The 55,796-nt window shown below is 60.8% G+C and carries 53 protein-coding genes and 2 pseudogenes (1 of these 55 running past the window's edge); 34 read left to right on the forward strand and 21 right to left on the reverse strand.

Annotated elements, in window-relative coordinates; all coding sequences use genetic code 11:
- Nucleotides 1-390: 390 nt before the first annotated feature.
- Together AC07N8_RS19330 and aptA are read right to left on the reverse strand one after the other, a co-directional pair.
- Nucleotides 391-1,884, reverse strand: a complete 1,494-nt coding sequence (locus tag AC07N8_RS19330) for a CoA-acylating methylmalonate-semialdehyde dehydrogenase (protein ID WP_123436029.1) — start codon at nucleotides 1,882-1,884, stop codon at nucleotides 391-393.
- A gap of 65 nt (nucleotides 1,885-1,949) precedes the next feature.
- Entirely contained in the window at nucleotides 1,950-3,299 is a 1,350-nt protein-coding gene (gene aptA, locus AC07N8_RS19335; protein ID WP_483843946.1) for an omega-aminotransferase AptA, read from the reverse strand.
- Nucleotides 3,300-3,422: 123 nt separating this feature from the next.
- Here aptA and AC07N8_RS19340 point away from each other — a divergent pair, with 123 nt between their 5' ends.
- The 6 genes from AC07N8_RS19340 to AC07N8_RS19365 all read left to right on the forward strand — a co-directional run bounded on the left by AC07N8_RS19340 (nucleotide 3,423) and on the right by AC07N8_RS19365 (nucleotide 9,817).
- A complete protein-coding gene (locus AC07N8_RS19340; protein ID WP_123436027.1) occupies nucleotides 3,423-4,343 on the forward strand; it encodes a LysR family transcriptional regulator in 921 nt (306 codons plus the stop codon).
- A 95-nt stretch (nucleotides 4,344-4,438) separates the two neighbouring features.
- A complete protein-coding gene (locus AC07N8_RS19345) occupies nucleotides 4,439-5,089 on the forward strand; it encodes a TetR/AcrR family transcriptional regulator (protein WP_140669575.1) in 651 nt (216 codons plus the stop codon).
- A gap of 7 nt (nucleotides 5,090-5,096) precedes the next feature.
- On the forward strand, nucleotides 5,097-5,678 hold the full coding sequence (locus tag AC07N8_RS19350; RefSeq protein WP_493145651.1) for an IMPACT family protein: 582 nt from the start codon (nucleotides 5,097-5,099) through the stop codon (nucleotides 5,676-5,678).
- Nucleotides 5,679-6,210: 532 nt separating this feature from the next.
- Nucleotides 6,211-7,776, forward strand: coding sequence for an ABC transporter ATP-binding protein (locus AC07N8_RS19355; RefSeq protein WP_493145652.1), 1,566 nt, complete (start codon nucleotides 6,211-6,213; stop codon nucleotides 7,774-7,776).
- A gap of 11 nt (nucleotides 7,777-7,787) precedes the next feature.
- Nucleotides 7,788-8,891 (forward strand): ABC transporter permease, encoded by a 1,104-nt coding sequence (locus tag AC07N8_RS19360; RefSeq protein WP_483843949.1) that lies wholly within the window; start codon nucleotides 7,788-7,790, stop codon nucleotides 8,889-8,891.
- Nucleotides 8,891-9,817 carry an ABC transporter permease gene (locus AC07N8_RS19365; protein WP_493145653.1) on the forward strand — a complete coding sequence of 309 codons (927 nt, stop codon included), beginning with the start codon at nucleotides 8,891-8,893 and terminating at the stop codon, nucleotides 9,815-9,817. Before AC07N8_RS19360 ends, AC07N8_RS19365 begins: the two co-directional genes overlap by 1 nt.
- A gap of 83 nt (nucleotides 9,818-9,900) precedes the next feature.
- Here AC07N8_RS19365 and AC07N8_RS19370 read toward each other — a convergent pair whose 3' ends face one another.
- Nucleotides 9,901-10,323: a hypothetical protein gene (locus tag AC07N8_RS19370; RefSeq protein ID WP_483843950.1), complete on the reverse strand. Its 423-nt coding sequence runs from the start codon at nucleotides 10,321-10,323 to the stop codon at nucleotides 9,901-9,903.
- 82 nt (nucleotides 10,324-10,405) lie between these two features.
- Here AC07N8_RS19370 and AC07N8_RS19375 point away from each other — a divergent pair, with 82 nt between their 5' ends.
- The 3 genes from AC07N8_RS19375 to AC07N8_RS19385 all read left to right on the forward strand — a co-directional run bounded on the left by AC07N8_RS19375 (nucleotide 10,406) and on the right by AC07N8_RS19385 (nucleotide 13,006).
- Nucleotides 10,406-10,756: a MerR family transcriptional regulator gene (locus AC07N8_RS19375; RefSeq protein ID WP_046032956.1), complete on the forward strand. Its 351-nt coding sequence runs from the start codon at nucleotides 10,406-10,408 to the stop codon at nucleotides 10,754-10,756.
- A gap of 25 nt (nucleotides 10,757-10,781) precedes the next feature.
- Nucleotides 10,782-11,468, forward strand: a complete 687-nt coding sequence (locus AC07N8_RS19380; protein ID WP_483843951.1) for an SDR family oxidoreductase — start codon at nucleotides 10,782-10,784, stop codon at nucleotides 11,466-11,468.
- A 179-nt stretch (nucleotides 11,469-11,647) separates the two neighbouring features.
- Nucleotides 11,648-13,006 carry an 8-oxoguanine deaminase gene (locus tag AC07N8_RS19385; RefSeq protein WP_493145654.1) on the forward strand — a complete coding sequence of 453 codons (1,359 nt, stop codon included), beginning with the start codon at nucleotides 11,648-11,650 and terminating at the stop codon, nucleotides 13,004-13,006.
- A gap of 37 nt (nucleotides 13,007-13,043) precedes the next feature.
- Here the strand turns inward: AC07N8_RS19385 and AC07N8_RS19390 are convergent, their stop codons facing one another.
- Entirely contained in the window at nucleotides 13,044-14,132 is a 1,089-nt protein-coding gene (locus AC07N8_RS19390) for a calcium:cation antiporter (RefSeq protein WP_493145655.1), read from the reverse strand.
- A 298-nt stretch (nucleotides 14,133-14,430) separates the two neighbouring features.
- On the opposite strand from AC07N8_RS19390, the gene AC07N8_RS19395 reads away from it, so the two are divergent.
- The 3 genes from AC07N8_RS19395 (at nucleotide 14,431) to AC07N8_RS19405 (ending at nucleotide 17,662) form a co-directional block, all read left to right on the forward strand.
- Complete coding sequence (locus AC07N8_RS19395; RefSeq protein WP_493145656.1) at nucleotides 14,431-15,516, forward strand: BMP family ABC transporter substrate-binding protein; 1,086 nt, start codon at nucleotides 14,431-14,433, stop codon at nucleotides 15,514-15,516.
- Between the two features lie 144 nt (nucleotides 15,517-15,660).
- Complete coding sequence (locus AC07N8_RS19400) at nucleotides 15,661-16,626, forward strand: 2-oxoglutarate and iron-dependent oxygenase domain-containing protein (protein WP_493145657.1); 966 nt, start codon at nucleotides 15,661-15,663, stop codon at nucleotides 16,624-16,626.
- 82 nt (nucleotides 16,627-16,708) lie between these two features.
- Complete coding sequence (locus AC07N8_RS19405) at nucleotides 16,709-17,662, forward strand: adenosine deaminase (protein WP_493145658.1); 954 nt, start codon at nucleotides 16,709-16,711, stop codon at nucleotides 17,660-17,662.
- Between the two features lie 118 nt (nucleotides 17,663-17,780).
- On the opposite strand, the gene AC07N8_RS19410 is transcribed toward AC07N8_RS19405, so the two are convergent.
- From AC07N8_RS19410 to vimR, 3 genes are all read right to left on the reverse strand, one after another.
- Nucleotides 17,781-19,163 carry an MFS transporter gene (locus AC07N8_RS19410; protein ID WP_483843956.1) on the reverse strand — a complete coding sequence of 461 codons (1,383 nt, stop codon included), beginning with the start codon at nucleotides 19,161-19,163 and terminating at the stop codon, nucleotides 17,781-17,783.
- A gap of 134 nt (nucleotides 19,164-19,297) precedes the next feature.
- Entirely contained in the window at nucleotides 19,298-20,032 is a 735-nt protein-coding gene (locus tag AC07N8_RS19415) for an ArsR/SmtB family transcription factor (RefSeq protein WP_483843957.1), read from the reverse strand.
- A gap of 316 nt (nucleotides 20,033-20,348) precedes the next feature.
- A complete protein-coding gene (gene vimR / locus AC07N8_RS19420; RefSeq protein WP_493145659.1) occupies nucleotides 20,349-21,278 on the reverse strand; it encodes a transcription regulator VimR in 930 nt (309 codons plus the stop codon).
- Nucleotides 21,279-21,396: 118 nt separating this feature from the next.
- Between vimR and AC07N8_RS19425 the strand changes: the two genes are divergently transcribed.
- The 3 genes from AC07N8_RS19425 (at nucleotide 21,397) to AC07N8_RS19435 (ending at nucleotide 23,061) form a co-directional block, all read left to right on the forward strand.
- A complete protein-coding gene (locus tag AC07N8_RS19425; protein ID WP_493145660.1) occupies nucleotides 21,397-21,690 on the forward strand; it encodes a putative quinol monooxygenase in 294 nt (97 codons plus the stop codon).
- A 33-nt stretch (nucleotides 21,691-21,723) separates the two neighbouring features.
- The gene (locus tag AC07N8_RS19430) at nucleotides 21,724-22,737 is read left to right on the forward strand and encodes a zinc-binding alcohol dehydrogenase family protein (protein ID WP_493145661.1); all 1,014 of its coding nucleotides are present in this window, start codon (nucleotides 21,724-21,726) and stop codon (nucleotides 22,735-22,737) included.
- A 150-nt stretch (nucleotides 22,738-22,887) separates the two neighbouring features.
- Nucleotides 22,888-23,061, forward strand: coding sequence for a hypothetical protein (locus AC07N8_RS19435; protein ID WP_172825920.1), 174 nt, complete (start codon nucleotides 22,888-22,890; stop codon nucleotides 23,059-23,061).
- A gap of 8 nt (nucleotides 23,062-23,069) precedes the next feature.
- Here AC07N8_RS19435 and AC07N8_RS19440 read toward each other — a convergent pair whose 3' ends face one another.
- Entirely contained in the window at nucleotides 23,070-24,266 is a 1,197-nt protein-coding gene (locus tag AC07N8_RS19440; RefSeq protein ID WP_483843961.1) for a multidrug effflux MFS transporter, read from the reverse strand.
- A 132-nt stretch (nucleotides 24,267-24,398) separates the two neighbouring features.
- The gene (locus AC07N8_RS19445) at nucleotides 24,399-24,596 is read right to left on the reverse strand and encodes a cation transporter (protein WP_483843962.1); all 198 of its coding nucleotides are present in this window, start codon (nucleotides 24,594-24,596) and stop codon (nucleotides 24,399-24,401) included.
- A 147-nt stretch (nucleotides 24,597-24,743) separates the two neighbouring features.
- Here AC07N8_RS19445 and AC07N8_RS19450 point away from each other — a divergent pair, with 147 nt between their 5' ends.
- The 3 genes from AC07N8_RS19450 (at nucleotide 24,744) to cueR (ending at nucleotide 28,130) form a co-directional block, all read left to right on the forward strand.
- A complete protein-coding gene (locus AC07N8_RS19450; protein WP_483843963.1) occupies nucleotides 24,744-25,127 on the forward strand; it encodes a hypothetical protein in 384 nt (127 codons plus the stop codon).
- 199 nt (nucleotides 25,128-25,326) lie between these two features.
- Complete coding sequence (locus AC07N8_RS19455; protein WP_493145662.1) at nucleotides 25,327-27,717, forward strand: heavy metal translocating P-type ATPase; 2,391 nt, start codon at nucleotides 25,327-25,329, stop codon at nucleotides 27,715-27,717.
- Nucleotides 27,717-28,130 (forward strand): Cu(I)-responsive transcriptional regulator, encoded by a 414-nt coding sequence (gene cueR, locus AC07N8_RS19460; RefSeq protein ID WP_027921859.1) that lies wholly within the window; start codon nucleotides 27,717-27,719, stop codon nucleotides 28,128-28,130. Before AC07N8_RS19455 ends, cueR begins: the two co-directional genes overlap by 1 nt.
- On the opposite strand, the gene AC07N8_RS19465 is transcribed toward cueR, so the two are convergent.
- On the reverse strand, nucleotides 28,084-29,301 hold the full coding sequence (locus AC07N8_RS19465; RefSeq protein ID WP_483843966.1) for an MFS transporter: 1,218 nt from the start codon (nucleotides 29,299-29,301) through the stop codon (nucleotides 28,084-28,086). The genes cueR and AC07N8_RS19465 overlap by 47 nt on opposite strands.
- Before the next feature lie 73 nt (nucleotides 29,302-29,374).
- Here AC07N8_RS19465 and AC07N8_RS19470 point away from each other — a divergent pair.
- Nucleotides 29,375-29,470 (forward strand): annotated as a pseudogene (locus AC07N8_RS19470) (metal ABC transporter ATP-binding protein); the annotation flags it as partial.
- Nucleotides 29,471-29,542: 72 nt separating this feature from the next.
- Here the strand turns inward: AC07N8_RS19470 and AC07N8_RS19475 are convergent.
- Complete coding sequence (locus AC07N8_RS19475; RefSeq protein ID WP_123436005.1) at nucleotides 29,543-30,436, reverse strand: PA4780 family RIO1-like protein kinase; 894 nt, start codon at nucleotides 30,434-30,436, stop codon at nucleotides 29,543-29,545.
- Nucleotides 30,437-30,961: 525 nt separating this feature from the next.
- Here AC07N8_RS19475 and AC07N8_RS19480 point away from each other — a divergent pair.
- Both AC07N8_RS19480 and AC07N8_RS19485 read left to right on the forward strand, forming a co-directional pair.
- Nucleotides 30,962-31,969, forward strand: a pseudogene (locus tag AC07N8_RS19480) (cache domain-containing protein); the annotation flags it as partial.
- Nucleotides 31,970-32,098: 129 nt separating this feature from the next.
- The gene (locus tag AC07N8_RS19485; RefSeq protein WP_371258932.1) at nucleotides 32,099-32,827 is read left to right on the forward strand and encodes a methyl-accepting chemotaxis protein; all 729 of its coding nucleotides are present in this window, start codon (nucleotides 32,099-32,101) and stop codon (nucleotides 32,825-32,827) included.
- Between the two features lie 93 nt (nucleotides 32,828-32,920).
- Here the strand turns inward: AC07N8_RS19485 and AC07N8_RS19490 are convergent, their stop codons facing one another.
- Both AC07N8_RS19490 and AC07N8_RS19495 read right to left on the reverse strand, forming a co-directional pair.
- Nucleotides 32,921-33,712, reverse strand: a complete 792-nt coding sequence (locus AC07N8_RS19490; RefSeq protein WP_493145663.1) for an AraC family transcriptional regulator — start codon at nucleotides 33,710-33,712, stop codon at nucleotides 32,921-32,923.
- Between the two features lie 175 nt (nucleotides 33,713-33,887).
- Nucleotides 33,888-35,165, reverse strand: coding sequence for an acetyl-CoA C-acetyltransferase (locus tag AC07N8_RS19495; protein WP_483843968.1), 1,278 nt, complete (start codon nucleotides 35,163-35,165; stop codon nucleotides 33,888-33,890).
- A 222-nt stretch (nucleotides 35,166-35,387) separates the two neighbouring features.
- On the opposite strand from AC07N8_RS19495, the gene AC07N8_RS19500 reads away from it, so the two are divergent.
- Together AC07N8_RS19500 and AC07N8_RS19505 are read left to right on the forward strand one after the other, a co-directional pair.
- On the forward strand, nucleotides 35,388-36,740 hold the full coding sequence (locus AC07N8_RS19500) for a 3-oxoacyl-ACP reductase (RefSeq protein WP_493145664.1): 1,353 nt from the start codon (nucleotides 35,388-35,390) through the stop codon (nucleotides 36,738-36,740).
- 2 nt (nucleotides 36,741-36,742) lie between these two features.
- Entirely contained in the window at nucleotides 36,743-37,597 is an 855-nt protein-coding gene (locus AC07N8_RS19505; RefSeq protein ID WP_493145665.1) for a MaoC family dehydratase, read from the forward strand.
- Between the two features lie 127 nt (nucleotides 37,598-37,724).
- Here AC07N8_RS19505 and AC07N8_RS19510 read toward each other — a convergent pair whose 3' ends face one another.
- Both AC07N8_RS19510 and AC07N8_RS19515 read right to left on the reverse strand, forming a co-directional pair.
- Nucleotides 37,725-38,129 carry a response regulator gene (locus AC07N8_RS19510; RefSeq protein ID WP_483843971.1) on the reverse strand — a complete coding sequence of 135 codons (405 nt, stop codon included), beginning with the start codon at nucleotides 38,127-38,129 and terminating at the stop codon, nucleotides 37,725-37,727.
- A 68-nt stretch (nucleotides 38,130-38,197) separates the two neighbouring features.
- A complete protein-coding gene (locus AC07N8_RS19515; RefSeq protein ID WP_123435998.1) occupies nucleotides 38,198-38,410 on the reverse strand; it encodes a Flp family type IVb pilin in 213 nt (70 codons plus the stop codon).
- Nucleotides 38,411-38,733: 323 nt separating this feature from the next.
- Between AC07N8_RS19515 and cpaB the strand changes: the two genes are divergently transcribed.
- The 9 genes from cpaB (at nucleotide 38,734) to AC07N8_RS19560 (ending at nucleotide 47,005) form a co-directional block, all read left to right on the forward strand.
- Entirely contained in the window at nucleotides 38,734-39,678 is a 945-nt protein-coding gene (gene cpaB / locus AC07N8_RS19520) for a Flp pilus assembly protein CpaB (protein WP_493145666.1), read from the forward strand.
- Nucleotides 39,679-39,699: 21 nt separating this feature from the next.
- Nucleotides 39,700-40,962 carry a type II and III secretion system protein family protein gene (locus tag AC07N8_RS19525; protein WP_493145667.1) on the forward strand — a complete coding sequence of 421 codons (1,263 nt, stop codon included), beginning with the start codon at nucleotides 39,700-39,702 and terminating at the stop codon, nucleotides 40,960-40,962.
- Nucleotides 40,959-42,149, forward strand: coding sequence for a CpaE/TadZ family protein (locus AC07N8_RS19530; RefSeq protein ID WP_483843974.1), 1,191 nt, complete (start codon nucleotides 40,959-40,961; stop codon nucleotides 42,147-42,149). The genes AC07N8_RS19525 and AC07N8_RS19530 overlap by 4 nt, the downstream gene beginning before the upstream one ends.
- The gene (locus AC07N8_RS19535; RefSeq protein ID WP_493145668.1) at nucleotides 42,146-43,426 is read left to right on the forward strand and encodes a TadA family conjugal transfer-associated ATPase; all 1,281 of its coding nucleotides are present in this window, start codon (nucleotides 42,146-42,148) and stop codon (nucleotides 43,424-43,426) included. The genes AC07N8_RS19530 and AC07N8_RS19535 overlap by 4 nt, the downstream gene beginning before the upstream one ends.
- Before the next feature lie 9 nt (nucleotides 43,427-43,435).
- Nucleotides 43,436-44,320 carry a type II secretion system F family protein gene (locus AC07N8_RS19540; RefSeq protein ID WP_493145669.1) on the forward strand — a complete coding sequence of 295 codons (885 nt, stop codon included), beginning with the start codon at nucleotides 43,436-43,438 and terminating at the stop codon, nucleotides 44,318-44,320.
- A complete protein-coding gene (locus AC07N8_RS19545; RefSeq protein WP_493145670.1) occupies nucleotides 44,317-45,207 on the forward strand; it encodes a type II secretion system F family protein in 891 nt (296 codons plus the stop codon). Before AC07N8_RS19540 ends, AC07N8_RS19545 begins: the two co-directional genes overlap by 4 nt.
- A 10-nt stretch (nucleotides 45,208-45,217) precedes the next feature.
- A complete protein-coding gene (locus AC07N8_RS19550) occupies nucleotides 45,218-45,931 on the forward strand; it encodes a tetratricopeptide repeat protein (protein ID WP_483843978.1) in 714 nt (237 codons plus the stop codon).
- 13 nt (nucleotides 45,932-45,944) lie between these two features.
- A complete protein-coding gene (locus tag AC07N8_RS19555) occupies nucleotides 45,945-46,211 on the forward strand; it encodes a DUF3613 domain-containing protein (RefSeq protein WP_483843979.1) in 267 nt (88 codons plus the stop codon).
- Nucleotides 46,212-46,627: 416 nt separating this feature from the next.
- Nucleotides 46,628-47,005, forward strand: coding sequence for a DUF6124 family protein (locus tag AC07N8_RS19560; protein WP_493145671.1), 378 nt, complete (start codon nucleotides 46,628-46,630; stop codon nucleotides 47,003-47,005).
- 678 nt (nucleotides 47,006-47,683) lie between these two features.
- Here AC07N8_RS19560 and AC07N8_RS19565 read toward each other — a convergent pair.
- Both AC07N8_RS19565 and AC07N8_RS19570 read right to left on the reverse strand, forming a co-directional pair.
- Nucleotides 47,684-48,463 carry a response regulator gene (locus tag AC07N8_RS19565; RefSeq protein ID WP_483841190.1) on the reverse strand — a complete coding sequence of 260 codons (780 nt, stop codon included), beginning with the start codon at nucleotides 48,461-48,463 and terminating at the stop codon, nucleotides 47,684-47,686.
- A gap of 114 nt (nucleotides 48,464-48,577) precedes the next feature.
- Nucleotides 48,578-49,048, reverse strand: a complete 471-nt coding sequence (locus AC07N8_RS19570) for a prepilin peptidase (protein ID WP_483841183.1) — start codon at nucleotides 49,046-49,048, stop codon at nucleotides 48,578-48,580.
- 75 nt (nucleotides 49,049-49,123) lie between these two features.
- Between AC07N8_RS19570 and AC07N8_RS19575 the strand changes: the two genes are divergently transcribed.
- Nucleotides 49,124-49,564: a TadE/TadG family type IV pilus assembly protein gene (locus AC07N8_RS19575; RefSeq protein ID WP_493145672.1), complete on the forward strand. Its 441-nt coding sequence runs from the start codon at nucleotides 49,124-49,126 to the stop codon at nucleotides 49,562-49,564.
- Nucleotides 49,561-52,329, forward strand: a complete 2,769-nt coding sequence (locus AC07N8_RS19580; RefSeq protein ID WP_493145673.1) for a PAS domain-containing sensor histidine kinase — start codon at nucleotides 49,561-49,563, stop codon at nucleotides 52,327-52,329. Before AC07N8_RS19575 ends, AC07N8_RS19580 begins: the two co-directional genes overlap by 4 nt.
- On the opposite strand, the gene AC07N8_RS19585 is transcribed toward AC07N8_RS19580, so the two are convergent.
- The 4 genes from AC07N8_RS19585 to AC07N8_RS19600 all read right to left on the reverse strand — a co-directional run.
- The gene (locus tag AC07N8_RS19585; RefSeq protein ID WP_493145674.1) at nucleotides 52,299-54,140 is read right to left on the reverse strand and encodes a pilus assembly protein TadG-related protein; all 1,842 of its coding nucleotides are present in this window, start codon (nucleotides 54,138-54,140) and stop codon (nucleotides 52,299-52,301) included. The two genes, AC07N8_RS19580 and AC07N8_RS19585, sit on opposite strands and share 31 nt — an antisense overlap.
- Nucleotides 54,141-54,355: 215 nt before the next feature.
- Nucleotides 54,356-54,922, reverse strand: a complete 567-nt coding sequence (locus AC07N8_RS19590; RefSeq protein ID WP_493145675.1) for a DUF4136 domain-containing protein — start codon at nucleotides 54,920-54,922, stop codon at nucleotides 54,356-54,358.
- Between the two features lie 52 nt (nucleotides 54,923-54,974).
- Entirely contained in the window at nucleotides 54,975-55,589 is a 615-nt protein-coding gene (locus tag AC07N8_RS19595; RefSeq protein ID WP_493145676.1) for a DUF4136 domain-containing protein, read from the reverse strand.
- A 12-nt stretch (nucleotides 55,590-55,601) separates the two neighbouring features.
- A protein-coding gene (locus AC07N8_RS19600) for a methyltransferase domain-containing protein (RefSeq protein ID WP_493145677.1) crosses the window boundary here: on the reverse strand, nucleotides 55,602-55,796 show its 3' end. 555 nt of this gene lie beyond the right edge of the window; the window shows 195 of its 750 coding nt (coding positions 556-750); its start codon lies beyond the right edge, outside the window; its stop codon occupies nucleotides 55,602-55,604.

The raw sequence follows: 55,796 nt of genomic DNA on the forward strand, positions 1-55,796 counted from the left end.
CGTCTCAACCGAGGCGCGCATTCTACAGCAGCCTCTGTTGCTGTCAAGCGGTTATTTTCAGAAGTTTTCAAAGTTTCCTCTGCAACTTCAACCACTTGCGCTTCCGATCACTCGGTAGCGGGAGGCGAATTCTACAGCGTTACACGCTGCTGTCAACACCTCTTTTTCAACTCCCTTTCGGGCTTCGATGACCTGAAGCCGCTCACTGTCGAAACCTGCGTAACTCTTTGTTTACCAAGGAGTTTTCCGTTTCGACTGCGCCGGAAGTGGGGCGAATTATAGACATCCAGAATCTGCCGTCAACCTTTAATTTCACAAATCTGTCATATGAGTCAAAAAAGCCCGCAAACACAAAGGCCGGCCCCAAGGGGCCGGCCTTCTTCCTTCTACTTACAAGCTAGGGAATGCGAATTGCGACGCTTCATGGCTCGCACGCTGCGGCCAGCGCTGGGTGATGGCTTTGCGGCGGGTGTAGAAACGCACACCGTCCGGACCATACGCATGCAGGTCGCCGAACAGCGAACGCTTCCAGCCACCGAAGCTGTGGTAAGCCACCGGCACGGGCAACGGTACGTTAACGCCGACCATGCCCACTTCGATCTCATCGCAGAACAACCGCGCCGCTTCACCATCACGGGTGAAGATACAGGTGCCGTTGCCATACTCGTGATCGTTGATCAGCTGCATCGCCTCTTCCAGGCTGTTCACCCGAACGACGCACAACACCGGCCCAAAGATCTCTTCTTTATAGATACGCATCTCTGGCGTGACGTTATCGAACAGGCAGCCACCCAGGAAGAAGCCTTCCTCATGACCGGCCACGCTCAGACCACGACCGTCGACCACCAGCGTCGCGCCGGAAGAAACGCCGTCTTCGACATAACCGCTGACCTTGTCCCGTGCCTGACCGGTAACCAACGGCCCCATGTCCAGACCACACGTAGTACCCGCGCCGATTTTCAGCGCCTTGATCTGCGGCACCAGTTTTTCCACCAGCGCATCCGCCACCTGGTCACCGACGCACACCGCCACCGAGATCGCCATGCAACGCTCGCCGCAAGAACCGTAGGCCGCGCCCATCAGTGCGCTGACCGCGTTATCCAGATCCGCATCCGGCATCAGCACCGCATGGTTCTTCGCGCCGCCCAGTGCCTGGACGCGTTTGCCGCGCTTGGTGCCTTCGGCGTAGATGTATTCGGCAATCGGCGTCGAACCGACGAAACTCAGCGCTTTGACCTCCGGCGCTTCGATCAGCGCATCCACCGCAGCCTTGTCACCGTGCACGACGTTCAGCACGCCTTTAGGCAGACCGGCTTCCAGCAACAGTTGAGCGATCAGCAACGTGGAGCTCGGATCACGCTCGGACGGCTTGAGGATAAAGCAGTTGCCGCAGACGATTGCCAGCGGATACATCCACAGCGGCACCATCGCCGGGAAGTTGAACGGGGTAATACCGGCAACAACGCCCAACGGCTGGAAGTCCGACCACGCATCAATGTTCGGGCCGACGTTACGGCTGTATTCACCCTTGAGGATTTCCGGCGCTGCGCACGCGAACTCGACGTTCTCGATACCGCGCTTCAATTCGCCAGCCGCGTCTTCCAGGGTCTTGCCGTGCTCTTCGCTAATCAACTGGGCAATGCGTGCTTCGTTCTGTTCCAGCAATTGCTTGAAGCGAAACATCACCTGGGCACGTTTGGCCGGTGGCGTGTTGCGCCAAGCCGGGAATGCAGCCTTGGCCGAGTCGATGGCTTTTTGAATGGTTTCGCGGCTGGCCAACGGCAGCTTGTGGATCGCCTGGCCGGTAGACGGGTTGAACACGTCAGCCGTGCGACCGTCTTCGGTCACCAGTTCGCCATTGATCAAATGCGGGATAAGGCTCATGTAACGCTCCTGAAAAGTTGTCCACAGGCGCCCCGTATAAGGACGCCTCTATATAGAAGAGAAAATCAGTCGATCTTGTTCAGCACTTCGCCGACCGCGTCGAACAGACGATCAAGGTCTTGCGGCTTGCTGTTGAAGGTTGGGCCGAACTGCAGGGTGTCTCCGCCGAAGCGCACATAGAACCCGGCTTTCCACAGCGCCATACCCGCTTCGAATGGACGCACGATCGCGTCGCCATCACGCGGCGCGATCTGAATCGCCCCGGCCAGGCCGTAGTTACGAATGTCGATGATGTTCTTCGAACCTTTCAGACCATGCAGCGCATTTTCGAAATGCGGGGCCACCTCGGCCACGCTCTGCACCAGGTTTTCCTTTTGCAGCAGGTCGAGTGCCGCCAGGCCAGCGGCGCACGCCACCGGGTGCGCGGAGTAGGTGTAGCCGTGCGGGAATTCCACCGCGTACTCAGGTGTCGCTTGGTTCATGAAGGTTTGGTAGATCTCGGAGCTGGCAATCACCGCGCCCATCGGGATCGCGCCGTTGGTGACTTGCTTGGCGATGCACATCAGGTCCGGAGTCACGCCGAAGGTATCGGCACCGAACATTTTGCCGGTACGGCCGAAACCGGTGATCACTTCGTCGAACACCAGCAGGATGTTGTGCTGATCGCAAATCTCGCGCAGACGCTTGAGGTAACCCTGTGGCGGAACCAGTACACCAGCAGAACCGGCCAGCGGCTCAACGAATACCGCGGCGATGTTCGACGCATCGTGCAGTTCGATCAACTTCAGCAGCTCATCTGCCAAAGCAATACCACCGAGCTCCGGCATGCCGCGAGAGTAGGCATTGCTCGCCAACAGCGTGTGCGGCAGGTGATCAACGTCCATCATCGCCTGACCGAACATTTTGCGGTTGCCATTCACACCGCCAAGGCTGGTGCCGGCGATGTTCACGCCGTGGTAACCGCGAGCACGGCCGATCATTTTGGTCTTGGTGGCCTGGCCTTTCAGGCGCCAGTAAGCGCGGACCATTTTCACCGCGGTGTCCGCGCACTCGGAACCCGAGTCAGTGAAGAACACGTGATTCAGGTTGCCTGGGGTCAGGTCGGTGATTTTCTCTGCCAGTTGGAACGACAGCGGATGGCCATACTGGAAGCCTGGCGAGTAGTCGAGCGTGCCCAATTGCTTGGCGACCGCTTCCTGGATTTCCTTGCGGGTGTGCCCGGCGCCGCAAGTCCACAGACCGGACAGCGAGTCATAAACCTTGCGGCCCTTGTCGTCGATCAGCCAGCTGCCTTGCGCCGCCACGATCAGACGCGGGTCGCGCTGGAAGTTACGGTTGGCGGTATAGGGCATCCAGTGAGCATCAAGCTTGAGCTGGCTGGCCAGGGAAGACGGGGCGTTTTCAGGCAAGTTCATGGGCAAAACCTCGCAGGCAATAAGCGGCATAGAGATCAAAAGCGTTCTTGCAGCTAAATTGCCACGGGGATAAAGTCTGTGAAATCCAACTTTTCTAACGTTCAGTCAGGCTGCTACTAAACTATGAGCACGCGTCGTCCCGATCCACTGGCGCAAGTCAGCGACTTTGATATCCGCTTGTTGCGGATCTTTCGCAGCGTGGTCGAGTGCGGTGGCTTCTCGGCGGCGGAAAGCGTGCTGGGGATCGGTCGTTCCGCTATCAGCCAGCAAATGAGCGATCTGGAACAACGCCTGGGCTTGCGCTTATGCCAACGTGGGCGCGCCGGATTCTCCCTGACCGAGGAAGGTCGCGAGGTGTACCAATCGGCCTTGCAGCTATTAAGTGCGCTGGAAAGTTTCCGCACCGAGGTCAATGGCCTGCACCAACACTTGCGCGGCGAATTGACCATTGGCCTGACCGACAACCTGGTCACCCTCCCCCACATGCGCATCACCCACGCCTTGGCGCAATTGAAGGAACGTGGCCCGGACGTGCAAATCCAGATCCGCATGATCGCGCCCAACGAAGTTGAGCAAGGCGTGCTCGATGGGCGTTTGCATGTCGGTGTAGTGCCGCAGGCCAGCGCGCTGTCGGGGCTGGAATATCAACCGCTTTATAGCGAACGCTCGCTGTTGTATTGCGCGGTTGGGCATCCGCTGTTTTATGTCGACGACAAACAACTCGACGATGATCGCCTCAACAGCCAGGACGCGATCGCACCGACCTTCCGGCTGCCAGCGGACATCCAGGCCCACTACCAGGCACTCAACTGCACCGCCAGTGCTTCGGACCGTGAGGGCATGGCGTTCCTGATCCTGACCGGGCGCTACATCGGTTACCTGCCGGATCATTACGCCAGCCTCTGGGTGCAACAAGGTCGCCTGCGTGCGCTGAAACCGAAGGCGCGTTTCTATGACCTGAGCCTTGCATCGGTCACGCGCAAGGGCCGTCGCCCGCATCTGGTGCTGGAAAGCTTTCTTGAAAGCCTCGCCGCGACACGCTGAACAACCGAAGAAACCTGCGCCCCAGGACTTGTCTGAAGCCCGTGGGTGCGCTATCAACGCACTGGTTGCACCCACCTACTTGTCTGGAAGTGCCTATGACCTTTGAAGTCCCAGCTCACGGCGGTAAACCTGCCAGCCGCATTCGTCAGAAGAACGAAGAGACCATCATCAAAGCCGCCGAAGACGAGTTCGCCCGTCACGGGTTCAAAGGCACCAGCATGAACACCATTGCCCAGAATGCCGGGTTGCCCAAGGCGAACCTGCATTACTACTTCACCAACAAACTCGGTTTGTACGTGGCGGTGCTGAGCAACATCATCGAGTTGTGGGACAGCACCTTCAACACCCTGACGGCCGAGGACGATCCGGCCGAGGCATTGACCCGCTACATCCGCGCCAAAATGGAATTCTCCCGGCGCCAGCCACAAGCTTCGCGAGTCTTCGCCATGGAAGTGATCAGCGGCGGCGAATGCCTGACCGAGTATTTCAACCAGGATTACCGCGCCTGGTTCCAGGGCCGGGCCGCGGTGTTCCAGGCGTGGATCGACGCCGGCAAAATGGACCCGGTCGACCCGGTCAACCTGATCTTCCTGTTGTGGGGCAGCACTCAGCATTACGCCGACTTCGCGACCCAGATCTGCCGAGTCAGCGGACGCACCAAGCTGACCAAGCAAGACATGGAAGAAGCCGGCAACAACCTGATCCGTATCATTCTCAAAGGCTGCGGCCTGACTCCTGTTATTTAAGACACCTATGCCTTTTACCCTCAGCGACTTTTGCGAATACCGCGAAGAGATTCGCAAAAGCCGCTTCATCACCTTCGCCGCGCCGATCTCAAGCCCGGCTGACGCCCAGGCATTCCTCGAACAGCACAGTGACCTCAACGCCTCGCACAATTGCTGGGCGTGGAAACTCGGCGACCAGTACCGCAGCAACGACGATGGCGAACCCGGCGGCACCGCAGGCCGACCCATTTTGGCGGCGATCGAAGCGCAGGACTGCGATCAGGTCGCGGTGCTAGTGATTCGTTGGTACGGCGGAATCCAATTGGGCACCGGAGGCCTCGCCCGGGCGTATGGCGGCGGTGCCAACAAATGCCTGCAAGCGGCACCCAAGGTCGAGCTGATCAGTCGAGTGCCCGTCAGTTGCGCCTGTGCCTTCAGTGAACTGGCGTTGGTGAAACTTCGCGTGGCGGAACTGGGCGGACTGGTCGTAGAAGAATCGTTCACCGCCAACGGCGTCGAAGTGCAATTGGCGATGGGAAAAGCGCAGATCCCGGCCCTGCAAAAGCAACTGGCGGACTTGAGTCGCGGACGCATTGTGTTGCAGCACTGAACGCACCAACACCGTTCACCCTTATTCCGTCGACGTCAGGATTTTGCCCACATCTACTGTGCACCCGCCTGTGGATAACCTGAGCACATGTGCCTGTAACCCTTCTGTCATGCGGGTTTGCGGGCTTTGTTCATTTTTCGTCCAATTTTCCTTCAGCAACATTAAATTCACGTAAAAACAAACAGTTAGATCGGGTTATCACCTTTAGAAGATAGCCGCACAGTGCTTATGCCCGACGTTTGAGCTTGCGCACAAATACTGTGGAGCAATCTGTGGATAACCCGTTCATGGTCGTCGCGGCCCCATATACAGCATGGCTTGCAGGCTGCTGTTCATTTTTTAACCAACTTCCTGCGAGCGAAACTGGAGCCTGATCAAAGGCTTCGCACTCAACTGGTGCCTGATTCGGAATCGATAGATCGCAACGCATTGTCCTTGGGGCCTGTGCTTGCGCGGATTTTCAGCTTTCCTGACCCAATGGCCAGGAAATTGCTTTATCCACAGGCATCACGCCCATCGACCCGAGTCAGTCATGCCCAACCCCGTGCCGATCCCCGATCAAACACCCCGTCTGCAATTGCGCCACATCAGCAAACGCTACCCCGGATGCCTGGCCAACGACGCCATCGACCTGACCATCGCGCCGGGGGAAATCCATGCCCTGCTCGGGGAAAACGGTGCCGGCAAAAGCACGTTGATGAAGATCATCTACGGCGTCACCCAGGCAGATTCCGGGGAGATGACCTGGCAAGGGCAACGCGTGAACATACGCAATCCTTCCCAGGCCCGTGGTCTTGGGATCGGCATGGTGTTCCAGCATTTCTCGCTGTTCGAAACATTGAGCGTGGCACAGAACATCGCCTTGGCGATGGGCGCAGCGGCCGGCACGCCGAAACAGCTTGAACCGAAAATTCGTGAAGTGTCCCGCCGTTATGGCATGGCGCTGGAGCCGGAGCGACTTGTCCACAGCCTGTCGATTGGCGAGCGGCAACGGGTGGAAATCATTCGCTGCCTGATGCAAGACATCCGCCTGTTGATCCTCGATGAACCGACCTCGGTCCTGACCCCACAAGAAGCCGAAGAACTGTTCGTCACCTTGCGTCGCCTCGCGGCCGAGGGCTGCAGCATTCTGTTTATCAGCCACAAGCTCGGTGAAGTCCGGGCGCTGTGTCACAGCGCCACCGTGTTGCGCGGTGGTCGAGTGGCCGGGCATTGCCAGCCGGCCGAATGCTCGGACCGGCAACTGGCGCGGCTGATGGTCGGCGAAGCGGCCGAGACAATTACGGACTATCCGAAGGTGGTGGGCAGCGCGGCGTTTCTCAGTGTCAGCCGGTTGTCCTGGCTCAATCCCGATCCGTTCGGCTGCTCACTGAAGGAGGTTCACCTCGAGGTGCGCAGTGGTGAAATCGTCGGCATCGCCGGTGTCGCGGGTAATGGTCAGGATGAATTGCTGGCGTTGCTCAGCGGCGAAGAGCGGCTGGCCCGCAACGACGGCGCAACGATCCGTTTTGCCGGGCAAGCGGTCGCCCACCTGCGACCCGATGCCCGACGCGAACTCGGCCTGGCCTTCGTCCCCGCTGAACGATTGGGTCACGGCGCGGTGCCGGAATTGAGCCTCGCCGACAACGCGCTGCTCACGGCTTTTCAACAAGGATTGGTCAGCAACGGGCTGATCCAGCGCCGCAAGGTCGAAGCGTTGGCCGAAGAGATCATCCATCGTTTCGGGGTCAAGACGCCCGATGCCCAGACACCGGCCCGCAGCCTCTCCGGAGGCAACTTGCAGAAATTCATCCTCGGCCGGGAAATCCTCCAGCAACCCAGACTGCTGATCGCCGCACACCCGACCTGGGGCGTGGACGTCGGCGCCGCCGCGACCATTCACCGCGCGCTGATTGCCTTGCGCGATGCCGGCGCGGCGATCCTGGTGATCTCCGAAGACCTCGACGAATTGTTCCAGATCAGCGACCGCCTCGGCGCGTTGTGCGGCGGTCGTCTGTCGCCACTGAAAGCAACCGTCGACACACGCATGATCGACGTCGGCGGCTGGATGGCCGGCCAGTTCGACGCCCCTCCCTCACCTGCACCCGTATCGGTTTAACGGAGTTTTTCATGCTGCTTTCTCTCGAACCCCGTGGCCAGCAATCGCGACTGATGCTCTGGTGCTCGCCGTTGCTCGCGGCGGCCCTGACGCTGGGCTGTGGCTCATTACTGTTTATCGCGCTGGGCCACGATCCGTTGCTGACCTTGCACACCTTGTTGATCGCGCCGATCAGCGACTGGTATGGCGTCTCGGAACTGTTGGTCAAAGCGTTGCCGATTTTGCTCTGTGCATTGGGGCTTGCCGTGGCCTATCAGGCGCGGATCTGGAACATCGGCGCCGAAGGTCAATTGCTGCTCGGCGCATTGGCCGGCAGTGCCTTGGCAGTGAACGTCATCGACCTGCAAAGTCGCTGGGCGCTGGTGTTGATTCTGCTGGTCGGCACCTTGGCCGGTGCGGCGTGGGCCGGACTGACCGCGTGGTTGCGCACGCGCTTCAACGCCAATGAAATCCTCACCAGCATCATGCTCAATTACATCGCCCTGAACCTGCTGCTGTTTTGCGTGCATGGGCCGTTGAAGGATCCGGCCGGGTTCAATTTTCCGGAGTCGGCGATGTTCAGTGACTTCAGCCGATTGCCGTTGTTGATGGAGGATGGCCGGGTTCACGCCGGGGTGTATTTCGCCTTGCTGGCGTTGGTCGCGGTATGGGTGTTGTTGCAGAAAAGCTTTATCGGTTTCCAGATCAAAGTGCTGGGGCTGGACAAGCGCGCAGCAGGTTTCGTCGGGTTTCGCGAGAAGCGCCTGATCTGGCTGGCGCTGTTGATCAGCGGCGGTTTGGCGGGCCTGGCCGGCGTGTGCGAGGTGACCGGGCCGATCGGCCAATTGGTGCCGCAGGTTTCGCCGGGCTATGGCTACGCGGCGATCACCGTGGCGTTTCTCGGGCGACTCAATCCCATCGGCATTCTGTTTTCCAGCCTGTTGATGGCGTTGCTGTACATCGGCGGCGAGAGCGCGCAGATGAGCATGAACCTGCCGCAAGCCATCACCCAATTGTTCCAGGGAATGATGCTGTTTTTCCTGCTGGCCAGCGACGTGCTGATTCTCTACCGACCACGCTTGAACGTGCGCTGGGCTCGGCGCGCGCCAGCCACCGTACCTGCAGGAGCGCTGTGATGGATATCGATCTGCTGAGCAATATTTTCTACGCGATGGTCCGTTGCGGTACGCCGTTGCTGTTGGTGGCGTTGGGTGAATTGATCTGCGAGAAGAGCGGCGTCCTCAATCTCGGTCAGGAAGGGATGATGCTGTTTGGCGCGGTGATCGGCTTTATCGTCGCGCTGAACAGCGGCAATCTGTGGCTCGGCGTGCTGCTGGCGATGCTCGCCGGGATGCTGTTGTCGTCGCTGTTTGCCGTGGTGGCGCTGGTGTTCAACGCCAATCAAGTGGCCACCGGGTTGGCGCTGACGATCTTCGGCGTGGGCCTGTCGACGTTTGTCGGGGCCGCGTGGGTTGGCAAACCGCTGGCCGGTTTTGAGCCGGTGGCGATTCCTTACTTGAGTGAGATCCCGCTGATCGGGCGGATGCTGTTTGCGCAGGATCTGTTGGTGTACTTGTCATTCGCGCTGTTTGCGTTGGTGGCGTGGGTGATTCTGAAAAGCCGCGTTGGGCTGATCATTCAGGCCGTTGGGGAAAACCCGGACGCGGCCAGCGCGATGGGCTTGCCGGTGTTGGGTGTGCGCACGCTGGCGGTGTTGTTCGGCGGTGCGATGGCCGGGTTGGCCGGGGCGTATCTGTCCCTGGCGTACACACCGATGTGGGCGGAGAACATGAGCGCCGGGCGCGGCTGGATTGCACTGGCGCTGGTGGTGTTTGCCAGTTGGCGGGTGTGGAGGTTGCTGCTGGGGGCATACCTGTTCGGGCTCGCCAGCATCCTGCATTTGGTGGCGCAGGGGTTGGGGCTGGCGATTCCGTCGAGCCTGCTGGCGATGTTGCCGTATGTCGCGACGATTGTGGTGTTGGTGTTGTTGTCGCGGGACGCCGTGCGGACACGGTTGTATGCGCCGGTGTCGTTGGGGCAGCCGTGGCAGGGTGGGCATTAGGGTTGGATGGGCCGGCCCCTTCGCGAGCAGGCTCGCTCCCACATTTGACCGAGTCAAACCGGTTTCCGGTGACCGACATAAATCTACTGTGGGAGCGAGCCTGCTCGCGAAGGCTGCCTGACAGGCAACACCTGAGCCACGCCCCACGCCAATTCAAAGACCAGGAAAACCACTAACAGCGAACTGGCCCCATGCAGCAAGGCATACAGCTGCCAAGCCGAAAACAGAAACCTGCCAACCGCGTCATACCGCCCAAACACCTGCTGCGGATCCCGAATCCGCAGCACCGCCCAAACGCACACAATCGACCCCAACAGATTCGCCATCAACATGTGCATCGGCTCAAACGCCGGCAGCGCCCCAGGCAAATCCAACGCCTGACTCAACCCCGTCAACCCTCCATGCAAAACCGCGAAACTCCACGGCGTGACAAACGCCGCCGTCACGATCAAGTCATACCAGGCACTGCCCCGCACCACCCGGCGATATTGCGCTGAAGTCCACATCGGCCCTGCTCCATACATTCGAGGAGCACCAAGGCTAAAGCCTGGAGTATGCTCCAAGGTCAAGCCCTCTTGAGACGTCAACATGCGCATCGGTGAATTAGCCCAGGCCAGCGCCGTCAGCCGTGACACGCTACGGTTTTACGAGCAACGCGGATTGATCGCCGCGCAACGCAGCGCCAATGGTTATCGCGACTACCCGGCAGACATGGTGCAACTGGTGCAGTACATCAAGACCGCTCAGCGACTGGGCTTCACCCTTGGTGAAATCGGCAACAGCGTCGCGGCAATCTGGCAGTCACCCGATCCGGATAGCGCCGTCACGCAACTGCTGCAAGACAAACTCAAACTGATCGAAACCCGGATGGATGAACTGGGCGCGTTGCGTCACGAGTTGCAACAACGGCTCGGGCAACGCTGTCCACTGAATCCGTGATCCTCTTTTTTCAAGGAAGCCACTCATGTCCAAGGCAAAAACCGCACTCATCATCGGAGCCTCCCGAGGCTTGGGCCTCGGCCTGGTGAAAACCCTGCTGGCCGACGGCTGGCAAGTCACCGCCACCGTGCGTAACCCGCAAAACGCCGACGCCCTGCGGGCCGTGGGCAACGTGCGGATCGAGAAACTCGACATGGACGATCAGCCGGCGGTGATCGCCCTTAGCCAACAGCTCAAAGGTGAAGTGTTTGACCTGCTGTTCGTGAATGCCGGGGTCAAGGGCCCGGACGTTCAGACACCGGGCGGTGCGACGCTGGCCGAGGTGGGCCAGTTGTTTTTCACCAACGCCGTGGCCCCGATCAACCTGGCCCAGCATTTCGTCGGGCAGATTCGCCCGGACAGCGGCGTGCTGGCGTTCATGAGTTCGGTGCTGGGCAGCGTGACCATGCCGGACGCGCCGGAACTGGCGCTGTACAAGGCGAGCAAGGCTGCACTGAACTCGATGACCAACAGCTTTGTGACGCAACTGGGCGAGCAGACACTCACCGTGCTGTCGCTGCATCCGGGCTGGGTGAAAACCGACATGGGCGGCGAAGGTGCGGACATTGATGTGGACACCAGCACCCGCGGGCTGGTCGATCAGGTGAACGCCTACACCGGCAAGGGCGGGCATCACTTCGTGAATTACCGGGGTGAAACCATTCCCTGGTAATCACCCCACAGGGGGATCATTCCATGCAGGGATTTGTGTTGTCTGGTCGGGTCGGGCTTGCCCGGCGCTGCGTTTTGTCCGAAACTCCGCACCTCGCCCCCGCGGCGATCCTGGATCAGCAGACAGGGTAATCACTGAGCTGGCAACCCTGAACCCAACTTTCAGAGGAGCCGGCCAACATGCCCGCATCCCGTACCTGGTTAAAAAATCCCCTCGCGATCTTCACTGCCAATGGCCTCGATGCCCGTGGCGGCCTGGTGGTGCAAGACGGCGTGATCGTCGAAGTGCTCGCCGCCGGCCAGCAACCGTCCGCGCCCTGTGGACAGGTTTTCGATGCCCGCGAGCACGTGATCCTGCCGGGACTGATCAACACCCATCACCATTTCTATCAAACCCTGACTCGTGCCTGGGCGCCGGTGGTCAATCAGCCGTTGTTCCCGTGGCTGAAAACCCTGTACCCGGTCTGGGCCCGCCTCACCCCGGAAAAACTCGCCCTCGCCACTAAAGTCGCGCTGGCCGAGTTGCTGCTGTCCGGCTGCACCACCGCGGCCGATCACCATTACCTGTTTCCCGAAGGCCTGGAAAACGCGATCGACGTGCAAGTCGAAAGCGTTCGCGAACTGGGCATGCGCGCCATGCTCACGCGCGGTTCCATGAGCCTCGGCGAGAAGGACGGCGGCCTGCCACCGCAGCAGACCGTGCAGGAAGGCGAAGTCATCCTCGCCGACAGCCAGCGCTTGATCGCCGAGTACCACGAACGCGGTGACGGTGCGCAAATCCAGATCGCCCTCGCGCCCTGCTCGCCCTTCTCGGTGACCCCGGAAATCATGTCCGCCAGTGCTGAACTCGCGAACAAACTCGACGTGCGCCTGCACACCCACCTGGCCGAAACCCTCGACGAAGAAGATTTCTGCCTGCAACGCTTTGGCCTGCGCACCGTGGATTATCTCGACAGCGTTGGCTGGCTCGGCCCGCGTACGTGGCTGGCCCACGGCATCCACTTCAACCCGGACGAAATCGCCCGCCTCGGCGCTGCCGGCACCGGTATTTGCCATTGCCCAAGCTCGAACATGCGCCTCGCTTCCGGCATCTGCCCGACGCTAGACCTTACGGCCGCGGGCGCGTTGCTCGGGCTGGGCGTGGACGGTTCGGCGTCCAACGATGCGTCGAACATGATGCTCGAAACCCGCCAGGCGTTGTACATCCAGCGCCTGCGTTATGGCGCCGAGAAGATCACGCCGGAGTTGGTACTGGGCTGGGCAACCAAGGGTTCGTCGAGCTTGCTGGGGCGTACCGATATTGGTGAGCTGGCGGTTAGCAAGCAGGCGGATCTGGCATTGTTCAAACTCGATGAGCTGCGCTTCTCTGGCAGCCATGATCCGGTGTCGGCACTGCTGCTGTGCGGCGCGGATCGGGCGGATCGGGTGATGGTCGGTGGCAAGTGGCGAGTGATTGACGGGCAGGTTGAGGGGTTGGACCTCAAAGGATTGATTGCTGATCACAGCCAGGCTGCTCGCCAACTGATCGCCGGTACCTGACACAACACAAATCAAAAACTGTGGTTTTAGGGTGTGGTCAGAGACCGAGCAGCGACAACATGATGAATGTCGCGAACAGCACAAAGTGGGTCATCCCTTCGATGGCGTTGGTTTCGCCATCGTTGAGGTTGATCGCACTGACGATCAACGTCAGGAAGATCATCACTGTCTGTACCGGCGTCATCGCCATCTGAAAGGGCTGACCGGTATACAGCGCCATTGCTTCCATCACCGGCACGGTCAGGATCACCGTCGATAGCGACGCCCCCATCGCGATGTTGACCACCGACTGCATCCGATTGGCCAATGCAGCGCGCAATGCCGTCAAAATCTCCGGCGCCGCCGAAATGGCCGCCACCAGAATCGCCGTAATCACCGGCGGAGCGCCCGTCCCTTCCAGCCCCAGATCGAGGGTCTTGGACATCACCTCGGCCAGTGCGCCGATCACCACCACGCCAAACACCAACGTGCCGATGCTCAGCGCCACATTGACCGGTTCAGGTTCCTCTTCCGGGACTTTCCGGCGGCGTTTTTCCGGATAGCTGTAGCTGAAAAAATAACTGTGCGGCCCGACCTGCATCCGCAGGAACAACGCGTAGAGCACGACCATCGCACCGATGGTGAAGCCCGAATAAATCTTCCAGTTGGCCTCGGGAATGAACTCCGGCACCACCATCGACACGCCCATGGCCGTGAGGATCATCACGCTGTAGCTGCGCGCCGAATCATCGTTGTAGGACTGCTCGCCGTGCTTGAGCCCGCCCATTAAGGCGGCGAGGCCGAGGATGCCGTTGATGTCGAGCATCACCGCCGAGTAAATCGTGTCGCGCACCAAAGTGGACGAGGCTTCGTTGCTCATCATGATCGCCAAGATCACCACTTCCACCAGCACCGCCGCCAGCGTCAGGATCATCGTGCCGTAGGGGTCGCCGACTTTTTCCGCCAACAGCTCGGCGTGATGGGCGACGCGCATGGAGGCGGCGACGATGAACGCAATCAACACCAACCCGGCGCCCAGCGCGACCGATTGGCCGCTGTGGAGCATCCAGTGCTCCAGCGGGTACGCGACGACGGCGGCGAGCACGGCCAGCAGCAGAAATGTTTCTTGCTTGAGGAGTGTGAACATTGCGGGCCTTTTTGCGCAGTGAAGCGAAAGCAGAGTGATGAGCTACTGACTGCGGTGCAGCGCTAACGTTTCGTTACACCTTAGCGCACCAGTGGATGGCAGCCGTGATCGGCCATGCACTTTTATCGGCCTTGCGGGCCTCTTCGCGAGCAGGCTCGCTCCCACAGGGGGATACGGTCCCCTGTGGGAGCGAGCCTGCTCGCGAAGGCCTCACCTCGGTCATGAAGACTTTGTTGTCCTGTTGGTCAGTAATTTGCATTGCCCCTGCCAACCTCAAAACAAAATGGAGTTGGAATTCATGCATAAACGTCCGCTGAAGAAGCTTTTGTGCGCCGTCGTCGCCGCCGCCATCGGTCTGAGCACCAGCCTGACCGCCAGTGCCGCCGACCCGCTGAAAGTCGGCTTCGTCTATATCGGTCCGATCGGTGACCACGGCTGGACGTATCAGCATGAACAGGGGCGCAAAGTACTGGCCGAAAAATTCGGTTCGCAGATCACCACCAACTATGTGGAGAACGTCGCGGAAGGCGCCGACGCCGAGCGGGTGATCCGCAACATGGCCAAGGACAACTACGACCTGATCTTCACCACCTCCTTCGGCTACATGAACCCGACCCTGAAAGTCGCCAGGCAATTTCCCAAGGTGACCTTCGAACACGCCACCGGCTACAAGCAGGACAAGAACCTCGGCACCTATTTGGCGCGAACCTACGAAGGTCGCTACGTCGGCGGCTTCCTCGCGGCGAAGATGACCAAGACCAAGAAGATCGGCTATGTCGCGTCCTTCCCGATCCCGGAAGTGATCCGCGACATCAACGCCATTCAACTGGCCCTGAACAAGTACAACCCCGGCACCGAGATCAAAGTGGTGTGGGTCAACTCGTGGTTCGACCCGGGCAAGGAAGCCGACGCCGCCAACGCGCTGATCGACCAGGGCGTGGACGTGGTGTTCCAGCACACCGACAGCCCGGCGCCGATCCAGGCGGCCGAACGTCGCGGTGTGTATGCCGTCGGCTACGCATCGGACATGGCGCATTTCGGGCCGAAAGCGGTGCTGACCTCCATCGTCAACGACTGGGGCCCGCACTACGTTCAAGCGACCCAAAGCGTGCTCGACCACAACTGGAAATCCCAGGATTACTGGGGTGGTTTGAAGGAAGGCACGGTTGAGTTGCCGATCAGTGACCTGGTGCCGGCACCGGTGAAAGCCGAAGCCGAGCAGATCATTGCCGACATCAAGAGCGGCGCGCTGCACCCGTTCACCGGGCCGATCAAGGATCAGGCAGGCGCAGAGAAAATTGCAGCGGGTGCGACGGCGAGCAATGCAGAGCTGGCGTCGATGAACTATTACGTTGAAGGCATGAAGGCCGATATTCCGAAGTAATCCTTCACACCAGACGCAAGCCCCTCTGGGAGCGAGCCTGCTCGCGAAGGCGATAGCACATTCAACACAAATGTTGGCTGACACACCGCATTCGCGAGCAGGCTCGCTCCCACAATGGATATTCATCGATTTCAAGGAATGTGCATGAACCGTCTTCCTATCATCGACATCGCCCCGCTCTACAGCGATGACCAGATCGCCTGGCAATCCGTCGCCAGCGAAATCGACCACGCCTGCCGCGAATGGGGTTTCTTCTACATCAAGGGTCACCCGATTTCCGCGCAACGCATCGCCGCCGTACTCGACCACGCCCAACGCTTCTTCGCCCAACCCACCGCCGAAAAGCTCAAAATCGACATCACCCAAACCCGCCACCACCGCGGCTACGGCGCCATCGCCACCGAACAACTCGACCCGAGCAAGCCCAGCGACCTCAAGGAAACTTTCGACATGGGCCTGCACCTACCGGCCGATCATCCCGAAGTCCTCGCGGAAAAACCGTTGCGGGGCCCGAACCGTCATCCCTCGCTGCCCGGTTGGGAAGCGCTGATGGAGCAACACTACGTCGACATGCAGGCCCTCGCCCAAACCCTGTTGCGCGCAATGACGTTGGCCCTGGGCATCGAGCGGGATTTTTTCGACAGCCGTTTCAAAGAGCCGGTCAGCGTACTGCGCATGATCCATTACCCGCCGCGCCACACCGCCAGTTCCGCCGAACAACAGGGCGCCGGCGCTCACACCGATTACGGCTGCATCACCCTGCTGTATCAGGACGCTGCCGGTGGCTTGCAAGTGCGCAATGTGAAAGGCGAATGGATCGACGCACCGCCGATTGAAGGCACGTTCGTGGTCAACCTCGGCGACATGATGGCGCGCTGGAGCAACGACCGTTACCTGTCGACGCCGCATCGGGTGATCAGCCCGTTGGGCGTGGACCGTTATTCGATGCCATTCTTTGCCGAGCCGCACCCCGACACACGCATCGAATGCCTGCCCGGTTGTCAGGATGACGTGCACCCGGCGAAATACCCGGCCACCACCTGCGCCGAGTTCCTGCTCTCGCGATTCGCCGATACCTACGCCTATCGACGGGAACCGGAAGCGGTGTAATCAACCGGCTGGTCAGGTTTTGCTAAATGTTTCTACGCGCATCTGTAGAATGCTCGCCATCTGCACCTGATGAGAAAAGACCATGTACGACTGGCTGAACGCCCTGCCCAAGGCAGAACTGCATTTGCACCTCGAAGGCTCGCTGGAGCCTGAGCTGCTGTTCGCCCTGGCCGAACGCAACAAGATCGCCCTGCCGTGGAGCGACGTCGATACCCTGCGCAAAGCGTACGCCTTCAGCAACCTGCAAGAATTTCTCGACCTGTATTACCAGGGCGCCGACGTGTTGCGCACCTCGCAGGATTTCTACGACCTGACCTGGGCGTACCTGTTGCGCTGCAAGGCGCAGAACGTGATTCACACCGAACCGTTCTTCGACCCGCAAACCCATACCGACCGTGGCGTACCGTTCGAAGTGGTGCTGAACGGCATCGCCGCCGCACTCAAGGATGGCGAGCAACAACTGGGTATCACCAGCGGTTTGATCCTCAGCTTCCTGCGCCACTTGAGCGAAGACGAAGCGCAGAAAACCCTCGATCAAGCGCTGCCGTTCCGCGACGCATTTGTCGCCGTGGGCCTGGACAGTTCCGAGATGGGTCACCCGCCGAGCAAGTTCCAGCGCGTGTTTGACCGTGCCCGTCACGAAGGCTTCCTGACCGTGGCCCACGCCGGTGAAGAAGGCCCGCCCGAGTACATTTGGGAAGCCCTCGACCTGCTGAAAATCCAGCGCATCGACCATGGCGTGCGCGCCATCGAAGACGAGCGTTTGATGCAGCGGATCATAGACGAGCAGATCCCGCTGACCGTGTGCCCGTTGTCGAACACCAAGCTCTGCGTGTTCGATCACATGTCCCAGCACAACATCCTCGACATGCTTGAACGTGGCGTGAAAGTCACCGTGAACTCGGATGACCCGGCGTACTTCGGCGGCTACGTGACCGAGAACTTCCACGCGCTGTACACCGATCTGGGCATGACTCAGGATCAGGCCAAGCGCCTGGCGCAGAACAGCCTGGATGCGCGGTTGGTCAAACCGTAAGCCATACCGCATAACCCCATGTGGGAGCGAGCCTGCTCGCGATGACTGAGTGTCAGCCGACATTTAAGTGTCTGACACACCGCTATCGCGAGCAGGCTCACTCCTACAGGGATTGTGATCAGTTGACGATCACTGCCTCAGTCAACTCCTCCAGCGTCTTCCCTCGCGTCTCCATCCCGAACACCCACACCACCCCCGCCGCAATCGCAAAACACATCGCCCCCAACGCGAAGACCCCACCCTGCCCGGTCACCGGAAACACCAGCCCCGTCACCAACGGACCGAGCAACGAGCCCACCCGCCCAATCGCCGAGGCAAACCCCGAGCCCGTGGCGCGTGCCGACGTGGGGTACAACTCCGGGGTGTAGGTGTAGAGCACCGCCCACATGCCGAACAAAAAGAACTGCATCAACAGCCCCGACGCGATCAACAGGCTGACATTGCCGCCAAACACCGCGCTTTGCCCGTAGAGAAACGCCATCACGCCGCCGCCGAGCAAGGTCACGACGCACACCGGTTTACGTCCCCAACGCTCCACCAGCCAGGCGGCCATGAGGAAACCGGGAATCCCGCCGAGGGAAATCAGCACCGTGTAATACACGGACTGTGTCACGGCAAAACCCGACTGCTGCAACAAGGCACTGAGCCAGGACGTGAGGCCGTAGAAACCCAGCAAGGCAAAGAACCACACGCTCCAGATCATCATCGTGCGCTGGCGATACTGCGGCGACCAGATCTGCCGCAACGCCGAAAAGAAGTTACCCGGCGTCGTCGCCACATGCGGCAGGCGAATCGGCTCAGGCAAGTCCGAATGTCCCAGCGACACACGCACACGTTCTTCGATCCGAAGCAGCACCGTGTCGGCCGCCGCATGATGCCCGGCCTGTTCCAGCCAGCGTGGCGACTCAGGAATGAAAAAGCGGATCGCCAGTACAAACACCGCCGGCACCGCCAGAACGAGGAAGATGTCCCGCCAGCCAATCACCGGCAACAGGAAATAGGACAGCACCCCGGCCGCGACAAAACCCAGCGGCCAGAAACCGTCCATCAACGCAATGTAACGTCCACGTTTCTTGGCCGGGATCAGCTCGGACAGCATCGATTGGGCAATCGGAAACTCCATGCCCATACCGATGCCCAGGAGGATTCGGAACAGGGTCAGCGTTTCAACGCTCTGCGCCGTTGAACACAGGTAACTGGCGATGCCCCACAGCACGATGCTCCACTGGAACACCGGCTTGCGACCAAAGCGGTCGGCCAACATGCCCGACAGTGAAGCGCCCAGCACCATGCCGAAGAAACTCGAACTGGCCAGCAACCCGGCCTGCGCCGAACTCAGGCCGAACTCGGTTTTGATCGAGCCGAGCAGAAAGGTCATCATCGCCAGGTCCATGGAGTCGAAGAAAAACGCCAGGGCAATGATGATGAAAATGATCCGGTGATAACCGCTGATGGGCAGACGTTCCAATCGTTCTGCCGCGCTGAAACCTCGTGTTTCCATGCCACATCCCCCACCCGAAAATCCCTGGATCGAGTGTGCGCGATAGCGTCTGGCGGCTATTGCTGGATGCGACCTGTCCACAGCTCTGAACGACGCCTGAACCCGCTGGCGGCAGACGTCGGCATCAGGACGCTCTAAAGCGCCATTTCCAGCTCGGTTTCCTTGGCGAAACGGTGGATTTCACGCTGCCCTGTGGCGGTGACCTGCAAGGCGCGGGATTCGTTGGGCAGGCTCAACCAGCCTGATTGCATGAACAGCTGCAACAGCGCCGCACCCAGTGAACCGCCCATGTGCGGGCGTCTTTCGCTCCAGTCCGGGCAGGCGCAGGCCACTCGACTGTTGCGATGGGCGAGCGCCTGGATGAACACGCCGCGTGTCGCCAGTTGCGTGGAGCCTTTGTGGGTAATCATGACCCGCTGATCGATCTGTTCGATCCAGCCTGCATCCAGCAATCGCTGGTAAAGGTCGGCGGCCAGGGTGCCGCCCAAATGATCGTCGCACAGTCGCGCCCGCAGCAGCGACGAAGGCGCCGTCTGAGGTTTGGCGATGGGATTGGGCCGCTTGAAAACCTCCGGGACTTCCCGTGGCGTACTGGCTAGCGTCGCGCTAGCCAATGCCTCGATGGCCGCGCCGACCTCGGGGGCTGCCAGACGGAAAAACCGCTTTCGCCCGCGAACGTCAACTTTCAACAGACCGCCTGCGGACAATCGCCCCAGGTGCGCGCTGGCCGAAGAGGGTGACAGGCCGGCCAACAACGCCAGCTCTTCGGTATGCCGCGCCGCGCCGTCCATCAAGGCCCACATCATTGCGCTGCGCTTTGGGTCAGCCAGTAACGTGGCGATCTGGCTGATGCAAGGTGCATGTTCCATGTATTCACTCCCTGTTGAATCGTTTCGTCTGCTGCTCAGAGACATCTTGACCAGTAATGTGTCGTCGGCCAAGACGCGGAAACCGCCATAAGCCGGGCAAAGTCCCCCGCTCACCCGAGCCATTTCTTCGCAGCCAGGGCAAAGGTCGGATACTTGAGCGGAGTGCCAGCCGACTGTAACGCGGACTCGCCATCGCGAGATCGACGGTGCGTACATGAGGCGGGCGCTAGTATAAGCGGGTTAACCGCCGGTTCCTGCCCTTGGGAAACCGTGGGTGCTGATAGTTGCTGACAGAAATTTCGCTATTTGCCTGCGACTATTGATCGTTGCTCGATATCGTCGGGAATTGCCGGCCCAAATCAGCGCATCGACTGGCAAGCATTTCCCGCAGCAGGTTCACAGGCTTACTCAATTGTGCGCGATGGGCGCACAGCAAATTCAGAGGTGCGCGCTCACAGAGCAGTTCCGGCATTAACACCTTCAACCGTCCGGCGAGCACATCGGCGGCGACATCGAGCCAGGACTTGTAAGCGATCCCGGCGCCGGCCACCGCCCACAAACGCACCACATCGGCATCGTCACTGAAACGATCACCGCTGACGGTCAGGCCGACTTCGCGTTTACCGTCATGAAAACTCCAGTGATCGTGGACCCGGCTGCCCAGCATGAACAATAAACAATTGTGCTGAGCCAATTGCTCCAGCTGCCGGGGTTCGCCATGTTTGGCCAGGTAATCCGGCGCGGCGCACAGGACGCGACGGTTCTGCGGGGCGATGGGCAGCGCCACCAGGCTCGAGTCTTCCGGCTCGCCATAGCGCAGGGCGATGTCGACCGGTTGCCGGAACAGGTCGGCGATGCGATCACCGAGCAACAACCTCACGGTCAGTTTCGGATGCTCGCGCTGAAACTCGTCCAGCCACGGCAATAACAGGTTGCGGCCAAAGTCCGACGGAGCGGATAGCTGCAAGATCCCGCTGACCTGATCCTGACCACTGGCCAGCAATCGGCGTCCTTCATCCAGATTGCTCAGCGCCGCCCGGGCATATTCCAGAAAGCCCTCGCCTTCGGCGGTCAGGCGCAGGCTGCGGGTGGACCGCGCGAGCAAGCGTGCGCCGAGTTGTTGCTCGATGCGCTTCAACGCGGCGCTGGCCACCGCCGCGGACATGTCCATCACCCGCGCCGCCGCCGACAGGCTCCCCAGATCGGCAGCGCGGACGAACAGCTGCAAGTCATCGAAACGCAGCATTTTTAGCCTCTATTATCAAAAAAATATTGAAAGAGACTGCTCTTTTAGCGGGTTTTATCTTGCAGCGAAATAGCCAATCATCTGTGCCATCGAATTCTTCACGCTCCCGGAGTCGTCCATGTCCCAGCCATTTACCGCCATCGCCACGCTCATCGCCAAAGCCGGCCAGCAAGACGCCCTCGAACAGCACCTGCGCGCGCTGCTGGAACCGACCCGCGCCGAGCCCGGTTGCGGCCAATACGATCTGCACCAGGACCTCGCCAATCCCCTGGCCTTCTACATGATCGAGCAGTGGAGCAGCGACGAAGCCCTGCAAGCGCATGACGCCAGCGCCCACATCCAGAACTTCCGGGCCAAGGCCGGTGACTTCCTCGAACACTTCGACCTCAAGCGCCTGCGCAACGTGGCCTGACACCCTCTTTTATTACCTTTGGGAATTCCCTAGATGAAAGCCATTGCCTATTACAACGCGTTGCCGATCAGCGACGAACACTCCCTGCAAGACATCGAGTTGCCAGAACCGGTGGCCGGCCCGCGCGATCTGCTGGTGGAGGTCAAAGCCATCTCGGTCAACCCGGTGGACACCAAGGTCCGCCAGAACGTCCAGCCTGAAGCAGGCGCGGCCAAGGTGTTGGGTTGGGACGTGGCCGGTGTGGTCAAGGCCGTCGGCAGCGACGTGACCTTGTTCAAGGTCGGCGACAAGGTTTTTTACGCGGGCTCCATTGCGCGTGCGGGCGGAAACAGCGAACGCCACGTGGTGGATGAGCGGATCGTTGGCCACATGCCGAAAACCCTCAATTTCGCCGAAGCCGCCGCACTGCCGCTGACCGCCATCACCGCTTGGGAATTGCTCTTTGAGCGCCTGCAAGTGCGCGAAGGCAATACCGATGAAGGTCAGAGTCTGTTGATCGTCGGCGCGGCCGGTGGCGTGGGTTCGATCCTCACGCAATTGGCCAGCCAGCTCACCGGGCTTAAGGTCATCGGCACCGCTTCACGTCCGCAAACCCAAGGCTGGGTTCGTGAATTGGGCGCCGACCTGGTGATCGATCACAGCCAACCGCTAAGCGAAGAACTCAAGCGTGCCGGCGTGGACGCCGTGACCCATGTCGCCAGCCTGACCCAGACCGATCAGCATCTGGACCAATTGGTCGAGGCACTGGCGCCGCAAGGCAAGCTGGCGCTGATCGATGACCCCAAGTCGCTGGACGTGACCAAGCTCAAACGCAAGAGCCTGTCGCTGCACTGGGAGTTCATGTATACCCGCTCGCTGTTCGAAACCGCGGACATGATCGAGCAGCACAAATTGCTCAACCGCGTAGCCGGGCTGATCGACGCCGGCACTTTGAAAACCACGGTCGGCGAGCACTTCGGCACCATCAACGCGGCCAACCTGCGCCGTGCACATGCGTTGCTGGAGAGCGGCAAAGCCAAGGGCAAGATTGTACTGGAAGGCTTCTGAAACATGATGAAACAGTGTCGCTCAGCAATGAGCGACACCGTCAGTCCGAAGGTTGACCTCTGTCACAATAGCGATCGTATTCGGGTCTACAATCGAAATCTCTGCGGCACAATCTTTACGTAGCAACTTTTACGAGAGGAGAGATCAGCAATGAAGATCCTGATAAAAGAAGTGGCTAAATCTCAGTGGCAAGTCCGTCTGGACCAGCATGCCGTGACCTTTCGCAGTGAAGCCGAAGCACTGGCCTTTACCCGAACCCTCGAAGCCCGCCTGTACGCCCCCCACCAGATTCCCGGTCGCCAACAGCAGCGCGCTGCTGGCTGAGCCCGTCCTCAAACCTGGGCTTGCGCCAACGCCCGGGCATTTTGCAAACGACGGGTGAGCATCGCCATGCTCACCACCAACACTCCGCACAGGCTGATGACCATCGCCATCGGCACGGCGCTGCCATCGTGTAAAACACCGACCAGCGCAGCCGCACCGGCCGCGACGGTGAACTGCAGGCACCCGAGCAATGCCGACGCACTGCCGGCGCGGGCGCCCTGCCCGTTCATGGCACATGCCGACGCATTGGGCAGGATGCAGCCGAGGCTGGAGATGCAAATAAACAGCGGGATCAGCAACGGCCACAGGTGCTCAGGGTGCAGCGCACTCACAGCGAGCAACGCCAGGCCGGCGGCCAGGTAAACCCACACAGCACGCGCCAGCAAGAACGCCGGACCGCGCTTGGCCAGCAATCGCGCATTGACTTGCGCCGTCAGAATAAACCCCGCCGCGTTGATGCCGAACAGCCAGCCGAAATGCTCGGCCGGTACACCGTAGAGCTTGATGAACACGAACGGGGATCCGGCGATGTAGGAAAACATCCCGGCGATGGCGATGCCACCCGTCAGCGCGTGACCGAAATAGACCCGATCCGACAACAGGCGGCCGTACTGACGCAAGGCACCCGACAATGGCTGACGTGGCATATGCGCGGGCAGGCTTTCCGGCAACCCGAGTGCCACGGCCAAGCCGGCCAGGGCACTGAAACCGGATAACGCCAGGAAGATCGACTGCCAACCTGTGGTGTTGACCAGCAAGCCGCCGAGCATCGGCGCGAGAATCGGCGCCAGGCCCATGACCAGCATCAGTTGCGAATAGACTTTTGCCGAGCCCACGGCGTCGCATTTATCACTGACCACCGCACGGGAAATCACCATCCCCGCACAACCGCCCAACGCCTGGACAAATCGCGCGCCGATCAGCCATTCGAGGTTCGGCGCATACGCGCAGGCCAGCGAAGCGAGGGTGAACAGACCGACCCCGGTCAGCAACGGGATACGCCGCCCAAAACGATCGGCCACCGGGCCGTAGGCCAGCTGGCCAATCGACAAACCGAGGAAGTACGCCGCCAGGGTCAGTTGAACGTGTTTTTCATCGGTGCCAAAGGCCAGCGCCATTGCCGGGAAGGCGGGCAGATAGAAATCGATCGCCAGCGGACCGAAAGCGGTCAGGGCGCCAAGAATCAAAATGGTACGGAAATTCATCAGGCATCCAGTTGAGCATGCGTCGGCAGGCCCCACAGTCTAGCCGGGCATGAACGCCTTGAACATTCCGATAGCTCGCTAACTATTAAAAACCCGCTGAATGAATGCAGAACAATGTGGGATTGCGTTGGATCAGGCGACTTTGGCTTCGTAGCCTTCTTCGGTGATCGCGGCGATCACTTGCTCAACCGTCAGCGCGCTCTCGACCCCGACTTCCTTGGCCGCCAGATCAACCCGCACGCTGGCCGCCGGATCCTTGGCCTGCACCGCCTGGGTAATGGCTTTGACGCAGTGACCGCAAGACATGCCCTGAACGTTGAACACTTGCATGGTGTGGCTCCTTTATTGAGGTTGCGAGCAGTCTCGAGCTTGCCACCGTGGCAAGGTCAAGTTCTTCGACAATCTGCCGGGCTGGCATTCGGCGGCGCGCTCGGCCAAGCTGCGTGCATCAATGACTCGATTTCAGGAGATTCAGCCATGCGCTGGTCAGCTCTCAGCCTGTTTGGCTTCCTCAGCCTCTTTGCCGCGACACCTTCGGTTCAAGCCGCCGGGGAGGACTATGGCGTACTGATCATTTCCCGCGAGCGCCTGGAAGTCGCGACCTCCTGCGAAATCGGCGTGTACATCCAGGATCAACTGTCCGCACGACTGTTCCAGGAGCAAAGCACCTCGTTCAACCTGCCGCCGGGCAATGTGTCCCTGCGCCTCAAACTGCTGCCGGGCCAGGTGCCGGGTTGCAACCCGGGCATGCTCGCGCCGGGCTCGCAGATCATCTCGCTCAAGGCGGGTGATGTGTTGAAGTTCCGGATCGCGATGACGCAGGAAGGGATGTACCTCAAGCCTGCCGCACTCGAATACTGAGCAAATCCAATGTGAAACCCTTGTGGGAGCGAGCCTGCTCGCGAATGCGGTGTGTCAGTCAATATCTGCATCACTGACACACCGAATTCGCGAGCAGGCTCGCTCCCACAGAGTTCGGCGGTGACACAAATATTGGTGCTTGACCTTGCCCGCATGGCAAGGTTGATCCTGTAGGCATCTACTACAGGGAGCGCGACCGATGTCCGAATCCACCACGTTCGATCTGCCGATTGCCGGCATGACCTGCGCCAGTTGCGCCGGGCGTGTCGAACGCGCCTTGAGCAAAGTCATCGGCGCCACCGCCGTCAGCGTCAACCTCGCCACCGAACTGGCCCGCGTCCAGGCACCCAGCGACAGCTTGCCCGCGTTGATGGACGCTGTTGAACAGGCCGGTTACAGCGTGCCCCGGCACAGCCTGGAACTGAGCATCGACGGCATGACGTGCGCCTCGTGCGTCGGCCGGGTCGAACGGACGCTGGCCAAGGTGCCGGGGGTCCAGAGCGTCAGCGTCAACCTGGCCAACGAACGCGCCCACCTCGAACTGCTCGGCCAGATCGATCCGCAGACCTTGATCGCGGCAGTGACCAAAGCCGGTTACGCCGCCAGTGTCTGGGAAGTCGAACACCCACCCACCGACACTCAACAACAGCGCCTGCACCGTGAGCGGTGGGCGCTGATCATGGCCATCGTCCTCGCCTTGCCGCTGGTGCTGCCCATGCTGCTGCAACCGTTCGGCGTGCACTGGATGCTTCCTGCCTGGGCGCAATTTTTGTTGGCAACGCCGGTGCAATTCATCTTCGGCGCACGTTTCTATGTGGCAGCCTGGAAAGCCGTGCGCGCCGGGGCCGGGAATATGGATTTGCTGGTCGCCCTCGGCACCAGTGCCGGTTACGGCCTGAGTCTTTACGAATGGGCCACTGCCGCCGGGCGCATGCCGCACCTGTATTTCGAAGCCTCGGCTGTGGTGATTGCCTTGGTCCTGCTCGGCAAATACCTGGAAAGCCGCGCCAAGCGCCAGACCGCCAGCGCCATTCGCGCCCTTGAAGCCTTGCGCCCGGAGCGGGCGATTCAGGTGATAGAGGGTCGCGAACAAGACGTCGCCATCAGTGCCCTGCGCCTCAATGACCTGGTCATGGTCAAACCCGGTGAACGCTTCCCGGTGGACGGCGAAGTGGTCGAAGGCCAGAGCCACGCCGACGAAGCGCTGATCAGCGGCGAAAGCCTGCCGGTGCCCAAGCAACCCGGCGACAAGGTCACCGGCGGCGCGATCAACGGTGAAGGGCGCTTGTTGGTGCGCACCCAGGCCTTGGGCGCGGAAACCGTGTTGGCGCGCATCATTCGTCTGGTCGAAGACGCCCAGGCCGCCAAGGCGCCGATCCAGAAACTGGTGGATAAAGTCAGCCAGGTATTCGTGCCCACCGTCCTGCTGATCGCGCTGGCGACCTTCATCGGCTGGTGGCTGTACGGCGCGCCGATTGAAACCGCCTTGATCAATGCCGTCGCGGTGCTGGTGATTGCCTGCCCCTGTGCCCTGGGACTGGCCACGCCAACAGCCATCATGGCCGGGACCGGCGTGGCCGCACGTCACGGGATTCTGATCAAGGACGCCGAAGCGCTGGAACGCGCGCATGAAGTCAGTGCGGTGGTGTTCGACAAGACCGGCACACTGACCTCGGGCGCGCCGCGCATTGCGCATCTGACGGCCATCGACGGCGACGAATCCGCCCTGCTGCAAATGGCCGGCGCGCTGCAACGGGGCAGCGAACACCCGCTGGCCAAGGCCGTGCTGGATGCCTGCGCCGAACGCGGTTTGACCGTAGCGGATGTCAGCGACAGCCAATCGCTGACAGGGCGAGGCATCGCCGGCACGCTTGAGGGGCGTCGACTGGCATTGGGCAATCGTCGTCTATTGGAAGACAGTGGTTTAACCGCGGGTTCGTTGGCGGACTCGGCAACCGCCTGGGAAACCGAAGGCCGAACCCTGTCCTGGCTGATCGAGCAAAGTCCCGAACCGACAGTGCTCGGCCTCTTTGCCTTTGGCGACACCCTCAAACCCGGCGCCCTGCAAGCCGTGCAACAGCTCAGCGCGCGGCACATCAGCAGCCACCTGCTGACCGGTGACAACCGTGGCAGTGCCAAAGTCGTCGCCGAGGCGTTGGGCATCACCGATGTCCACGCCGAAGTGCTGCCCGCCGACAAAGCCGCCTCCGTCGCCACACTGAAAAAAACCGGCGTGGTGGCGATGGTCGGCGACGGCATCAACGACGCCCCGGCGCTGGCGGCGGCGGACATCGGCATCGCCATGGGCGGCGGCACCGACGTGGCGATGCACGCGGCCGGCATCACCCTGATGCGCGGCGATCCACGGCTGGTGCCGGCGGCGCTGGAGATCAGCCGCAAGACGTATGCGAAGATCCGCCAGAACCTGTTTTGGGCCTTCGTCTATAACCTGATCGGCATTCCGCTGGCAGCGTTCGGCTTCCTCAACCCGGTGCTGGCCGGTGCGGCCATGGCATTGTCGAGCGTCAGCGTGGTGAGCAATGCGTTACTGTTGAAAACCTGGAAGCCCAAGGACCTGGAGGACAATTGATGAACATCGGTCAAGCAGCCCGTCAAAGCGGCCTGAGCGCGAAGATGATCCGTTACTACGAGTCCATCGGCCTGCTCAAGGCTGCCCATCGCACCGACAGCGGCTACCGCGTTTATGGCGACGATGATTTGCACACGCTGGCGTTCATCAAGCGCTCCCGGGACCTGGGGTTTTCACTGGAAGAAGTCGGCAAGCTGCTGACCCTCTGGCAGGACCGCCAACGCGCCAGCGCCGACGTGAAGGCCCTGGCCCGTCAGCACATCGACGAGCTGAACCAGAAGATCCGCGAGCTCGGCCAGTTGCGCGACACCCTGCAAGACCTGGTCGAGCATTGCCAGGGCGACCATCGCCCCGACTGCCCGATCCTCAAGAACCTGGCGTCGGGCTGCTGCGCCGAACCTGTGCGCCCCTGATCGCCAGCCCCTTCACCACCAGCAACGTGGTGAGGGGAATGCCGTGGAACAGCAACACCACCGCACCCGGCGTCCACCACGAATAAAACGGCGCGGCGACCAACATGCCGACGCCGAACCCGGTCATTTGCAGCAGCGTCAACAAGCTGAAAATCGGCAAACGCAGAGCGTCCGGTTCACGTTGCAAACGGGACATCAGGCCGACTTCCGAGAAGCCGTCGCCCAATCCCGCCGGCAACGAGAACAACAACAAACCGAACAGGGTCTGCTGCTGAAACATCAGGATGAAGCCGCAGGACATCAGCAACACCCCGAAGAAAAACCGCCGCTCCAGATTGATGTTGTCCGAGCCTTTCAGGCGACTGGCGATTCGCGCACCGATCAATTTTCCGCTAGCCCAGACTGCCAGCGCCAGGCCCAATGTTGTGCTGGCCGCTTCGGGGGTCAGTAGTTTGGAAATTATGGGCAAGCCCACGTTGTGCGCGGCACTGCCAAGGGTGTCGGCCATGGTGACCGCGAGCATTGCGGCCACTACCGGTGCGCTGCGCAACCCTTGGCGCAACGCCGACCATTCGCCTCCCTTGTCGGCCGATTCATCACTGGCCACCGGGATCGAAAAGCGCAGCGGCAGGATGAACAACGCGGCCAACAGATACGTCACCACGTTCAGCGCAAACACCGTCTCAAACCCAAACGCCGCTACCAACAGGCCCGCCACCAGACTGCCGCCGACCATCGCGGCCGAGGAGGCAGAGGTAATCCAGGCATTGGTCTTGAGCAGGTGTTCGTCATTGATCAAGTACGGCAGCTGACTGTTCAGGCCGATGGCAAACATCGAGTTGCCGAAGCCCAGGCCAAATGCGATGACCGGCAGCAGCAGCGCCTGTTGAGCAACCGGCAGCACCAGCAACAAGCCGAGCAATCCTGCACGCAACAGGTCGAAGGCGATCAACGGCATGCGCCCGCCCCAACGGCGATAGAACGTGGTGCCGATCAGACTGGCGAAAATCCCGCCACCGACACGGCTGGCGAGAAAGATGCCGACACTCATGGCGCTGTTGCTGAGCAGGTAAACATAAGTGGCCAGGGCGACCATGTTGAGGAAAGCGCCAAAGTCCGAAACCAGACGGGCGGCGATGATCAGGCGGGCGTTGCGGGTGGAGGTGTTCACATTCAATCCTTGAGTGTGGGGAGTCCGGGAGATCACAAAATTCAATAAAACGGAAAATCTATAGTGAAAGCAAATGACTGTGGGAGCGAGCCTGCTCGCGAAAGCGATGGATCAGTCGACATTGAGTTTGAATGACACACCGCATTCGCGAGCAGGCTCGCTCCCACAGTAAACATCAGTGTTTGGGAAGTTGGGGGCATCTACAAAAAACCCGGCCGAAGCCGGGTTTCTGTTTAGCCCATCACTGCATCCAGGGCGGAGGCGGTTCTTCGGCCTTGCTCGGTGGCGCGTCGTCGGCAGCGCGGATCGCTTGCTTACGCTCTTCGTCCAGCCGCGCAGCCTCGATTTCACGAATGACCCCGCCAACGTCAGCCAACTCTTCCGGCTCGTCGAACTCACCGGTCAAGATGCTGGCCGGGTGCAAGGTGCCGGCTTCGTACAACGCCCACATTTCCTTGGCGTACTTGGTCTTTTTCAACTCCGGCGCAAACCGCCCGAAGTAGGACGCCATGTTGCCCACGTCCCGCTCCAGCATGTTGAACGCGTGGTTGTTACCCGCCGCATCCACCGCCTGAGGCAGGTCGATGATGACCGGGCCGTCCGGGGTCAACAGCACATTGAACTCGGACAGGTCACCGTGCACCAGACCGGTACACAGCATCAGCACGATCTGCGAAATCAGGAACGCGTGATATTCACGGGCCTGGTCCGGTTCCAGTACCACGTCGTTCAGACGCGGCGCGGCATCGCCGTATTCATCGGCCACCAGCTCCATGAGCAGTACGCCTTCGAGGAAGTCATACGGCTTGGGCACCCGCACGCCGGCACCGGCCAGACGGAACAGGGCCGCCACTTCGGCGTTCTGCCAGGCGTCTTCGGTTTCTTTCTTGCCGAACTTGGAGCCCTTGGCCATGGCGCGAGCCTGACGGCTGTTGCGCACCTTGCGGCCTTCCTGATACTCGGCCGCCTGACGGAAACTGCGTTTATTCGCCTCCTTGTAGACCTTCGCGCAACGTAACTCGTTGCCGCAGCGCACCACATAAACAGCTGCTTCTTTACCACTCATGAGTGGGCGCAGCACCTCGTCGACCAGACCGTCCTCGATCAGGGGTTCAATGCGTTTTGGAGTCTTCATCAGCTTTTATTGTGGGTCCTTTATTACCAAACACGCGAAAGTCATTCGTTATACGGCAATCCACTCGTTCGGGGGAGGGGTTGCCGACCTGTGAACGACGTGATGCACACAATGTGCCGGATTAATCGCTCATCCGCCGCCGGTCGTCAATGACCGTCGCAGATCATAGCCGAGCCAGTGACTCGCGTAAGCGAATGGTTTTGAGGGCATTTACGACAGAAGCTGACATCCGGACTCACACCCTTCGTAGGATTTTTCCAAACAGCCCTCAATTTCCCCCGCCAGCAGCCGAAGTCATCAGTGACAAAGGTATTTGTCCGACAATCGTTCCTACAGAAAACGACGGCGCACTCACGGACGCAACACGTAAAACAACGTTTTCGGCTGCCAATATTCCGCGAGTCATCTGCACTGCGTGGGCCTACAAGAAAATCTGGAGCGCGGATGAACATCAAACAGAAGTTGACCTGGGCGTTTGCAATCATCGCCTGCTTGCCCGTGGTGCTGGTCGCCACCCTCGTTGTGATGAACCTGCGCAGCGATGCCAAGGAAAGTTTCGTCGACGGCAGCGGTCGTGAAATTCGTCAGGTCAGCAACGCCATGCAATTGTTTTTCGACGGCATCAGCCAGAACGTCGACTACCTGGCCAAACAACCGCTGATCAAGGACTCCGACGACAGCCTCAAGACTTACATGAGCGCCAACGCCGAGAGCATTCCGCAAGGCGAGATGGACAAAAAAGTCTTCGGCCTCCTGCAAGACCTGGGCAACAGCCACCCGTCCTACGCCTATGCCATTCTCGGCACCGCGGCCGGTGGTTATGTGTCCTGGCCGGACGATGCCAAGCTGAACAACTACGACCCGCGCCAGCGCCCTTGGTACAAAGCGGCCCAGGCCAAGCCGGGCAAGCCGTTTCGCACTGAAGCCTATTATTGGGCACAGGACGATGCGACTTACGTCAGCACCGTGCGCACCATCGACAACAAGTTGGGCAGCAACGGCGGCGTGGTCAGCATCGACGTGACGCTCAAGCAGCTCACCGAAATCGTCAAACAGATCAAGCTCGGTGAAACCGGCTACCTGATGTTGCTGGAAAACACCGGCATGGTCCTGGTGGACCCGAAACAACCGGAACACAACTTCAAGCCGCTGAGCAGCCTCGGCGAGGGTTACGCACAACTGGCCAAGGCCGGCAAAGGCCTGGTGGAAGTCGAGCTCAACGGCGAACGTTACATGGCCAACGTCTGGCCGTCGGAGCAACTGGGCTGGACCTTCATCGGTCTGATCAAACAAAACGACGTAATGAGCTCGGCCACCCAACTGACCTGGCTGATCGCAATCATCGCCGCCGTGCTGGCAGTATTCTTCGCCATCCTCGGCGCCAGTTTCGCCAGTGTCATCGTGCGACCGATCCGCAGCGTTGCCAGCGGTCTGGAAGGCATCGCGCAAGGCGAAGGCGACCTGACCAAGAACCTGGAAATCCGTGGCAGCGACGAAACCGCGCAACTGGCCAGTTGGTTCAACCAGTTCCTGACCGCAATTCGCAACCTGATTCAAAGCATCGGCGGCGCCGCGACCAAGATTCTCGCCACCTCGAAAAGCTCGACCCAGGTCTCCCACGACATGGCCGAAGCTGCCGGGCGCCAGCGTGAAGCGGTGGATATGGTGTCCACGGCGTTCCACGAAATGGTCGCCACCGCCAACGAAGTCGCGCGCTCTTGCAGCCAGGCGGCGGACTCTGCCGACAGTGGCCAGCGCCAGGCACGCGAAGGTCAGCAGCAGATTGATGCGGCGGTGAGCAGCGTTGATCGCTTGAGCCAGGAAATCGAACAGTCGGCGCAGTCGATGCAGCAACTCGAGCGCGACAGCAACGACATCCAGTCGATTCTGGGGACCATTCGCTCGATCGCCGAACAGACCAACCTGCTGGCGCTGAACGCTGCCATCGAAGCGGCACGTGCCGGCGAGCAAGGTCGCGGGTTTGCGGTGGTGGCTGACGAAGTACGGGCGCTGGCCAAACGCACGGCGGATTCCACGGCAGAAATCGACGGCCTGCTCGGCAACCTCGCCAAGCGCACCAGCCAGGTGACTCAACAGATGCACGCGAGCCTGGAAGTGTCGCAGCAGTCGGTGAGCCGCATCGGCGAAGCACGCAACAGCTTCGGGTTGATTCGCGAATCGGTGGACGTGATCCGCGACATGAACACGCAGATCGCGACAGCGGCCGAAGAACAGCATCACGTGGCCGAAGACATCAACCGGCACATCAGCCAGATCCATGGCGATGCGCAATTGGTCGCGGAACTGGCGAACTCGGCGCGTCTGGATTCGCAAAGCCTGGCCGGGCTTTCGAATGAACTGGACGGGTTGGTTCGACGCTTCAAAACCTGATCTTCAGCAACTCCACACATCCATCGATGTCAGCCACATGTACTGTGTTCACCCAGATCAACTTTGGGAGTGAGCCTGCCATCGATGGAGGTGTTATTGCTTGAAGAGTTCGCCAGGGGTAAACCCGAACAGGCTTTTGAACGCAGCAATAAACGCCGACGTCGAGTCATACCCACACGCCAGCGCGGCATTGGTCACGCTGTCGCCCTCCTCCAGCAAACTCAACGAAGACAACAGTCGCATCCGTTGTCGCCAGCCGCGAAAGCTTAAACCCGTCTCACGCTGAAACAGCCGCATCAGGGTCTTTTCCGACGTTCCCAAGCGCTCTGCCCACGCCTGCAACGTCACGTTCTGCTCGGGACTTTCAATCAGTTCATTACACAACTCGAGCAATCGCTGATGCCGTGGCAGCGGCAGGGAAAACCCCACCTCCGGCAAATTAGCCAACTGATCCAGCAACACGCCCACCAACCGCGCTTCCTGGCTGTCGCCCTGCGGATATTCCACGGGCAGCAAGCAAAAACTCTTGATCAGTTCCCGCGCCAACGGCGTGACTTCCAGCACCCGGCAGCGCCCGTCCGCCCACTCGCAATCCTCGCGGCGCACATACAGGCTGCGCATTTCGGCGCGCATCGAGGTCACGACTTGATGCTCAAGGTCCGCCGGGATCCAGATGCCCCACTGCGGCGGCGCATAGAAACTGCCTTCGGCGGTGTGTACGCCGAGAACGCCGCTGATGGCGTAGGAAAACTGCACCCAGTCGTGGCGATGGGGTGGCGTCCAGGAACCGGCGTTCAGGCTTTCTACCCGGGCGAATAGTGGACGCGGTAAAGCCGACAGGGTTGGGATGGTTCGTTCGAGGGAAAGTTGTCCGTTGGTCGTCATAGAGGGGCCTTATGTCGCATGACGGCAGATAGGGCGACAGTAGGCCAAGTCCTCAATTCCTACAAACACATTCCTTGTGCGAGCGAGCCTGCTCGCGAAGGCGGCGTATCAGACGACATCACCCTTGAATGACGCACCGCATTCGCGAGCAGGCTCGCTCCCACAGGGGAAAGTATCAACGCTCGATGATAGCGGTCACGCCTTGGCCGCCCGCCGCGCAGATCGAGATCAATCCCCGGCCCTTGCCCGCCGCGTCCAGCAACTTCGCCAGATTAGCGACAATGCGCCCACCGGTTGCCGCAAACGGATGCCCGGCCGCCAGTGAACTGCCTTTGACGTTGAGGCGGCTGCGGTCGATGGAGCCCAGTGGCGCATCAAGCCCCAGGCGGGTTTTGCAATACTGCGGATCTTCCCAGGCCTTCAACGTGCAGAGCACTTGCGCGGCGAAGGCTTCGTGGATTTCGTAGTAGTCGAAGTCCTGCAAGGTCAGGCCATTACGCGCCAACAATCGCGGCACCGCGTACACCGGCGCCATCAACAGGCCTTCGGCACCGTTGACGAAATCCACCGCCGCCGCTTCGCCATCGCGCAGGTACGCGAGGATCGGCAAGCCACGTTCCTTCGCCCATTTTTCACTGCCCAGCAGCACCAGCGACGCACCGTCGGTGAGTGGCGTCGAGTTGCCCGCCGTCATCGTGCCCTTGGCACTTTTCTCGAACGCCGGTTTCAGCTTGGCCAGTTGTTCCAGGGTCAGGTCCGGGCGCAGGTTGTTGTCGCGGGTCAGGCCGAGGAACGGTGTCATCAGGTCGTTGTGCCAGCCTTCGGCGTAGGACGCGGCCAGATGGTGATGGCTTTCCAGCGCCAGTTGATCCTGTTCTTCACGGGGGATGTTCCAGGTCTGCGCCATCAGCTCGCAGTGTTCACCCATGGACAAACCAGTGCGCGGTTCACCGTTGCGCGGAAACTCCGGAATCAGATGCCGAGGCCGCAGTTGCAGAAATGTTTTCAGTTTGTCGCCGGTGGTCTTGGCGCGATTGGCTTGCAGCAAAATCTTGCGCAGGCCTTCACTGACGCTGATCGGCGCATCCGAGGTGGTATCGACGCCGCCGGCAATGCCGCAATCGATCTGTCCCAGGGCAATCTTGTTCGCCACCAGCAACGCCGCTTCCAGCCCGGTGCCGCACGCTTGTTGAATGTCATAGGCCGGCGTTTCCGGCGACAGCCGTGAGCCGAGCACGCATTCGCGGGTCAGGTTCATGTCCCGCGACAGCTTGAGCACCGCCCCCGCGACCACTTCACCCATGCGCAGGCCGTGCAGGTTGTAGCGTTCGATCAAGCCTTCGAGCGCTGCGGTGAGCATCGCCTGGTTACTGGCGGTGGCATACGCCCCGTTGGAGCGGGCGAAAGGAATACGGTTACCGCCGATAATCGCGACGCGGCGCAGCTGAGTCATGAAAAGCTCCTTGTGAATTATTCAAATTGAAACCCGATCCCCTGTAGGAGTGAGCCCGCTCGCTCCCACAGGGTTTGTATTCCAATTCCAGTCTGCGATCACCCTGAAAGTGCCGCTACAAACTACTCTGCAATGTTCAAGCGTAGGCCTTATCTCGTGGATCGAACGACTGATTGCCATTCTTGGTCCACACTTTGAACCCCAGCCGCCGGAGCACGTTCCATGTCAGACCGTTATATCGACTTCGCCAATTCGTCCATCGGCCATCGCCTGGTCGGGGCCTTGGGTTTGCCGTCGCCGGTTCGCCTGGAGCGCTGGCAGGCAGGCCGGTTGCGGCCTGTCGACGGGGCGCTGTTGATTGGCGGCGGCCCGTTGGCGGACAAGGTCGGCGCTTTCGCCAATCGCCTGACCGACGCGATCTACAGCTACGGCACCGAGCCATCGCTGGCCACCGCGTGGATTCCCGGGCACGGTCCGAAACTCAAAGCCGTGGTGTTCGACGCCAGTCATTTGCTGCAGACCGACCAGCTCAAACAGCTGCGCGAATTCTTCCAGCCGCTGATGAAAAACCTCGATCACAGCGCGCACTTGGTGATTCTGGGCCGTGCACCCGAGACCTTGAGCGACCCGTTCGCCGCCAGTGCCCAGCGTGCGCTGGAAGGCTTCAGCCGTTCGCTGGCCAAGGAACTTCGTAGCGGCGGCACGTTGCAATTGATCTATGTTGGCGACGGTGCGGAAGATCAACTGGAAGGACCTTTGAGGTTTTTCCTCTCGCCGAAAAGTGCGTTTGTGTCCGGGCAAGTGATTCGTTTGAAAGCGTGCACCACGCCCGTTCAGGACTGGACGCGGCCGCTGGCCGGACGCAAGGCGTTGGTGACCGGTGCAGCGCGTGGCATCGGCGCCTCGATCGCCGAGACACTGGCCCGTGACGGCGCCGAAGTGATTCTGCTCGACGTGCCACCGGCAAAAACCGATCTCGACGCCCTCGCCGCACGTCTCGGCGGGCGCAGCATCACCCTCGACATTTGTGCCGAAGACGCTGCCGCACAGTTGATCGAACACCTGCCCGACGGCGTCGACATCGTGGTGCACAACGCAGGGATCACTCGCGACAAAACCCTGGCCAACATGACCCCGGAATTCTGGGACGCCGTACTCGCGGTCAACCTCAACGCGCCACAAGTGCTGACCAAGGCCCTGCTCGACAGCGGCACCCTGCGCGACAACGCTCGGGTGGTTTTGCTGGCCTCCATCAGCGGCATCGCCGGCAATCGCGGGCAAACCAACTACGCGGCGAGCAAGGCCGGGCTGATCGGTTTGGCGCAAGCGTGGGCGCCGTTGCTGGATCAGCGCGGCATCAGCATCAACGCGGTGGCGCCGGGGTTTATTGAAACGCAGATGACCGCGCACATTCCGTTCGGCTTGCGTGAAGCGGGCCGACGTATGAGTTCGCTCGGCCAGGGCGGCTTGCCCCAGGACGTTGCCGAGGCCGTGGCGTGGCTGGCGCAACCGGGCACCGGTGCGTTTACCGGCCAGGCGTTGCGGGTCTGTGGACAAAGTGTTCTGGGGGCCTAGTGATGATCACCGACTGGCACACACTCAATCGCGAACCGAGCCTGCCGGCGTTGTACCTGCGAGCGGCGACGCGACGCAAAATCACCGGCACCACCCTTCCCGACACCGGGTTGCACTGCTGGGTCAATGTCGACCCCAAACGCCTGGCGGCGTATCGCAACGTCTGCGGATTTGCCGACAACGGCTTGCTGCCGCCGACCTATCCGCACATCCTCGCGTTCGCCTTGCAGATGCAATTGCTCACGGCAAGCGAGTTTCCGTTTCCCCTGTTGGGGCTGATTCACCTGAGCAACCGCATTCGCGTGTTGCGCCCTATGGGCGGTGTGAATCGGGTACGCGTCAGCGTGCAGGTGCAGAATCTGCAACCCCATGCCAAGGGTGCGACGTTCGATCTGCTGACCACGCTGGACGATCAATTGGGAACGCTCTGGGAAGCACAAAGCCAGATGCTGTGCCGGGGCGTCAAACTGGACGGCGAACCGGTCGAGGAGGTGTCGGCCTCGACGCAGGACAAGATCGAAGTGACCCGCTGGAAAGCGCCGGCCGACATTGGCCGCCGGTACGCCAAGGTGTCCGGCGATTACAACCCGATTCACTTGAGTGCCGTCAGCGCGAAACTGTTTGGTTTCCCGACCGCCATTGCTCACGGGTTATGGAACAAGGCGCGCACGTTGGCGGCGCTGGCCGATCACCTGCCCACGGCGAACATCGAGGTTGCCGTGCAGTTTCGCAAACCGGTGCGGTTGCCCAGTGAAGTGACATTGCTGGCGAGTGCGGCGGGGGCCAGTGGAGACTTTCGGTTGGTGGGGGCTGGGGATCTTGAGCACATGGTCGGGCATTGGCGGCCGGTGGCTTGATGCCAGGCAACAAAATCTTTTGCAAGTTTGAAATGGCTTTCGCGAGCAGGCTCGCTCCCACACTGGATTTGCGTAACGACACAAATCCCTGTGGGAGCGAGCCTGCTCGCGAAAGCGGTCGTCCAGACTAAGCCTGAACCAGCGGCTGCGGAAACAGGTTATCCAGCGTCTCCAGCAACCGAACGTGATAAATCGGCTTGCGAAACAGGTCGAGCACCTGCAACCGCAGCATGTCGCTGACATCCTCCATGTCCGCGTGCCCCGACGTGACGATCACCGGCAAATGCTGACGCGACGTGTGTTCGCGCAAGCGCTTGATCAGTGACATACCGCTTTCCTCTGGCATGCGCAGATCCGTGATCACCAGCGCAATGTCCGGGTGACGGGTCAAGTGCTGTAAGGCGAGCTTGACCGACGTCGCGGTAAAACAACAAAAACCCTCCCCTTCCAGCAACTCCGCCAGTTCCATCAACGCATCCTCCTCGTCATCGACCAGGAGCAGCTGTTGGCGTTGCGGCGAGGGAGCGGTCATGGGGGATTCCTGCAATGGACTTAGTGCTGAAGTTAGTTGTGCCATGGCAGGTTAGCAAACTGCAACGATCAAGGAGCAGGCGCCGGCAGTACAGCTTTGATGCTGTTGAATATCGTAGTGATCGAACCCGAAATCGGCGTCATGAACGCGGCCAGTGCAACCGCCGCCATCCCCGCAATGATGGCGTATTCGATACCCGAAGCGCCTTCAGTGTCTTTGGCCAGGTTGTAGTAGAAAACGATCTCACTCTTGATGTGCTGAACAGCGCTTTTAAAGGACATGACGACTTCTCCTGAGGACTGCGGGTGTTGCACGGTCGCAACATGATTCCCCTTTGCCAGCACCAGCATTGTCGGCATTCCCCATCCCAACAACTGTAAGAACGTATTAATACTTAAGTAGTACCCCACCCGTTTTCGGCAAAAAACGGGGTCCAGAGAATCGCTCGTCGGCTTTCCTGAGTTATTTGCGGTCCGGTAATGGCATTTTGCTCTAGCTACGCTACCTTCAAATAGCGAAATAGTTCCATGAATTTAAATGCTTTTTTGGGAATTTATCGCGTTTGACGGTACGGATCATCCGCCATAGGAAAGGGAGAGCCCTCATGAACAGCCGTGTCACCATGGGATTGGCCGGGTTGTTTCTGGTGGGTGCCATCATTGCCGGTTACTGGGGACTTGCTCTGAGCCGTCAACCCACTCCCGAGCCTGTCGTGCAACCCGCCGTCACCTCATCGCCAACCCATCCAACACCTGTGCCAGTGGACGACCCCACGCGCCAGCCGGTTGTAGTCCTGCTGCACGACGTAGCGCCCTTCGTTCAAATCACCGCAGCCGACGTCACCCTCGAAAAACTGCGTACCGCCCCGGCCGGCAGTTTGACCACGCTTGAGCAAGCGATTGGCCGCACGCCGTGGCACGCCCTCACCGCCGGCACCTGGCTCAACGAACAAAGCTTCGAGGCCGGCAGCTCGCTGGCACGAATGATTCGCCCCAATGAACGCGCGCTTGCAGTCGCAGTGGACGAAGTCACCAATGCAGGCGGGCAACTGAGCCCGGGCGATTATGTCGACGTGATGCTGTTCCTGCGCGCCGACGCCAACAACACTCAGCAGTCAGCCCAGGTGGTGGTCCCGGCGTTGCGCGTACTCGGGGTCGGCGAACAGTTGGGGCTGACCAACGACGGGCGCCCCGCCAACCCGGCGCGCAGCAGTGAAGAACAACTCAAGCAGGACCAACTGCGTGCCAATGCCCGCTCGGTGTTGCTCGCCGTCCCCGAACCCTTGCTGAGTCGCCTGACGCTCGCGGCCCAGGCCGGCACATTGCGCCTGGCCGTGCGCAGCGCCGAAGAAAAACGCCTGGCCCATTACTGGGCGGGCGAAAGCGCTTCGCCGGCCAATCTCGCCAGCGCCAATCGCGACCTCGTGCAATTCAGTCAACTGGCCCTCGTCGGCACCCCCAAACCCCTCACCCTCGGCGCCAGCACTGCACCGCAGAAAAAAGGCGTGGAAGTCATTCGCGGCAATCAGATCACTCAACAAACTCCCTGAATTGAGCAAGGACGCATCTACATGCGCAGAAGTACCATGTTCATGTTCCAAGGCCTGCTCTGGGGCTCGCTGCTGAGCGGCGTGCCACTCACGGCGACCTTCGCGGCTAACGGTAACTGTGCCGCCCTCGGCCAATTGCCGGCGACACTGGAAGTCGGCGAAGGCTTGCAGCAGGAAGTGCAATCCCCCGTGGCGATTACGCGGCTGGCCGTGGGAGACCCGAAAATCGCCGACGTGCGGGTCAACGGCAATCAGGCCTTCTTGCTCACCGGCATGGCACCCGGCGCCACCAGCCTGATGGTGTGGACGGCCTGCGCCAGCGCCCCGCGTCAGAGCATGGTGTTCGTGCAGGGGCGGGCCACCGCGGCCATGACCGGCAAGTCTTCCCCTCCCTCTCAGGACCCATTGCTACCGTCGCAAGTGCAGACCGACATTCGTTTCGTCGAGGTCAGCCGGACCAAACTGAAAGAGGCCAGCACCTCGATCTACGGGAAAAACTCGAACTTCCTCTTTGGTTCCCCCGGCACCGTGCCGAACACCGCCGTAACCCCGCGAGTGCTGCCTTTGCGCAACATTGATCCGCGGATCGCCGTGCCGAGCATTCCGCTGGCCAATGACATGTTCAATATCGTCGCCGGCGGCGGCAACTTCCTCGCGATCATCAACGCCCTCGAAGGCAGCGGCTTCGCCTACACCCTGGCGCGGCCGAGCCTGGTGGCGATCAGCGGGCAGAGCGCGAGCTTTCTCGCCGGCGGCGAAATCCCGATCCCGGTGCCGAGTGCCAACAGCAACAGCTACTCCATCGAGTACAAGGAATTCGGGGTCCGCCTGACGCTCACGCCGACCGTGGTCAGCAACGATCGCATCGCCCTGAAAGTGGCGCCGGAGGTCAGCGAGCTGGATTTCGCCAACGCCGTCACCATCGGTGGCACCACCGTCCCGGCGTTCACCATTCGCCGCACCGACACCAGCATCTCCCTGGCCGATGGCGAGAGTTTTGTCATCAGCGGTTTGATCAGCACGCAAAACTCCTCCCAGGTCGACAAGTTTCCGGGGCTGGGGGACATCCCGATCCTCGGTGCCTTTTTCCGCAGTTCATCGATCAGGCGCGAAGAGCGTGAACTGCTGATGATCGTTACGCCGCACCTGGTTCAACCACTGGCCGTCAATGCGCCACTGCCGTCTTTGCCCGGTGAACAACTGCGCAACTACGACCCCGGTTTCTATCGCATGTACTTCCTCGAAGACGGCAACTTCGATAAACGCAGCGGGTTATCGCAATGAGCCAGAACCTGAGCCAGACCTTCCTCGCCATCACGCGTAACGACACTGACCTTGAGTGGCTGCAAGGCGCCCTCGCCCCATTGGGCCAGGTGGTCAGCGCCGGCGGCGGCAGCCTCGACGAACTGTTGGCGCTGGTCGACGTCACCTTCGCCAGCCTGGTGTTCGTCGGGCTGGACCGCGAACACGTGGTCGCGCAAAGCGCGCTGATCGAAGGCGCACTGGAAGCCAAGCCGATGCTGGCGATCGTGGCTCTGGGCGATGGCATGGACAATCAGCTTGTGCTGAATGCGATGCGTGCCGGCGCGCGGGATTTTGTCGCCTATGGCTCGCGTTCCAGCGAAGTCTCGGGGCTGGTGCGCCGTCTCGGCAAACGCCTGCCGACGGTGGCGCCGAGTACCCAGCTCGGTGGCCTGACCGTGCTCTACGGCGCGCAAACCAACGCCGACGGTGCGCTGCTCGCCAACCACATGGCGCAAGTGGTGCAGAAGAGCGGACAGCAAACCTTGTTGCTGGACCTGGGCTTGCCACGCGGCGACAGCCTGGCGTTGCTCGGGCTGGAGAGCTCGTTTCATTTCGGCGACGCCCTACGGCATTTGCGGCGCCTCGACGCCACGCTGATCGACAGTGCGTTCACCAGCAATGAAGCGGGACTGCGAATCCTCGCCTACGCCAGCCACGATGAACCGCTGGAGCGCACCAGCGCCGCCGAGTTGTACATGCTGCTCAGCGCCCTGCGCCAACACTTTCAGCACATCGTGGTGAACCTCACCGGCCAGCCGGACAGCGAAGCGCTGCGCACCTTTGTCAGTCATTGCGACAAGCTGCTGTGGTACACCGATCAGAACGTGCTCGACTGCCGGCGCAACCTCGCGGTGCTCAACCTGTGGCGCGAAAAAGGCATGAAGCTCGATCACGCCCGCCTGCTGATCGACCGCTACCTGCGCAACGTCGCCCCCGACGCCGACACCCTGGGCAAGAGCTTTGGCATGGAAGTCTTCGCGATTCTGGCCTTCAGCCCGGAAGTGCGCCTGAACGCGAAAAACCAAGGCGTGAGCCTGTTCGAACTGGCCCCGCGTGAAGGCCTGACCCAAAGCCTGCGTACCCTCGGCGAACGCCTGGCGAAACGCTCCGAAGGCCTGGCCAAACCCAAGACCGGCTGGTTCAACCGGCTGAGGGGTGCGCAATGAGCTCGGAAAAACTCTTCGGTGCCCCTGCGCGCGCGCCGGCCGGCAACACCGACAACGAAGGCCTGAAGCTGGTGTTGCACCGCTACATCATCGACGCCATTGAAGAGTCCGGAAAAAATTTGCTGGAGGGGTCGAGGCCAGCGCTGTCGCAATTCGTCATCGACAAAGTGGCCGAATACATTGCCCGGCTGCACTTGGCGATTTCCCGCTATGAGATGGAGCGTCTGGCCGAAGAATTGGTCGACGAACTCACCGGTTTCGGCCCGCTGGAAGTGCTGCTGCGCGACCCTTCCGTGACCGAGATCCTGGTCAACGGTCCGCACCGGGTGTTCATCGAACGCGATGGCGTGCTGCATCAAAGTGACTTGCGCTTCATCGACTCGCACCACGTCGAACGCGTGATGCAACGTATCCTCGCGCCCCTCGGCCGACGGCTCGACGAGTCCTCGCCGATGGTCGATGCGCGCCTGCCCGATGGCAGCCGGGTCAACGCAATCATCCCGCCGATTGCCCTCGACGGGCCGTGTCTGTCGATTCGAAAATTCCGCAAGGACATGCTCAAAAGCAACGACCTGATGGCGATGCAAACCATCGATCAGGCGATCTTCGATTTCATTCAGGAAGCCGTGGGCAAGCGCTGCAACATCCTGATCAGTGGCGGTACCGGCACCGGCAAAACCACGCTGTTGAACATCCTCAGCCAGTTGATCAACCCGCACGAACGCCTCGTCACCATCGAAGACGTCGCCGAACTGCAACTCGGCCACCCGCACGTCGTGCGCCTCGAAACCCGGCCGCCGAATGCCGAGGGCCACGGCGAAGTGAAGTCCAGCGACCTGATCCGCAACGCGCTGCGGATGCGCCCGGACCGGATCATCCTCGGTGAAATTCGCGGCGTCGAAGTGCTAGACGTCCTCACGGCCATGAACACCGGCCACGACGGTTCGATGAGCACCGTACACGCCAACAACGCCCAGGATGCGCTGCTGCGCCTGGAAACACTGGTCGGGCTGACCGGCCGCACCATCGCCGAAAAGACCTTGCGCCAGATGATTTGTGCCGCGCTGGACGTGGTGATCCAGCTCACCCGCCTGCCCGATGGCCGACGCTGCGTCAGTGAGGTCGTGGAAGTGGTCGGCGTGCGCGATGACGTGTACGTGACCAACACCTTGTTCAGGCTCGACCGTCGCACCGGTTTCGGTTTTATGCGCGAGGCGGTCAACCCCGCCGGCGACAAACTGCGCCGCGAGACGGCACTTGTTTCCTCACCGCACTGAGGCCACGGCATGCTCAAACCGGCACTGCTGATTCTCGTTTGCCTGATCCTGTTCGGGCTATCGATCCGTTTGTTGCTGCGCGGGCTGCGCCAGACCGGGACCGAACGCGTACTGGGTCGCCTGACCCAAGGGCAGCCGCAAATCGTTGTCGAGAAAACGGCCTGGGCCGGACCGGAACGGGCGTTTCTGCGCGCCGGTCTCGGGCGTCCCTCCGAACGGCTGGGTCGCTGGCTGTTGCTGTGGGCCCTCGGTATTTTGCTGGGTTTTATCGTTGGGGGCTGGATCGGTGCGCTACTGTTCGTGCTGATGCCGCCGGTACTCCTGCGGCTGTATGTCAGCTGGCGTTATCAGCGGCGGCTCAAGCGCATGATCGAACAACTGCCGCCATTGCTTGATCACACCGTGCGCAGCCTGAAATCCGGTCGCACCCTGGCCGATGCCCTGCTCGGCGCCATCGAGGCTGCCGACGATCCGCTGAAAAATGCCATGGGCCGGGTCCAGCGTAACGTGCAGTTGGGCGTCAGCCTGCCCGATGCCGCATCGGACTTCGCCGAGCTGTATGAGAAGGATGAACTGCGCCTGCTGGCCCTGGGATTGAAGGTCAATCACCGCTACGGCGGCAATGCCAGTGAACTGCTGGAGAACCTGATCAAGATGATCCGCGAGCGTGAACAGGCCGCCCGCCAACTCAGCGCCATGACCGGTGAAACCCGGGTGACCGCGTGGGTGCTGGGGTGTTTGCCGCTGGGCCTGGCCGGTTATTTCCTGGTCGCCAACCCTGCCTATTTACTCGCCATGTGGAATGACCACTCGGGGCAAATCATGCTGGCGACAGCGTTCGGTTTGCAGGCGGTGGGCAGCCTGGCGCTCTGGCGCATGTTGCGCAGCGTATGAAAATGCCTCTACTGATCAGTGCGCTGCTGTTTTTCGGGGCCATGTTGTTGCTGCTCAGCAGCCTGCTGGACCAGCGTCGGCGGGCGCGTCAGGTAGCCCAGCGACTGGACGGCAAGCCGCTCGGCCACAGCCAGCTGGGTCTCTGGTTGCAGGCGTTGGGCAATAGCCGGATCGGTCAACGCTCGGTCAACCTGGACAACGAAACCCAGGCACTGCTCAACCGTCTCGGCTGGCGCAGCACCCGCCGACGCTCGCTGTTCGCCGCGTGCCAGGTCGGCGTGCCGTTGCTGGCACTGGCCCTGAGCCTGCTGATTCAGGGGTTGTTTTACCCCGACACGGAGAACCACTGGATCGCCCCGCTGTTTGCCACGGCCATCGGCTATTTGCTGCCCAAGCGCTTACTCGTCGCCGCCGCCCTGCGTCGACAAAAACAACTGGCGTCCGAGATCTCCACCTTCATCCCGCTGCTGCGCATCCTGTTCGAATCGGGCATGGCGGTGGAGCAGTCGTTGCGCGTCCTGAGCACCGAAGGCAAACAACTCATGCCCGCGCTGACCCATGAACTGCGCCTGGTGCTGGCCCGTGTCGACTCCGGCCTGGAACTGGGCGAAGAGTTGCACAAGGTCAGCCGTTTACTGGCGGTCGATGAATTCACCGACACCTGCGTGATCCTTGAGCAGTTGATTCATCAGGGCGGCGGCGCGATGAAATCCCTGCTGACGCTCAAGCAATTGTTCGATGACCGGCGCCTGACGCGCCTGCAGGAATACATCTCCAAGATGTCCGCCAAAATGTCCGTCGTGATGATGCTGTTTCTCTTCCCGGCGTTATTGATCGTGCTGGCCGGCCCGGGCTTCACCGCCCTGGCCCGGGCCATTGGTTCGTAGAGGGATCCTGATGAAAGCAATGATTGCCGGTTTGAGTTTGCTGTTATTGGGCGGTTGCGCCACCGACGGCCAGGCACCGTGGAACGCCCTGACCAGCAGTGCCAGTTGCAGCAAATTGAGTGGCGATGAACAGCTGAAATTGAACCTGGCCGACGACATGGCCAACGACGGCAAACTGCACGCCAGCCTGGCCAACCTGCAAAGCCTGCCGGACAACGTGGCCGACGTGCGCCTGCGCCGGGCCAAGGTCTACCGCCTGCTGGGCCGCAGCGAAGCCGAACCGTTATACCGCAGCCTGCTCGGCACCTGCATGGCCGCCGAAGCCGAACACGGCCTGGGCCAACTCGCCGCCGCCAAGGGCGACAACGGCCTGGCCCAGTCCCACCTGCTACGCGCCGCACGGCTGGCGCCCACCGACGACAAAATCCGCAACGACCTCGGCGTGGTGTACCTCAACCAACTGCGCGTCGACGATGCACGCTTCGAATTCCTCACCGCCATGGAACTCAAGCAAGGCGATCAACTGGCCGCATTGAACATGGTGACGCTGCTGATCTACCAGGACGACTGGAGCCGCGCCGCCGAACTCGTCAGCCGCCTCGGCCTCAGCCCCGCCCAAGTCACCGCAGCCCAGGAACGTGCACAAAAACTCAAGACCCCGGGCAAGACAGGCCCGATTCCTGCGAACCAGGTCGCCGTCGTCACGACGCCGAGCCTTCAATAGGGAGTCCTTTGCGATGAAACCAATCGTCCTCTGCTGCCTGCTGGCCCTGCCCCTCGCCGCCCATGCGCTCGACGGCCCATCCTCGCCACAACAAGCGGAAACCGAAGGCTGGCTACAACTGCAAAGCAGCAACAAGGCGGCTTCGCAGAAACCACAGACCTCGACGGCGACTGAACGGGAGCTGAGCATGCAGCGCTGGTTGAAGAGTTATGAGCATGAGATCCCGCAGTTTTTTGATCAGGATCAGGGGGGGACGGTGAGCAGTGGGTCGGGGGGGTAGGTTTTGATTTTTTTGTGTGTGGTTTGCCGCCTTCGCGAGCAGGCTCGCTCCCACATTTCGATTGAGATCAGTCTGAAAATTTACGCGGGTCCTACAGCCGGGACGGTTTTTGAGGAGGATTCCGACAGGTTGTGTCGGTTGTTGGGTCAGACGGGAAATGGGTAGGCTTTGGGTGTCGCTGCAAATTCAGCGACCGGGCGTCGCAGTCCGTCTTAGCTTACTTGGTGCATAATCACCGTCCTCAATCGACTCTCCTTCATAGATTGTCGATTGGTTTTATGGTGGCTGTGCGCGGGATACCTTCGGGTATGCCGGGTTTACCAAGTAGCTCGGTCTGCGACCCCGCGTACAGCTGCCTCCTTCAAATCGCGTCGCAGCGATCAGTGGCAGCTCCACAATTTACTTGGAGTCTCACCATGTTCAAAGAAACACCAAATCCCCCGGAAACCGACGACGTTTCCCCCTACGAATCCGTCGATTCCAAAAAATTCCACGACGCCGCCGAACGCGCGTTGAATCACTACCTCAACCCTGCAGTACTGAAGTCACCGCCCACCCGCAAACCCAGCACCATGTTCATGCTTGCACCGGACCTCAAAGACGAAGACCTGCTGGCCCACACCTGTGAAACCCTGGCCCAGGCCAGCGTCATGGCCGGCGATTTTGCCGCGTACCTGGAAGGCCCGCACCGCAACACCGCCATGGCCATCCAGCAGATCGTCATGCTCGCCGAACTGGCGGCAAACCGGATGATGGACAACCTCGTACTGCCCAAACCCGCGCCACATCGCTAATCCCCCAGTAAACGCCAATCCCTGTGGGAGCGAGCCTGCTCGCGAATGCGATTTAACATTCAACATCAATGTTGTCTGGCATACCGCTTTCGCGAGCAGGCTCGCTCCCACAGTTGGACTGGGTGTATCTGGTAGAGATTGGTCGGCTGTCAGGCCGCCATCGCTGGCAAGCCAGGCTCCTACATTGATCGGCGTACAGCCGTTGCTTCTCACCACTCAACAGGCCGAGCGTTAGCTCGCCTGCCGCTTTTGATCTGCCCGCCCCTTCGGGAGGCTGAGTGGAGGTGTGCATCCAGGGAGTGGCGCGCAGCGCCGTTCGACGCAGTCGAACACGCTGCATGTAGGTCGTAGCGAAGCAGACCGGAGGGCAGTGTCCCCTGACACGGAGGGCGTTTGAAAAAAGTGCCTCGCCGTAAGGGCGAAACCGCCAGCGGCCGTTACCGCAGGAATGGATATGTACACCAAGGAAGAGAATGGTCGTCTATCAGGACGCCTTCGCGAGCAAGCTCGCTCCCACAGTTTGATCTGGGTACATCTGATGGAGATTGGTCGGCTGTCAGGCCGCCATCGCAGGCAAGCCAGCTCCCACAGTTTGGACGGAGTACATCAGTAAAAAACTGGTTGGATGTGAGGACGCCTTCGCGAGCAGGCTCACTCCTACAGGTTGAACCGTGTGCATCAGTGAGCCGTAACCCGCTGGCGCATCCCCGAATTGCTGGGCGACAACGCCAACGCCAACTGCGTCCGATTATGCATATGCGTCAAACGCAACACCTGCGACACATACAGCTTCACCGTGTTCTCGGTAATCCCAAGCTCACAGGCAATCTGATAATTGGTCTGCCCCTTGCCCACCAACCGCGCCACATCCAACTGACGAGGCGACAACTGATTGAAAATCGCCGGCATCTCCACCCGATCCACATCACTGACCTCAGCATCGCCAACATCCGCCTGAGGCCCACGTCGAACCTTATCCAGATCCTGATACAAATCATCGATCGACTCAGACAGATACTGCAGCTTCTGATTCAAATGCCCCAGTTGCAGATTTTTCTGCCGTTCATGCAACGCCACCTCCTGACGCCGAACCCCTTCCAGCAACTCAGCCAGATCGACCGGCTTCTGATAATAATCAGCAAACCCGGCCCGCAGCGCCTTGATCACATCCTGCTTGTCCGCACGCCCCGTCAACATGATTGCTTCAAAGGCCCGGTGCTTGCCAGACAACCGCTGCAACGCCTGAACCAGCTCAATCCCGTCCAGCCCAGGCATCTGCAAATCACACAGCACCAGGCCGATATCCAGATCCTCCTCAAAGCGCTCGATCGCCTGCTGACCGGACTCACACGGAATACAGCCATAGCCCTTGCTCTCGAGGAATTCGCACAGTTCCTCCACGATCAAAGGCTGATCATCGACCACCAGGATTTTTACCGCAGACGTAAACTTATTCACGCGCCACTCCATGCTCAGGCCAACGCTGACCGCTCCTGTACTGACAGCCCCAAGCTGTACAACCAGTGATTTGAAAGTAGACGCACTTTCTGACTCTGTACATAGAGCGGGCGGCTAGTGGATCCAGGCGAACGTGAACAACAACCCCACCAACACAAAGGGCGCAAATGGCTGCTTCCTTGACACTCCCGGCTCCAGGTATCGAAGACGAGTCCTAAGCCCTTGACCCAAATGAAGCCAGACTCTTGGCGCTAGCAACAGCCATAAAACACTGGCCAATGCGGCACCGATAAAGCTGCCCAGCAGGTGCATACCGTCCGTCGCGAGACCCAAGGCGCCCATCAGTTTTACATCGCCCGCGCCCATGCGGCGCAACGCATAACCGGGCAAGGTGAAGGCCAGCGCCAGCAACAACGCCCAACCACCCTGCGCGGCCTCGGCGCCCAGCCAGGTGGTATCGGTCCACAGCAACCAGGTCAGCGCCAACGCACCTGCGCCGAGGGTCAGGCTGTTGGCGATGTGCTTTTCCCGGGCATCCTGCGCCGCGCAAAGCGTCAGCCAGATCAACAAAACAAGGCTTTGCATTCGGTAAAAAACATCCGTTATGGCTGAATGATTCTATGCTGATATCACGCTGTGACAGTCAGGGTAGACGCACTCATGAAATCAAGCCTCCCCCGCAAGCAAAAAGGCGCCGTTGCGATCGAGTTCGCCTTGGTGTTCGTACTTTTTTTCGCCGTGTTCTATGGGATTGTGAGTTACAGCTTGCCGCTGTTGCTGATGCAATCGTTCAACCAGTCGACCGCCGAAGCCGTGCGCCGTAGCGTGGCGGTGGACCCGAGCGCCCCCGGTTACGCGACCTTGGTGCAAACCACCGCAGCCGCCGAATTGACCCGGCAACTGGCCTGGATTCCCGCCGCGCTGAACTTCAATGCCGCTACCGATTCCACCATCAGCTTTGTCGCCGGGGTGCTGAAGGTGCAAATCAATTACCCCACCAGCAAGCTCAACCGCGTGGTGCCGTTTCTGGTGCTGCCGGGGATCGGCTCGGTGCCCAATCTGCCGGCGACCCTCAGCGCCAGTTCGAGTCTGCAATTTTGAGCTCCGGGGACAAACTGTTCGGCCGTCTGCTGAACCGCCCACCGCCACAGCCTGTGGCCATGCCCGACACCCTGTGCGTGCAGAGTGTCGGCCTGCAGTTGTACCTGGATGCCGAAGGCCGGGTGATTCATCAGACGGGACCGCTGCGGCATATGCTGGCCCAACAGATTCCAGCCGCGCAGTCCCCGCTGCTGGTGGATTACCTCATGCCTCACAGCAGTCTGGTGGTCGAAGGCGCGCCCGCAGACTGGCAGGGACAGACTCTGGACCTGGACTTCTACACCGTCAGCGGACAACCGCTGCACCTGCGCGGCTGGGTCCAGTCCCTGGAAAAAAACTGGTTGTTGCAGTTGCTCGACATCGGCGACGTCTTGCTCGAGCGCCGGCAATCTCGCAGCCGCGAACAGAACCAGTTACTCGCGGCGAAGATCAGCGAACAGCTGCGCCTGTGCAGCCTGGCGCGCCTGCCCGATGTGTTGCTGGATCAGTTGCAGGTGTTGGCGCAACGTTTTCACATCCCGTGCATCGCGGTGGCACTGCTCGATGAGCAGGCGCAGGGCTGGCAAATTCATCAGCAATTCGCCGCCCTCGATGCGCCGAAGCTGTGGCAAAACGCTCAGCGCCTGGGCACCGGGCTCGACAGCTTGAACGGTTCGGTCGCACAACACCTGACGCCCGCCATGCACCCGCGCCTGCAAGACATCTTCGGTCACGCCGACGGCTTGGCGGTGCCCTATTACGACGCTCACGGTGTGGTCGCCTGGTTGCTCTGCGGTGTGTATACGGCCCAGCAACGTGCCCCGGACCTGAACGACAGCGACTGGTTGCAACTCACCGCCGCACTGGCCAGCCCGCTGCTGGAGCGCCTGCGCGAGCATCGCCATCAATTGCAACTGGAGCGGCTGGAGTCGCTGCAAGGATTGCTCGGCACCGGTTGGTGGGAAGTGTTCAGTGACAGCGCCGAGGTGCAATTGGCGCCGTCGCTCGCCAGTGTGCTGAACCTGACGAGCACGCAATTACCGCTGAGCGAATGGCTCGACCACATCCACCCCGCCGACCGCGAAGAACTGCGCAGTCGCCTGCAGGATTTGCAGGACGCCGGCACTCCGTTACTGCTGTGCGTGCGCCTGCACCGACCCGATGCAACACACGCGCCGATCTGGTATCGCCTGCAAGGCCAGGCTCTGGGCGCCGGCAAACAGCGGCGTTTAGTCGGCTTCATGCTCGACATCAGCGACATCAAGAATCAGCAACAGAACGCCGCCACCGCCCATGCGCGGCTGGACAATCTGATCGCCAGCTCACCCGCGGTGATTTACGTGCAGCGTTACGTCGAAGGCGCGTTGCAACCGACGTTTTTCAGCGACAGTCTGTTGCCACTGCTCGGGCTGACCCTCGCCGATTGCAGCGCCGGGGCCTTGATCGAACGTATTCACCCGCAGGACCGCGCTCAGTATTTCGAGCGCACCCGGCAGTTGTTGCGCGAAGGCTCGGTGCGCGCCCGTTATCGAATGCGCGACCATCGCGGCGATTACCACTGGCTGCTCGACGAAGCCAAACTGCTGCGCGATGACCTCGGCCTGCCGGTGGAAGCCGTCGGCTTGTGGCTGGACGTCACCGAAGCGACCCTGGCCGCCGAACAAGTGAAACAGAGCGAAGAGCGCTACCGGATTCTGGTCGAAGACTCGCCAGCGATGATTTGCCGGTATCGCCCGGACCTGACACTGACCTTCGGCAACCGGCCGTTGGCGACTTATCTGGAATGCCAGCCCGAACAATTGCCCGGGGTGAATCTGGGCCAATGGATGTCGGACGAACAGCGAGAAGCGTTCGTGCAGCGGCTCAGTCAACTGAGCCCGGAATTCCCGGTGAGTACCGCGGAAATCAACCTGCAACTGCCCGGCCGGGAGCATGCGTGGTGGGTCTGGTCGGATCGCGGGGTGTTCGATGAGCAAGGGCACCTGCTGGAGATTCAGGCGGTCGGGCGCGATAACACCGAAGTCCGGCGTTCGCAGCAGCAGCTCACGCAGAGCGCCAAAATGGCCACCCTCGGCGAAATGGCCACCGGCCTGGCCCACGAAATCAATCAGCCGCTGAACGTGATGCGCATGGCCATCGTCAACGTGCTCAAGCGCCTGAGCACCGGCGAGGTGCAGATCGACTACCTGACCGACAAGCTCAACCGCATCGATTCACAGGTCCAGCGCGCCGCGCGGGTGGTCGATCACATGCGCGTGTTTGGTCGTCGTTCGGAAATCGAACAACATCCGTTCAACCCGGCGCAGGCCATCGAGGGCACGCTGTCGCTGCTGGCTGAAGGCATGCGCGGCAAAGGGGTCGAGTTACGCGTCAGCGAGACCGGTTTTGACGTGCAAGTGCGCGGCTACGTCGATCAGCTGGAGCAGGTGTTGATCAACCTGATGGTCAACGCCCGGGACGCGCTGCTGAGCAAACGTGAAGCCGACCGCGAGTTCAAGCCGTGGATTTCGGTGTACGCCGAACGGGATAAACAGTCGGTGCGGTTGTGGGTCGAGGACAATGGCGGCGGCATCGATCCGCGGCTGATGGAGAAGATTTTCGAACCGTTCTTCACCACCAAACCGGTCGGCATCGGCACCGGGTTGGGGTTGTCGGTGAGCTACGGCATCGTCGAGAACATGGGTGGGCGCCTGAGCGTGCGCAACTCGGTGGAGGGCGCTCGGTTTTGTATCGAACTGCCGGTTGCTCCACCAGATCAGATCACCAGTGACGCCCGGCCGGAGTGACAGCTGAGGTTGGCGCCGACCTGGATTTTCCCGACCTCGATCCCGAGGGTTTTCAGGACGGTGTTGAGCAGGTTGTCCAGTAGCGGGCTGAGGATCGAGTTCAGCGTTGTCGTCAATAGCGACAGCACGCTGGTGAGCAGTGAATTCAGCAAGTCGAAGACAGCCTGTAACAGAAAACCGGGACTGAATGATGGCGTGTGGACAATCAATGGCAAGGGATTGATCGCCTGCGACAAGCCGGCGATCGCGTTGGTGGCGGTCAAGGTGTAAGGCGGAATGGAGGGGGCCAACCCGACTTTCGGTGGGTTGATGAACGTGGTTGAGGCACTGGTCGGCACGACGGGGCTGTCGATCCTGAGTTCAGCGCCACCGCCGGAAAAGGGCACGCCGGCATGCCGGATATCGAGCAAGGTGAAGGGCGTGACGCTCATAGGCCCGGCCGAAGATGCCCAATTGGAGTTGACGCGTCCGACCCGCAATTCAGCCACGGTGGTGGTGGTGAAAGCGGTCAGGCTTTTATTGGTCTCGCTGACGCAGGTGTAGTCGGTGACGTAACTGCTGCCCCCACCCGCTTCAAGACTCACGTCCAGATTGTGATCGGGCAATACATACAAATCGAGTCCCAGTAACCCGGTGACAACAGACAACGTGCTCGTCACCACGCCGAGCAGATTGGTAGCCAGCGACAAATCCACGCTCACCAATACCCGGACCTGCGCGGTGCGTACATAGATTCGATTGGCCCCCAACGGCGCCAGTTTTGCCAAGGCCGGGTTACCGACCACGGATAACTGTGGCGGCTCGATCACCTTGATATTTGCCGTGGCCCCGAGGCCCAACCCCAGCAGATTGACCGGAAGCGTGCCCGTCACCGCGCTCTTGCTGTTGCCCAACTCGATAAATGCCTGGACCAGTTGAAAGGCGTTCACGTTAGCGTTCAAACCGGACGCGGTGCTGCCCGTCTGCAACTGCAGGATGTCACCCAAATGCACTTTGAGCGGGTTGACGACAGTGCTGGCCAGGCCATTCAGACCGGTTTGCACGTCCGCCGTCGCGCCATTGGCCTGGGCTACCGTCGCGGCGGCCCGCAGCAGTTGACCCACGGTGGCGTCGGCACCGAGCAGTTGCGTGTAGTCGCCTGCGGTGACGTGCAGGTCGATAGCGAGTTGATCCATGTACTTGAGCAGGTTGATATTGGCGGCGACCAAACCGTTCCAATTCGCGATCGTCAGGTTGATAGGCGCACCACTCAGACCGGACAAAAAGCCATTCAACAGATTCACGTCAACCAGCGTGCTGCGAATACTCAACTGGGCAACGGGCGGCCCCGCAACACCTGCGACTGCCGTAGCACTCAGGTTAATGGTCGAGTTGGCAGGCGCGCCGCCGAACATGGCGCCGAGGCCGCCGACCAGACTCTGCGGCACCACATGGCTGGCGATTACCCGGATCGCCTCGCTTTTGTTCGGGTCAGCCGCGAACACCCGAATATTGCCGGCGTTCACGTTCACCACGCCGCAGGCAACGGCCAGGGCGCGGCCGGCGCTGGGGATGGCGAAACCATTGCGTTGGGCGCTGGCGCTGGCGTAGGTGACGGCGGAGGCGCCGGCCAGGCAGTCGCCGCCCCGTGTCGCGGCTTCCAGCGCGGCCATGTCGGCGACCCGTTGCAGGTTGCGTTTTTCCAAGTAGAGCCGACCGCTGTCGACCACCACCAGCAAGAACACCAGCGCCATTGCCAGGGTCAGCGCCGCCATCAAACCAATCGCCCCCCGTTGCCGGGCCGGTCCACGAAACTGCAAGCGGGGAGACATCGCGCACTCCTTTGCCGGTGCACAGCCGGGGCTTTCTCCGTTGGTGAAGAGCAGTGTAGACAAGGGTTGACCAGACTGCTGGCAACTCGCCAGCCCAGACAACAAAAACCCTGTGGGAGCGAGCCTGCTCGCGAAGAGGCCGGCACATTCAACATCTATGTCGAATGTCAGTCCGTCTTCGCGAGCAGGCTCGCTCCCACAGGGGTGAGGTGGTGTTAGTGAGCGAGTTTGGGTGGGTAGTTGGCGAGGATGCGCGTCACGGTTTCGTGGATCGCAGTGCTGCGATCCGACGGGTTCGGCGAGCCGCTGAGCAATTGTTCGTCGCTGCCGCGCCACACCAGTTTGCCGTCCTTGCCGTCGAGCAGGTCGATCTGGATGGTCGCCACTTTGTAGCTGACGTTGCGGGTTTCGTTGTACATCGGCGCGCCCCAGTAACCGTTCCAGGGGTTACCGTAACCGCCGCCGTAGCTGGTGGTGACTTGTTGCTGGCGCTCTTCGACGATCAGATAAGTCTGTACGTTCAAATCGCCCCGGGTGCCGGTGGCGGCCGGACGCAAGCCTCGCTGATCGAGCTGATCGGTCACCGATTCACGGATGCGTTGTTCGGTCAGGTCACTCTTGATCCGCGGATCATCCGGGCGGTATTGCAGGGCGGGTTCTTTCCAGCTCCAGCTGCGGTAGGCGGCAAAATCGCGGCTGGCGTCAAAGTCATGATTGACCTGGTTGGCGGCGCAGGCACTGAGCAGCGCGGCCACGGCCAGTACAGCGAGACGGCGGAACATGATCTTTCTCCGGTTGAGGCAAAACCAGCGGAATGCTTCTTATCTACAGAAGCTAACTGGGAGGATACGCCGACATTGCCTTTTCTACAGCCTTTCGCAGGGCATCGGCTTGTTCGCTCTGGCTGCCGCTTTGGCCGGTTTCGGCGCTGCCGCTCCACACGGGCTGACCGGTGCCGGCGTCGTACAGATCCACCTGCACCACCAGGACTTGTTCCTGATACGTGCGCACGATCGGCACGCTGCCGTACATGCCGTAACCGTTGCCATAGTGGTTGTAACCGCCATAACCAGCGCCGTAATAACCGTAGTCGTCCTGCTGCTGGCGCCAGCGGGTTTCCTGGTGCAGGTTGGCACTGACAAACAGGTCGGCCGGACGGTTATCGTGCAGCGGACGCAAGCCGCGCTGATCGAGGGCATTGCTGACCACTTCGGCCACCTGCGCCGGGTCTGCCCAAGTGGTGCCCGGCGGGAGGTGCCCGTCGAGCCACGCCCAGCTGCGATAACGCCCATAGTCATGAGGTGGCGCCGGGTAGGCGCTGCGATCGAACACCTTGGCGGCGCCGGGCGGCGCCGGCGGAATCGGGTTCGACGACGCCACATACGGGTTGCTGCCCTGGCAGGCGGCCAGCCCGAGACAGATCACCAGTAACCCTGAACGACTTTTCATTTCGAGCTCCGATCAGACCGGCCGACAGATCCAGTGCAAATAGCGCCCGAGCCCGGCAAAGCTCGGGTGACGACGGTGGGCCAGTTCCATTTCGAGCAGGTCCACCAGTTGGGCGCGGGCCTGGAATTCCACCGGCATATAGTCGTGAAAAACCCGCACTCCACTCTGGCTTTCGACCTGCCACAGGCCTTCAAGTTGCGCCGCCAA

Source organism: Pseudomonas sp. GW821-FHT10C09, assembly GCF_059415465.1.

Excerpts from the sequence above, each read along its gene's own strand:
- AC07N8_RS19330 (WP_123436029.1), bottom strand. The coding sequence starts at position 1,884 with ATGAGCCTTATCCCGCATTTGATCAATGGCGAACTGGTGACCGAAGAC.
- aptA (WP_483843946.1), bottom strand. The coding sequence starts at position 3,299 with ATGAACTTGCCTGAAAACGCCCCGTCTTCCCTGGCCAGCCAGCTCAAG.
- AC07N8_RS19340 (WP_123436027.1), top strand. The coding sequence starts at position 3,423 with ATGAGCACGCGTCGTCCCGATCCACTGGCGCAAGTCAGCGACTTTGAT.
- AC07N8_RS19345 (WP_140669575.1), top strand. The coding sequence starts at position 4,439 with ATGACCTTTGAAGTCCCAGCTCACGGCGGTAAACCTGCCAGCCGCATT.
- AC07N8_RS19350 (WP_493145651.1), top strand. The coding sequence starts at position 5,097 with ATGCCTTTTACCCTCAGCGACTTTTGCGAATACCGCGAAGAGATTCGC.
- AC07N8_RS19355 (WP_493145652.1), top strand. The coding sequence starts at position 6,211 with ATGCCCAACCCCGTGCCGATCCCCGATCAAACACCCCGTCTGCAATTG.
- AC07N8_RS19360 (WP_483843949.1), top strand. The coding sequence starts at position 7,788 with ATGCTGCTTTCTCTCGAACCCCGTGGCCAGCAATCGCGACTGATGCTC.
- AC07N8_RS19365 (WP_493145653.1), top strand. The coding sequence starts at position 8,891 with ATGGATATCGATCTGCTGAGCAATATTTTCTACGCGATGGTCCGTTGC.
- AC07N8_RS19370 (WP_483843950.1), bottom strand. The coding sequence starts at position 10,323 with ATGTGGACTTCAGCGCAATATCGCCGGGTGGTGCGGGGCAGTGCCTGG.
- AC07N8_RS19375 (WP_046032956.1), top strand. The coding sequence starts at position 10,406 with ATGCGCATCGGTGAATTAGCCCAGGCCAGCGCCGTCAGCCGTGACACG.
- AC07N8_RS19380 (WP_483843951.1), top strand. The coding sequence starts at position 10,782 with ATGTCCAAGGCAAAAACCGCACTCATCATCGGAGCCTCCCGAGGCTTG.
- AC07N8_RS19385 (WP_493145654.1), top strand. The coding sequence starts at position 11,648 with ATGCCCGCATCCCGTACCTGGTTAAAAAATCCCCTCGCGATCTTCACT.
- AC07N8_RS19390 (WP_493145655.1), bottom strand. The coding sequence starts at position 14,132 with ATGTTCACACTCCTCAAGCAAGAAACATTTCTGCTGCTGGCCGTGCTC.
- AC07N8_RS19395 (WP_493145656.1), top strand. The coding sequence starts at position 14,431 with ATGCATAAACGTCCGCTGAAGAAGCTTTTGTGCGCCGTCGTCGCCGCC.
- AC07N8_RS19400 (WP_493145657.1), top strand. The coding sequence starts at position 15,661 with ATGAACCGTCTTCCTATCATCGACATCGCCCCGCTCTACAGCGATGAC.
- AC07N8_RS19405 (WP_493145658.1), top strand. The coding sequence starts at position 16,709 with ATGTACGACTGGCTGAACGCCCTGCCCAAGGCAGAACTGCATTTGCAC.
- AC07N8_RS19410 (WP_483843956.1), bottom strand. The coding sequence starts at position 19,163 with ATGGAAACACGAGGTTTCAGCGCGGCAGAACGATTGGAACGTCTGCCC.
- AC07N8_RS19415 (WP_483843957.1), bottom strand. The coding sequence starts at position 20,032 with ATGGAACATGCACCTTGCATCAGCCAGATCGCCACGTTACTGGCTGAC.
- vimR (WP_493145659.1), bottom strand. The coding sequence starts at position 21,278 with ATGCTGCGTTTCGATGACTTGCAGCTGTTCGTCCGCGCTGCCGATCTG.
- AC07N8_RS19425 (WP_493145660.1), top strand. The coding sequence starts at position 21,397 with ATGTCCCAGCCATTTACCGCCATCGCCACGCTCATCGCCAAAGCCGGC.
- AC07N8_RS19430 (WP_493145661.1), top strand. The coding sequence starts at position 21,724 with ATGAAAGCCATTGCCTATTACAACGCGTTGCCGATCAGCGACGAACAC.
- AC07N8_RS19435 (WP_172825920.1), top strand. The coding sequence starts at position 22,888 with ATGAAGATCCTGATAAAAGAAGTGGCTAAATCTCAGTGGCAAGTCCGT.
- AC07N8_RS19440 (WP_483843961.1), bottom strand. The coding sequence starts at position 24,266 with ATGAATTTCCGTACCATTTTGATTCTTGGCGCCCTGACCGCTTTCGGT.
- AC07N8_RS19445 (WP_483843962.1), bottom strand. The coding sequence starts at position 24,596 with ATGCAAGTGTTCAACGTTCAGGGCATGTCTTGCGGTCACTGCGTCAAA.
- AC07N8_RS19450 (WP_483843963.1), top strand. The coding sequence starts at position 24,744 with ATGCGCTGGTCAGCTCTCAGCCTGTTTGGCTTCCTCAGCCTCTTTGCC.
- AC07N8_RS19455 (WP_493145662.1), top strand. The coding sequence starts at position 25,327 with ATGTCCGAATCCACCACGTTCGATCTGCCGATTGCCGGCATGACCTGC.
- cueR (WP_027921859.1), top strand. The coding sequence starts at position 27,717 with ATGAACATCGGTCAAGCAGCCCGTCAAAGCGGCCTGAGCGCGAAGATG.
- AC07N8_RS19475 (WP_123436005.1), bottom strand. The coding sequence starts at position 30,436 with ATGAAGACTCCAAAACGCATTGAACCCCTGATCGAGGACGGTCTGGTC.
- AC07N8_RS19485 (WP_371258932.1), top strand. The coding sequence starts at position 32,099 with ATGGTGTCCACGGCGTTCCACGAAATGGTCGCCACCGCCAACGAAGTC.
- AC07N8_RS19490 (WP_493145663.1), bottom strand. The coding sequence starts at position 33,712 with ATGACGACCAACGGACAACTTTCCCTCGAACGAACCATCCCAACCCTG.
- AC07N8_RS19495 (WP_483843968.1), bottom strand. The coding sequence starts at position 35,165 with ATGACTCAGCTGCGCCGCGTCGCGATTATCGGCGGTAACCGTATTCCT.
- AC07N8_RS19500 (WP_493145664.1), top strand. The coding sequence starts at position 35,388 with ATGTCAGACCGTTATATCGACTTCGCCAATTCGTCCATCGGCCATCGC.
- AC07N8_RS19505 (WP_493145665.1), top strand. The coding sequence starts at position 36,743 with ATGATCACCGACTGGCACACACTCAATCGCGAACCGAGCCTGCCGGCG.
- AC07N8_RS19510 (WP_483843971.1), bottom strand. The coding sequence starts at position 38,129 with ATGACCGCTCCCTCGCCGCAACGCCAACAGCTGCTCCTGGTCGATGAC.
- AC07N8_RS19515 (WP_123435998.1), bottom strand. The coding sequence starts at position 38,410 with ATGTCCTTTAAAAGCGCTGTTCAGCACATCAAGAGTGAGATCGTTTTC.
- cpaB (WP_493145666.1), top strand. The coding sequence starts at position 38,734 with ATGAACAGCCGTGTCACCATGGGATTGGCCGGGTTGTTTCTGGTGGGT.
- AC07N8_RS19525 (WP_493145667.1), top strand. The coding sequence starts at position 39,700 with ATGCGCAGAAGTACCATGTTCATGTTCCAAGGCCTGCTCTGGGGCTCG.
- AC07N8_RS19530 (WP_483843974.1), top strand. The coding sequence starts at position 40,959 with ATGAGCCAGAACCTGAGCCAGACCTTCCTCGCCATCACGCGTAACGAC.
- AC07N8_RS19535 (WP_493145668.1), top strand. The coding sequence starts at position 42,146 with ATGAGCTCGGAAAAACTCTTCGGTGCCCCTGCGCGCGCGCCGGCCGGC.
- AC07N8_RS19540 (WP_493145669.1), top strand. The coding sequence starts at position 43,436 with ATGCTCAAACCGGCACTGCTGATTCTCGTTTGCCTGATCCTGTTCGGG.
- AC07N8_RS19545 (WP_493145670.1), top strand. The coding sequence starts at position 44,317 with ATGAAAATGCCTCTACTGATCAGTGCGCTGCTGTTTTTCGGGGCCATG.
- AC07N8_RS19550 (WP_483843978.1), top strand. The coding sequence starts at position 45,218 with ATGAAAGCAATGATTGCCGGTTTGAGTTTGCTGTTATTGGGCGGTTGC.
- AC07N8_RS19555 (WP_483843979.1), top strand. The coding sequence starts at position 45,945 with ATGAAACCAATCGTCCTCTGCTGCCTGCTGGCCCTGCCCCTCGCCGCC.
- AC07N8_RS19560 (WP_493145671.1), top strand. The coding sequence starts at position 46,628 with ATGTTCAAAGAAACACCAAATCCCCCGGAAACCGACGACGTTTCCCCC.
- AC07N8_RS19570 (WP_483841183.1), bottom strand. The coding sequence starts at position 49,048 with ATGCAAAGCCTTGTTTTGTTGATCTGGCTGACGCTTTGCGCGGCGCAG.
- AC07N8_RS19575 (WP_493145672.1), top strand. The coding sequence starts at position 49,124 with ATGAAATCAAGCCTCCCCCGCAAGCAAAAAGGCGCCGTTGCGATCGAG.
- AC07N8_RS19585 (WP_493145674.1), bottom strand. The coding sequence starts at position 54,140 with ATGTCTCCCCGCTTGCAGTTTCGTGGACCGGCCCGGCAACGGGGGGCG.
- AC07N8_RS19590 (WP_493145675.1), bottom strand. The coding sequence starts at position 54,922 with ATGTTCCGCCGTCTCGCTGTACTGGCCGTGGCCGCGCTGCTCAGTGCC.
- AC07N8_RS19595 (WP_493145676.1), bottom strand. The coding sequence starts at position 55,589 with ATGAAAAGTCGTTCAGGGTTACTGGTGATCTGTCTCGGGCTGGCCGCC.